The 57,671-nt window shown below is 60.7% G+C and carries 45 protein-coding genes (1 of these 45 only partly in view); 27 read left to right on the forward strand and 18 right to left on the reverse strand.

The annotated features are described in order from the left end of the window. Positions 1-425: TetR/AcrR family transcriptional regulator (locus tag IVB47_RS28790; RefSeq protein ID WP_247466349.1), on the reverse strand; the 425-nt coding region annotated here is incomplete at its 3' end. Positions 426-525: 100 nt separating this feature from the next. On the opposite strand from IVB47_RS28790, the gene IVB47_RS28795 reads away from it, so the two are divergent. The 4 genes from IVB47_RS28795 (at position 526) to IVB47_RS28810 (ending at position 4,271) form a co-directional block, all read left to right on the forward strand. Continuing rightward, on the forward strand, positions 526-891 hold the full coding sequence (locus tag IVB47_RS28795) for a nuclear transport factor 2 family protein (RefSeq protein ID WP_247357086.1): 366 nt from the start codon (positions 526-528) through the stop codon (positions 889-891). A gap of 361 nt (positions 892-1,252) precedes the next feature. Next, positions 1,253-3,214 (forward strand): EAL domain-containing protein, encoded by a 1,962-nt coding sequence (locus tag IVB47_RS28800; RefSeq protein ID WP_247466351.1) that lies wholly within the window; start codon positions 1,253-1,255, stop codon positions 3,212-3,214. Between the two features lie 231 nt (positions 3,215-3,445). Beyond that, the gene (locus IVB47_RS28805) at positions 3,446-3,895 is read left to right on the forward strand and encodes a response regulator (protein ID WP_247466353.1); all 450 of its coding nucleotides are present in this window, start codon (positions 3,446-3,448) and stop codon (positions 3,893-3,895) included. Further along, the gene (locus IVB47_RS28810) at positions 3,846-4,271 is read left to right on the forward strand and encodes a response regulator (RefSeq protein WP_247466355.1); all 426 of its coding nucleotides are present in this window, start codon (positions 3,846-3,848) and stop codon (positions 4,269-4,271) included. Before IVB47_RS28805 ends, IVB47_RS28810 begins: the two co-directional genes overlap by 50 nt. Before the next feature lie 17 nt (positions 4,272-4,288). Here the strand turns inward: IVB47_RS28810 and IVB47_RS28815 are convergent, their stop codons facing one another. From IVB47_RS28815 to pgm, 5 genes are all read right to left on the reverse strand, one after another. After that, positions 4,289-4,681 (reverse strand): response regulator, encoded by a 393-nt coding sequence (locus IVB47_RS28815; RefSeq protein ID WP_035961702.1) that lies wholly within the window; start codon positions 4,679-4,681, stop codon positions 4,289-4,291. Positions 4,682-4,767: 86 nt separating this feature from the next. Next, positions 4,768-5,748: a PDR/VanB family oxidoreductase gene (locus IVB47_RS28820; protein ID WP_247466357.1), complete on the reverse strand. Its 981-nt coding sequence runs from the start codon at positions 5,746-5,748 to the stop codon at positions 4,768-4,770. 12 nt (positions 5,749-5,760) lie between these two features. Next, positions 5,761-6,513 (reverse strand): GntR family transcriptional regulator, encoded by a 753-nt coding sequence (locus tag IVB47_RS28825; RefSeq protein WP_247399984.1) that lies wholly within the window; start codon positions 6,511-6,513, stop codon positions 5,761-5,763. A 6-nt stretch (positions 6,514-6,519) separates the two neighbouring features. Further along, on the reverse strand, positions 6,520-7,569 hold the full coding sequence (locus IVB47_RS28830) for an aromatic ring-hydroxylating dioxygenase subunit alpha (RefSeq protein WP_247466360.1): 1,050 nt from the start codon (positions 7,567-7,569) through the stop codon (positions 6,520-6,522). A 293-nt stretch (positions 7,570-7,862) separates the two neighbouring features. Beyond that, positions 7,863-9,509: a phosphoglucomutase (alpha-D-glucose-1,6-bisphosphate-dependent) gene (pgm, locus tag IVB47_RS28835; protein ID WP_247466363.1), complete on the reverse strand. Its 1,647-nt coding sequence runs from the start codon at positions 9,507-9,509 to the stop codon at positions 7,863-7,865. Positions 9,510-9,650: 141 nt separating this feature from the next. On the opposite strand from pgm, the gene IVB47_RS28840 reads away from it, so the two are divergent. Both IVB47_RS28840 and IVB47_RS28845 read left to right on the forward strand, forming a co-directional pair. Continuing rightward, positions 9,651-10,793, forward strand: a complete 1,143-nt coding sequence (locus tag IVB47_RS28840) for an alpha/beta hydrolase (protein ID WP_247466366.1) — start codon at positions 9,651-9,653, stop codon at positions 10,791-10,793. A gap of 90 nt (positions 10,794-10,883) precedes the next feature. Next, positions 10,884-11,702, forward strand: a complete 819-nt coding sequence (locus IVB47_RS28845; protein ID WP_247466369.1) for a transglycosylase SLT domain-containing protein — start codon at positions 10,884-10,886, stop codon at positions 11,700-11,702. Positions 11,703-11,933: 231 nt separating this feature from the next. On the opposite strand, the gene IVB47_RS28850 is transcribed toward IVB47_RS28845, so the two are convergent. Then, positions 11,934-12,746, reverse strand: a complete 813-nt coding sequence (locus IVB47_RS28850; RefSeq protein ID WP_247291416.1) for a response regulator transcription factor — start codon at positions 12,744-12,746, stop codon at positions 11,934-11,936. 246 nt (positions 12,747-12,992) lie between these two features. On the opposite strand from IVB47_RS28850, the gene IVB47_RS28855 reads away from it, so the two are divergent. Further along, positions 12,993-13,841 (forward strand): MBL fold metallo-hydrolase, encoded by an 849-nt coding sequence (locus tag IVB47_RS28855; RefSeq protein WP_247291418.1) that lies wholly within the window; start codon positions 12,993-12,995, stop codon positions 13,839-13,841. A gap of 30 nt (positions 13,842-13,871) precedes the next feature. Here the strand turns inward: IVB47_RS28855 and IVB47_RS28860 are convergent, their stop codons facing one another. From IVB47_RS28860 to IVB47_RS28870, 3 genes are all read right to left on the reverse strand, one after another. Continuing rightward, positions 13,872-14,762 carry an aldose 1-epimerase family protein gene (locus IVB47_RS28860; RefSeq protein ID WP_247466372.1) on the reverse strand — a complete coding sequence of 297 codons (891 nt, stop codon included), beginning with the start codon at positions 14,760-14,762 and terminating at the stop codon, positions 13,872-13,874. A gap of 74 nt (positions 14,763-14,836) precedes the next feature. Continuing rightward, complete coding sequence (locus IVB47_RS28865) at positions 14,837-16,249, reverse strand: mannose-1-phosphate guanylyltransferase/mannose-6-phosphate isomerase (RefSeq protein ID WP_247466374.1); 1,413 nt, start codon at positions 16,247-16,249, stop codon at positions 14,837-14,839. Positions 16,250-16,273: 24 nt separating this feature from the next. Further along, positions 16,274-17,281: an NAD-dependent epimerase/dehydratase family protein gene (locus tag IVB47_RS28870; protein WP_247466377.1), complete on the reverse strand. Its 1,008-nt coding sequence runs from the start codon at positions 17,279-17,281 to the stop codon at positions 16,274-16,276. A gap of 379 nt (positions 17,282-17,660) precedes the next feature. Here IVB47_RS28870 and IVB47_RS28875 point away from each other — a divergent pair, with 379 nt between their 5' ends. The 9 genes from IVB47_RS28875 to IVB47_RS28915 all read left to right on the forward strand — a co-directional run bounded on the left by IVB47_RS28875 (position 17,661) and on the right by IVB47_RS28915 (position 32,840). Then, positions 17,661-18,746, forward strand: coding sequence for a glycosyltransferase family 1 protein (locus IVB47_RS28875; protein WP_247466633.1), 1,086 nt, complete (start codon positions 17,661-17,663; stop codon positions 18,744-18,746). 222 nt (positions 18,747-18,968) lie between these two features. Further along, positions 18,969-20,150, forward strand: a complete 1,182-nt coding sequence (locus IVB47_RS28880) for a glycosyltransferase (protein ID WP_247466380.1) — start codon at positions 18,969-18,971, stop codon at positions 20,148-20,150. 22 nt (positions 20,151-20,172) lie between these two features. Next, positions 20,173-21,528: a glycoside hydrolase family 5 protein gene (locus IVB47_RS28885; RefSeq protein WP_247466383.1), complete on the forward strand. Its 1,356-nt coding sequence runs from the start codon at positions 20,173-20,175 to the stop codon at positions 21,526-21,528. A 28-nt stretch (positions 21,529-21,556) separates the two neighbouring features. Further along, positions 21,557-22,831, forward strand: a complete 1,275-nt coding sequence (locus IVB47_RS28890; protein WP_247466387.1) for a glycosyltransferase family 4 protein — start codon at positions 21,557-21,559, stop codon at positions 22,829-22,831. Continuing rightward, positions 22,828-24,216: a hypothetical protein gene (locus tag IVB47_RS28895; protein WP_247466390.1), complete on the forward strand. Its 1,389-nt coding sequence runs from the start codon at positions 22,828-22,830 to the stop codon at positions 24,214-24,216. Before IVB47_RS28890 ends, IVB47_RS28895 begins: the two co-directional genes overlap by 4 nt. A 514-nt stretch (positions 24,217-24,730) precedes the next feature. Beyond that, positions 24,731-28,642, forward strand: a complete 3,912-nt coding sequence (locus IVB47_RS28900; protein ID WP_247466393.1) for an RHS repeat protein — start codon at positions 24,731-24,733, stop codon at positions 28,640-28,642. A gap of 290 nt (positions 28,643-28,932) precedes the next feature. After that, a complete protein-coding gene (locus IVB47_RS28905; protein WP_247466396.1) occupies positions 28,933-30,075 on the forward strand; it encodes an acyltransferase in 1,143 nt (380 codons plus the stop codon). A gap of 32 nt (positions 30,076-30,107) precedes the next feature. After that, a complete protein-coding gene (locus IVB47_RS28910; protein WP_247466399.1) occupies positions 30,108-31,613 on the forward strand; it encodes a lipopolysaccharide biosynthesis protein in 1,506 nt (501 codons plus the stop codon). 90 nt (positions 31,614-31,703) lie between these two features. Continuing rightward, complete coding sequence (locus tag IVB47_RS28915; RefSeq protein ID WP_247466403.1) at positions 31,704-32,840, forward strand: glycosyltransferase family 4 protein; 1,137 nt, start codon at positions 31,704-31,706, stop codon at positions 32,838-32,840. A 15-nt stretch (positions 32,841-32,855) separates the two neighbouring features. On the opposite strand, the gene IVB47_RS28920 is transcribed toward IVB47_RS28915, so the two are convergent. From IVB47_RS28920 to IVB47_RS28935, 4 genes are read right to left on the reverse strand one after another with little or no spacing between them, the layout of a single operon-like run. After that, positions 32,856-33,950, reverse strand: coding sequence for an acyltransferase (locus IVB47_RS28920; RefSeq protein ID WP_247466406.1), 1,095 nt, complete (start codon positions 33,948-33,950; stop codon positions 32,856-32,858). Further along, positions 33,947-35,053: an acyltransferase gene (locus IVB47_RS28925; RefSeq protein WP_247466409.1), complete on the reverse strand. Its 1,107-nt coding sequence runs from the start codon at positions 35,051-35,053 to the stop codon at positions 33,947-33,949. The genes IVB47_RS28920 and IVB47_RS28925 overlap by 4 nt, the downstream gene beginning before the upstream one ends. Positions 35,054-35,072: 19 nt before the next feature. Next, the gene (locus tag IVB47_RS28930) at positions 35,073-36,404 is read right to left on the reverse strand and encodes a hypothetical protein (RefSeq protein WP_247466412.1); all 1,332 of its coding nucleotides are present in this window, start codon (positions 36,402-36,404) and stop codon (positions 35,073-35,075) included. A 7-nt stretch (positions 36,405-36,411) separates the two neighbouring features. Further along, the gene (locus tag IVB47_RS28935; protein WP_247466415.1) at positions 36,412-37,623 is read right to left on the reverse strand and encodes an acyltransferase; all 1,212 of its coding nucleotides are present in this window, start codon (positions 37,621-37,623) and stop codon (positions 36,412-36,414) included. 627 nt (positions 37,624-38,250) lie between these two features. Here IVB47_RS28935 and IVB47_RS28940 point away from each other — a divergent pair. The 3 genes from IVB47_RS28940 to IVB47_RS28950 all read left to right on the forward strand — a co-directional run bounded on the left by IVB47_RS28940 (position 38,251) and on the right by IVB47_RS28950 (position 41,675). Then, on the forward strand, positions 38,251-38,664 hold the full coding sequence (locus tag IVB47_RS28940) for a hypothetical protein (protein ID WP_247466418.1): 414 nt from the start codon (positions 38,251-38,253) through the stop codon (positions 38,662-38,664). A gap of 28 nt (positions 38,665-38,692) precedes the next feature. Further along, the gene (locus IVB47_RS28945) at positions 38,693-40,927 is read left to right on the forward strand and encodes an AAA family ATPase (RefSeq protein WP_247466421.1); all 2,235 of its coding nucleotides are present in this window, start codon (positions 38,693-38,695) and stop codon (positions 40,925-40,927) included. A 460-nt stretch (positions 40,928-41,387) separates the two neighbouring features. After that, positions 41,388-41,675: a hypothetical protein gene (locus tag IVB47_RS28950; protein ID WP_247466423.1), complete on the forward strand. Its 288-nt coding sequence runs from the start codon at positions 41,388-41,390 to the stop codon at positions 41,673-41,675. 155 nt (positions 41,676-41,830) lie between these two features. Here IVB47_RS28950 and IVB47_RS28955 read toward each other — a convergent pair whose 3' ends face one another. Beyond that, positions 41,831-43,258, reverse strand: a complete 1,428-nt coding sequence (locus IVB47_RS28955; RefSeq protein ID WP_247466426.1) for an undecaprenyl-phosphate glucose phosphotransferase — start codon at positions 43,256-43,258, stop codon at positions 41,831-41,833. A gap of 545 nt (positions 43,259-43,803) precedes the next feature. Here IVB47_RS28955 and IVB47_RS28960 point away from each other — a divergent pair. From IVB47_RS28960 to IVB47_RS28980, 5 genes are all read left to right on the forward strand, one after another. Further along, positions 43,804-44,541, forward strand: coding sequence for a metallophosphoesterase (locus IVB47_RS28960; RefSeq protein WP_247466429.1), 738 nt, complete (start codon positions 43,804-43,806; stop codon positions 44,539-44,541). Positions 44,542-45,001: 460 nt separating this feature from the next. Further along, on the forward strand, positions 45,002-45,340 hold the full coding sequence (locus IVB47_RS28965; RefSeq protein ID WP_247466432.1) for a hypothetical protein: 339 nt from the start codon (positions 45,002-45,004) through the stop codon (positions 45,338-45,340). Positions 45,341-46,630: 1,290 nt separating this feature from the next. Further along, entirely contained in the window at positions 46,631-46,819 is a 189-nt protein-coding gene (locus tag IVB47_RS28970; protein WP_247466434.1) for a hypothetical protein, read from the forward strand. Positions 46,820-47,327: 508 nt separating this feature from the next. Next, positions 47,328-47,507, forward strand: coding sequence for a hypothetical protein (locus tag IVB47_RS28975; RefSeq protein WP_247466437.1), 180 nt, complete (start codon positions 47,328-47,330; stop codon positions 47,505-47,507). Positions 47,508-47,522: 15 nt separating this feature from the next. Then, on the forward strand, positions 47,523-47,720 hold the full coding sequence (locus tag IVB47_RS28980; protein WP_247466440.1) for a hypothetical protein: 198 nt from the start codon (positions 47,523-47,525) through the stop codon (positions 47,718-47,720). Positions 47,721-48,700: 980 nt separating this feature from the next. Here IVB47_RS28980 and IVB47_RS28985 read toward each other — a convergent pair. Next, the gene (locus IVB47_RS28985; protein WP_247466443.1) at positions 48,701-49,555 is read right to left on the reverse strand and encodes an efflux RND transporter periplasmic adaptor subunit; all 855 of its coding nucleotides are present in this window, start codon (positions 49,553-49,555) and stop codon (positions 48,701-48,703) included. Between the two features lie 112 nt (positions 49,556-49,667). Here IVB47_RS28985 and IVB47_RS35590 point away from each other — a divergent pair, with 112 nt between their 5' ends. From IVB47_RS35590 to IVB47_RS29000, 3 genes are read left to right on the forward strand one after another with little or no spacing between them, the layout of a single operon-like run. Beyond that, positions 49,668-51,521: an HlyD family efflux transporter periplasmic adaptor subunit gene (locus IVB47_RS35590; RefSeq protein WP_247466446.1), complete on the forward strand. Its 1,854-nt coding sequence runs from the start codon at positions 49,668-49,670 to the stop codon at positions 51,519-51,521. A 49-nt stretch (positions 51,522-51,570) separates the two neighbouring features. Continuing rightward, positions 51,571-53,670, forward strand: coding sequence for a peptidase M50 (locus IVB47_RS28995; RefSeq protein ID WP_247466451.1), 2,100 nt, complete (start codon positions 51,571-51,573; stop codon positions 53,668-53,670). Beyond that, positions 53,670-55,658 (forward strand): prepilin peptidase, encoded by a 1,989-nt coding sequence (locus IVB47_RS29000; protein WP_247466453.1) that lies wholly within the window; start codon positions 53,670-53,672, stop codon positions 55,656-55,658. The genes IVB47_RS28995 and IVB47_RS29000 overlap by 1 nt, the downstream gene beginning before the upstream one ends. A gap of 20 nt (positions 55,659-55,678) precedes the next feature. Here IVB47_RS29000 and IVB47_RS29005 read toward each other — a convergent pair whose 3' ends face one another. Together IVB47_RS29005 and IVB47_RS29010 are read right to left on the reverse strand one after the other, a co-directional pair. Further along, positions 55,679-55,999: a DUF3467 domain-containing protein gene (locus tag IVB47_RS29005; protein WP_247466455.1), complete on the reverse strand. Its 321-nt coding sequence runs from the start codon at positions 55,997-55,999 to the stop codon at positions 55,679-55,681. A 37-nt stretch (positions 56,000-56,036) separates the two neighbouring features. Next, a protein-coding gene (locus IVB47_RS29010) for a tandem-95 repeat protein (protein WP_247466635.1) crosses the window boundary here: on the reverse strand, positions 56,037-57,671 show its 3' portion. Its footprint extends 1,284 nt past the window's final position; 1,635 of the gene's 2,919 nt are visible here — the last part of the coding sequence; its start codon lies beyond the right edge, outside the window — the gene reads right to left on this strand; the stop codon is at positions 56,037-56,039.

Below are 57,671 nucleotides of genomic sequence, written 5' to 3' on the forward strand. Positions count from 1 at the left end.
GCCTCCATCGCCGCCGCGATCGCGCGCGGCAGCTTGCCCCCGAAATGTTTGGCGTCGATCTCGCGCCAGCGCTCCCAGCCGAGCACGGCCGGGCCATCGCGCAGGATGATCTGACCGGTCGGGCCTTTGGCGGTCGCGGCGAAATAATGCTGGGTGCCTGCGACCATCGCGGCGAGCACGTCCTTCTCGGCACGGGCCGTGCTGTCGATCTCCACGACGAGGTCGCGCGAGACCTGTTCGAACACCGCTTCGAACACCGCCTCCTTGGTCTTGAAGTGATGATAGACCGCGCCCTTGGCGACGTGGGCGGCTTCGGCGATCTCGTCCATCGTCGTCGCGGCAAAGCCTTGCGTCCCGAACAGGCGGCGCGCCGCCGTCAGGATCGCCTCCGATGTCGCAGCCCGCCGCTCCGCCTGTTTTGCCATGGGTGTGCTGTAGTCGAAATGGACCAGGACAGCCAGTTGACTTTTCGACCGCCGGTCGGTATTTACCGACTAGTAGTCGGTTTTACTCGTGAGGTGTGCCATGCCGAGCCGTGATGTCGTCGAAGCTTTCGCCAACCGATTGGAGGACGGGGATTTCGTCGGCGCGATCCTCGACTACTACGCGCCGGACGGCGCCACCTATGAAAACCAGGCCGAACCCCTGGTCGGACGCGACAAGCTCGCGGCCAAGGAGCGCGGCGTGCTGGCAGCCTTCAAGGAGGTCAGGGCCGTGCGCATCGGGCCAAGCCTGATCGAAGGCGACCATGTCGCGACGCGCTGGAGATTCAGCTTCACCAATGCCGAAGGCATCATCCGAACGTTGGACGAGATCGCATGGCAGACGTGGCGGGGCGATGAGCTCGTCGAGGAACGCTTTTATTACGACCCCAAGCAGATGGGGCGGTGATGCCTAGAGGAAAGCTGTCATCGCCCGGCTTGACTGGGCGATCCAGTATTCCGAGACAGGTGTGATTGATCGGATAGGCCGCAGCGTACTGGGTGCCCCGCCGGAGCCTGTCATCGGGCTCGCCGAAGGCGAGACCCCGGTGGCGGGGCATGACAGTGAATTGGTGGCGAACACCGAGCCGCCGTCACAACCGTAATGCGGGGCGCCGCATTTGTATCGATTTGTTATCGAACGACGCCACGAACACGCAGAAGTGGTCAGAGCAATCATCGCAAGCTCGGATAATTCATAGTTCGTCAAAGGTTTGCAGCGAAGTCTCCGGACCGGGCTGGACAAGCGGCCCAAGCTGCCAGGCTCTGGAATGCGGACTCAAACGACCAGCTATTTCGCGCGGCTGTTCGCCGGCGATCTGTCGGCCTTTGGCGGTCCCGTAACCGACGAAGCCGTCGCCGGCCATATCCGCGCCGAACAGATGTCGCTGGTGCTCGGCTATTCGGTCGGCATCATGCTGGCCAATGCCTGCAACGCCGGGGTGCTCGTCGTCGCGCTGTGGCATTCGCCGGACTTGAAGCTGGCCTTGATCTGGGCCGCCATCGTGGCGGGCGCCGCGATCGCGTTCGGCCTGCAATCCCATGCCGCGCGCCGCATCACCAAACCGCAATTCGTCTCGCGCCGGGCCATGCATCGGCTGGTGCGCAATGCTTTCATCCTCGGCGCCGCCTGGGGCACCGTTCCGGTCGCATTCTTCGCCAATGCCTCGACCGGCGGGCAGCTCGTCATCACCTGCCTTTGCTCGGGGATGCTGGCGGGGGGCGCGCTGGCCTTCGCCACAATCCCGATCGCCGCGATCGCATTCACGGCCCCGATCTTCGCTGGCATCGCGATCTGCCTCGGCAGGAATGGCGATCCGGCGTTTCTGCTGATCGCCTTCCTGGTGGTGGTCTACGGGTCAGTGCTGCTGCGCAGCGTGTTCGTCAATTCGATCGCGTTCGCACGGCGCGTGATGCGGCAGATCGAGGCCGAACGTACGGTGCGGCAGGACCCGCTGACCCATCTGCCCAATCGCGTCGCGTTCAACGAAACGCTCGATGCAGCCTTGAAGCGGCTCGTTCTGTCCGGCGAGGAATTCGCGGTCCTTCTGCTCGATCTCGATCGTTTCAAGGAGGTCAACGACAAGTTCGGCCATCCCGCCGGCGACGAGTTTCTGGTCCAGATCGCAACCCGCCTGCAACGCTGCACCCGCGCGGCCGAGCATGTCGCACGGATCGGCGGTGACGAATTCGCGCTGGTGATGGCCAATCTGGCGCGGCCGGAGGATGCGCTCGAGATCGCCGAGCGCTTCGTCGCGGCCTTCGACGAACCGTTCCAGATCGAGGGCCGCCAGATCGTCGGCGCGACCAGCGTCGGCATCGTGCTGGCGCCGCGTGACGGCCGCACGCAACTCGACATCATGAAGAACGCCGACACCGCGCTGTACCGCGCCAAAGAGGCCGGACCCGGGACGGTGTGTTTCTTCGAGGAAGCCGACGACCGCTCGTCACGCGACCGCAAGGCGCTGCAATCGGATCTGGAAGGCGCCATCGCCAGGGACGAGCTGTTCCTGGTGTTCCAGCCCTTTCTCGACCTCAACGGCAACCGCATCACCGGGTTCGAGGCGCTGCTGCGTTGGCAGCATCCCCAGCGCGGACTGGTGCCGCCGAGCGAGTTCATTCCGATCGCCGAGGAAACCGGGCTGATCCACGAGATCGGCGAATGGGTCGTCCGCCGCGCCTGCGCGACGGTTGCCGAGTGGCCCGAAGAGATCAGGGTCGCCGTGAATTTCTCGGCCGCACAGTTTCACAACAACGGCCTCCTCCAGATCATCGTGCAGGCACTTGCGGACGCGAAGATCGCCCCGCACCGGCTCGAGATCGAGATCACGGAATCGATGCTGCTGTCGAAATACGCCTCTGCCGCGTCGGTCCTCAACGCGCTGCTGGAGCTCGGCGTCACCGTGGCGCTCGACGATTTCGGCACCGGCTTCTCCTCGCTGACCTATCTGCGCAAGCTCCCGTTCAGCCGCATCAAGATCGACCAGTCCTTCATCCGCGACATGCTGGTGCAGCCGGACTGCGCCGCGATCGTGAAATCGGTGATCGGGCTCGCGCGCGACCTGCGCATCGGCGTGGTCGCGGAAGGCGTCGAGACCGCCGACCAGCTCGAATATCTGCGCCAGATCGGTTGCGACGAAGTTCAGGGTTATCTCATCAGCCGGCCGGTGTCGGCGGATCAGGTTCTGCCGCTGCTGGATCCGAAGAAGCTTCGGGCGACTTACGCGGCGTAGCCTAGACCATCATGTGTGCTTGATGCCTCAGGTGCTCTCGCAGCGCGTGAGCTGCACCGTGCGGCACACTGAATGCGCGCGATCTGCCCTTAACCTATGTGAAAGAGCGCCGCACGAAGCACTCGACATAATCCGCGCAATGCGGAATCAGGAACGATGCGGCATCCTTGAAGTTGATGGGACACCCCTAACCCATTGAGGTCCAAAGTGAACAGAGCGCCGGACGGGAGAGTGGCCCCGAACGACACCCCCCGTCACGTCGTGATGGTTGTCGAAGACGACATCTGGATACGCCTGATGATCTCCGACGAGCTGCGCGGTGCAGGTTTCGAGGTGATCGAATGCGGCAGTGCCGACGAAGCCATTGACCTGTTGCGCGGTGGAACACGGGTTTCGACTGTTTTCAGCGATATCAGGCTTCCCGGCTCAATCAACGGCCTTGGTTTGGCAAAAACGGTGAGGCAAGAACTTCCCGACCTGCCGATCCTGTTGGCATCCAGCGATCTGCCGCGGGACGACAGCACGCTGCATGATGGCTTCTTTGCGAAGCCCTACGATCCTCGCACCATAGTCGAGGCGATCCGATCTGTCGTCGCCAGGAACGGGTCGGGTGCCAGCCCGTTACCGCTCCATGACCGATTTAAGCAGCGCTCCGGCGACCCGTACGATCCTGCTGGCTGAGGATGAAGTTTTCATCCGAATGCCGATCGCGAAGCATTTGCGCGAATGTGGGTATCGGGTGATTGAAGCCGTGACGGCCCATGAGGCGATCGACGTTCTCGATCACGCGGATTTCGCGATCAATGCCGTGATCACCAATTTAGCATTGGCGGGCGACGGCTTCGGTATCGCGAAGTGGGTCCGAGAGCACAGGCCGGAGCTGACGGTGTTACTTACTGGCACACCCGAGCGATCCGTCGATGTAGCCGCCGGACTTTGCAGAGAGAGCTCAGGACGTGGAGCCGTTGACCCGCAGCTGCTGCTGAGAAGAATTCGCTGGCTGCTCGCCAACCGAAATCGACCCGTGCCGGGCCGAGGCGCACAGCGAGCGGTGTGAATGAGCGCGCATCGACTCTATTCGGCAGCAGCGTTTGGCGATTGTTCGGCGCAGAGCTCGCGGACGTGATCCGAAAGTTTTGCGACGTCGTAGGGTTTCTCCCATCGGGGCACGTGCTCGAAGCGGTGCGGAATGGCGGCGGCCCCATAGCCCGTCGCGAAGACAAAAGGCTTGCCGGCGCGCGTGAGCTTGTCAGCCATCGGATAAGCCGAATCTCCTCGCAGATTGATGTCAATCACCGCGACGTCGAAAGCAGGATGCTGAATAGCCATCGCGTCCGGCAGCTCGGAAACGGGACCGATCACCTGGAACCCGAGCGACCGTAGCGACCGCGCCAGATCATCCCCGAGGAAGTACTCATCCTCCACGATGAGAACGCGGCAAACAGTTGGCTGCCCGTGGCTGGTCATTGGCTTCACTCGCGGCACAGAGCCGCGGCGGATCAACACTCATGAGGCAGACGGGTTCCTGCAGTCCCTGTCGGATCGTGAACCGGTCAGATCGCATCCGCCCGGAGCAGCGTGTCTACGGTGATGGTGCCGCGGGCGCGCGAAACGCAAGCGCAGATCTTCTGGTTGCTTTGCTTCTGATGGTCGCTGAAGAAGACATCGCGATGGTCGATCTCGCCGTCGACGGCGACCACGTCGATGGCGCACAGGCCGCATTCGCCGCGTTTGCAATCGTACATGACATCGTGGCCGCTGGCGTTGAGCACATCCAGCATCGAGCGCTCGCGCGGGATCTCCAGCTCGACATCTGAGCCCTTCAGACGCACGCGAAAAGTCTCGGTCGGCAACGTGCCGCTCGAACCGAACGTCTCGTAGCGGAGATCGGGGAGTGGATGGCCGGCGCCGATCCAGGCATGGCGCGCAGCATCCAGCATCCGCATCGGGCCGCAGAACAGCGCCAGCGCATCCTTGGGCACCGATGGGAACAGGGCGTCGAGATCGAGCCGCTTGCCCTCATCGCTGGCGTGAACGACCAGGCGATCACCGAGCGTTGCGGCGAGATCGTCGAGATAGGCGGCCTCGGTGCGCGAGCGCACCGCGTAATGCAGCGTGACATCGGCGCCGCGCCGCGACAGCGCCTGTGCGGCACCGAGGATCGGGGTGATGCCGATGCCGCCGGCGATCAGGCAGTAGTTCTGGCGTGCCCAGTCAACCGCGAGCAGCGACGCCGGCGTCGTGATGTCGAGCCGCGCGCCCGGCTGCAACGACCACATATAACGCGAGCCGCCACGCGAATCCTCGGCACGGCGCACCGCGATCCTTAAACCCCGCGGCGAAGCTTCCCCGACCAGCGAATAGGACCGCGTCTCCGGCTGCCCGTCGATGGTGACGCTGATATTGATGTGGCTGCCGACCGGATAGGCGGCGCCGTCGAACTGGTCCGGCCGGATCAGGAATTCGCGGATGCCCGGCGCGAGATCGCGCGTCGACACAAGCGTCGCCGGACTCCAGGTTTCGATGAAGCGCATGGCACTCCCCTCTCAATCGGTTGCGGACTTGATCAGCGCGAGCGCCGGCAGCAGGTCGAGATGGGTCCGGTTGCGCAGTGCAAGCCGCAGATTGCGCACCGCGAGCCGCGCATGCTCGCGCATGACCGCTTCGGCGCGAGCGCCTTCGCGGTTCTCGATCGCGTCGATCACGACGCGGTGGTGCTCCTGCCCGATGATCAGGATCTGCTGCGCCTCGGGCAGCGCCGATTGCGCCATCACGAAACCGCTCGGGGATGCAAACGGCAGCGCCGAGGCGCGGTCGATCTGCCGGATCAGCGGCGGGCTGCGCGACAATTCGGTGAGCAGCGCGTGGAAGCGCGCGTTCAAAGTGACATAGGACGAGAACGCATCGACCGAGATCGGAACCTGGCGCAGCAGCTCGTCGATCGCGGCGAGGCACTCCTTCAGCGGCTCGAGCTCGCGCGCGGACACGCCGCGCTCGGCGGCAAAGCGCGCGGCGAGCCCTTCCAGCGTGCCGCGCAGCTCGATGGAGTCGGAGATGTCGCGCTCGGAGAACGCCTTCACCATGAAGCCGCCGGAGGGAATCGCCTCGAGCAGGCCCTCCTCCTCCAGCCGCACCAGCGCCATGCGCACCGGGGTGCGCGAGGCGCCGGTGGTCTCGACCGCCTGGAGCTCGGAGATGCGCTCGCCGGGGCGCAACGAGCCCGAGAGGAGCTGGTCGCGCAGCGCGAGCTGCGCCTTCACGGTCTGCGAGACGGAGCGGTCGACCTCACGCTCGGCCATGTCGGCTTACTCCGCGGCCTGAAGATGCTGCGGCGGGTTTTCCTTCGCCATCATCTTGTCGATCAGCTTGCGCGTCCACATCGCGCCGGCGTCGATGTTGAGATTGTAGAAGATGCGATCGGGGTTCTCGTCCATCGCGCGCTGCTGCGCCTCGAGGATCAGCTCGTCCTCGTGGAAAATGCCGGAGACGCCCTCGCGGATCTCGGAGGTGATGCGCTGCTCGCCGAGCTGATAATTGCGCACGAAGGCCCAGAAATAGTGGCAGGTCTTCTCGGTCTCCGGCGTGATGGTGTTGAGCACGAAGCCGTTGACGCCCTGCGAGCGGTCGCCTTCGGGCGCGCCGGTGCCGGTCGGCGCCACGCCGACGTCGATGGCAATGGTGCACGGCGCCTCGAAGCGGATGATCTGCCAGCGGTCGATGAGACCGGATTTGCCGAGCTGCTTGGCCCAGAACGGCGGCGCCTCGATGGCGCGCATCCAGCGCGTCACCGTGACAGTCTTCTCGCCATGGGTGACGTCGAACGGCGCCTCTGCGACCGCCTCGTTGCCGATGGACGAGCCGTGCACGAACGTCTCGTGGGTGAGGTCCATGAGATTGTCGAGCACGAGGCGATAGTCGCAATTGACGTGGATGGTCTTGCCGTCGCCGGCCCAGGCCGGGTCGTGATTCCAGTGCAGGTCGGGCACCAGCGCGGGATCGGCCAGCGCGGGATCGCCCATCCAGAGCCAGATGTAGCGGTGACGCTCGACCACGGGATAGGCGCGCACGCAGGCCGACGGGTTGATGGTCTCCTGCGAGGGCATGAAGGTGCAGCGCCCCTGCGCGTTGTATTTCAGGCCGTGATAGCCGCAGACGACAGTGTCGCCTTCGAGCCGGCCCTTGGACAGCGGCACCAGGCGGTGCCAGCAGGCGTCCTCCAGCGCAGCCACCGAGCCATCGGCCTTGCGGTACATCACCACGTGCTTGCCGCAGATCGTCCGCGGCAGCAGTGCCGGCTTCACATCGGCGTCCCAGGCGGCGGCATACCAGGCGTTCATCGGGAAGGGTTTTGTCACCGGTGTCACTCCCAAGGCTCGTGGATACGTTATGTATACAATATCGGAGGGGCGGATTCGTTCAAGGGCAGATTTTGCGTATTATAATACCTTTATCGCGAATTTTGTATACAAACCCGTCCCGCTGTCATTCCCCGCGAAAAGCGGGGAATCCAGTACTCCGCGGCGGTCGTTGGTTCACTCAACTGGCGCCACGGCGTACTGGATCACCCGCTTTCGCGGGTGATGACACCAGTTGATGCGGCGAGTCTCCCTCCAGGAGGAGCAGTGGCAGCGGCGCTTTGGCTCGACGACTACGCCCCGAACACCTTCGCCAACCCTGCCTGAGCCTCCTGCTGAATCGCCTTCAGGTGCTCGGGGCTGCGGAAGCTTTCCGCATAGATCTTGTAGACGTCCTCGGTGCCTGACGGCCTGGCGGCGAACCAGCCGAAATCGGTTTCGACCTTGATGCCGCCGAACGGCTGGCCGTTGCCGGGCGCCTTGCTCAGGGTGGCGCGGACGGGATCGCCGGCGAGATCCTTCAGGCCGAGCTGCTCCGGCGTGACGGACTTCAGGATGTTCTTCTGCGGCGTGGTGGCGGCGACGTCGATGCGTGCGTAATGGGGCATGCCGAACTCGGCAGTGAGGTCGTTGAAGAGCTGGCTCGGATCGCGGCCGGTCTTCGCCATGATCTCGGCCGCGAGCAGGCCGAGGATGATGCCGTCCTTGTCGGTCGTCCACACCGTGCCGTCGCGGCGCAGGAACGAGGCGCCTGCACTCTCCTCGCCGCCGAAGCCGAAGCCGCCCGTGAGGAGACCGTCGACAAACCATTTGAAGCCGACCGGGGTCTCGACCAGCTTGCGGCCGAGTTTTTTCGCGACGCGGTCGATGATCGAGCTCGACACCACGGTCTTGCCGATCGCGGCGTCCTTGCCCCAGTTCGGGCGGTGCGCGAACAGATAGAAGATCGCGGTCGCGAGATAATGGTTCGGATTCATGAGGCCGCCGGTGCGCGTCACGATGCCGTGGCGGTCCGCGTCGGTGTCGTTGGCAAAAGCGACGTCGAAGCGGTCGCGAATCGCGATCAGGCTCGCCATCGCATAAGGCGAGGAACAGTCCATGCGGATCTTGCCGTCCCAGTCCACCGTCATGAAGCGGAAGGTCGGGTCGATCGCCTCGTTCACCACGGTCGCCTTCAGGCCGTAGCGCTCGATGATCGGATGCCAGTAATGCACGGCGGCGCCGCCGAGCGGATCGATGCCGATATTGACGCCGACGGATTTGACCAGGTCGAGATCGACGACGTTGCCGAGATCGGCGACATAGGGTGTGACGTAGTCATAGGCGTGGACGTTCGCGGCTTTGCGTGCCCTGGCGTAGTCGATGCGCTTCACACCCTTGAGGCCGTCGGCGAGATAGGCATTGGCGCGCCTCTCGATCACGGAGGTAGCATCGGTGTCGGCCGGTCCGCCATGCGGCGGATTGTATTTGTAGCCGCCGTCCTCGGGCGGATTGTGCGAGGGCGTGACGACGACGCCGTCGGCAAGGCCCGAGGTGCGGCCCTTGTTGTAGGTCAGGATCGCATGCGAGATCACCGGCGTCGGCGTGTAGCCGCCGTCCTTGTCGATCATGATGTCGACGCCGTTGGCCGCGAACACCTCGACGGCGCTGACCAGCGCGGGCTCGGCCAGCGCATGGGTGTCGATGCCGATAAAGAGCGGACCGGTCAGCCCCTTTTCACGTCGGTAATCACAGATTGCCTGCGTCGTCGCGAGGATGTGGCCCTCGTTGAAGCTGGTCTTGAACGAGGTGCCGCGATGGCCGGAGGTGCCGAACGCCACCCGCTGCGCGGGATCGGCGACATCGGGCTTGCCGGCGAAATAGGCCGTCACCAGCCGCGGAACGTTGGTGAGCGCGTCCGGCGAGGCCTGCTTGCCCGCCGCGGGATGAACATCAGCCACTGAATATACCTCGTCCTGTCGTAGAATTGCGCGATACCATAGCATCGGCCAAGCCCCCGCCAAGAGCACAACACCCGCAATGGGGCGGCCGTTCCTGAGATCATGCTATGGTCTTTCGATCGGGGCTTTTCGAGTCGGGGCATGACGCTGTTTCAGAGGCTTCTGGTTGTTCTGATGGCCTGGCTTGCGATGGCCGGCATCGTTCCCGATGCGACGGCCGCGGAGTTCTACACCGAGGATTTGCGTATCCCGATGGCCGAGGCCGGACCGCAGGGGCTGGAGGCGTTCCTGGTCCGGCCGGCCCGGGCCAGGCGCTATCCGCTGGCGCTGCTCAGCCACGGCTCACCGCGCAGTTTCGACGATCGCGCGACGATGTCCGCGCACAAATATTACGGCATCGCTCTCGAATATGCCCGGCGCGGCTTCGCCGCGCTGATCGTAATGCGGCGCGGCTACGGCACCTCCCCCGGCGGGCGCGTCGACAGCGTCGGGGGCTGCGCGAATGCCGCTTATCTGCCGGCCGCGGCGGTCGCGGTGGCGGATTTGCGCGCGGCGATCGAGGCGATGGTGCGCAGGGCCGACGTCACCACCTCGGGCATGATCGCGGCCGGCCATTCCGCCGGCGGGTTCGCCACCGTCGCCTTGACCGCGCAGGCGCCAGCGGGTCTCGCCGCCGCGATCAGCTTTGCCGGCGGGCGCGGCTCGCGCGACGATGACGACGTCTGCAATCCGAACGGGCTGGTGCAGGCCTTCGCCACGTTCGGCAAAACCTCCCGCGCGCCGATGCTGTGGGTCTACGCCAGCAACGATTCCTACTTCGGTCCCGACCTCGCGCGGCGCCTCCACGACGGATTTCGCGCCAGCGGCGGCAACGCGAAATTCGTCGCAGCGCCGCCTTACGGCGACGATGGCCACTATCTCTATTCGGTGGTGAGCCGTCCGCAATGGACGCCATATCTCGACGCCTTCCTGCGCGAGCGAGGTCTCGGCCACGACGTCCTGAGCCCGCCCGATCCGCTCCCGCCGCCGGGCCAGCTCAGCGAGGCCGCGCAGGCCGAGTTCGCGCGCTATCTCGCCAGCACGATGCCGCACAAGGCTTTTGCGGTGTCGCCGAACGGCGGTTACGGCTGGCGTTCGGGGCGCGCGACCGCCGACGACGCCCAGCGCGATTCACTTGGCGCCTGCACAAAATGGTCGCCCACCTGCACGCTCTATGCGGTCGACGACAAATTGGCCGGGGCTGCGCCAAGCACATCAACCGACCAGAGCTCGCGGTCGCGATAACTTCAATGCGCCGCTGGCCGCCCGAGCCGGACCGCGCCCCGGGGCCGCCAGAAAATCGGTTGTTAACTCGAAAGATATAATACGTGGTCGATGCTGCGGGATCGAACACACATCAATGCCCGCGCGACGTGGACACACGTTGCGATAGCCGTGCTTTGGTTGGCATCCACCTCCGTGCGCGCTCAGGACGGCGCTCTAAACGACGTGGGACCGGCGTTGGCGGCCGGCGGTCACAATGCAGATCTCGGCGCCGGAGAGACGCCGGCATCGCGGGCAGCGATTCGAAAAATTATCGAAAGAGAAACGGCCAAGACCAATCTGCCCGCGGACATTGCGGAGGCCGTCGTCTTCGTTGAAAGCGGTTACAATCCGGGCACCATTGGCACCGTCGGCGAGATCGGCCTCATGCAGGTTCGGCCCGAAACGGCAGCGATGCTCGGATTTCGGGGAAATAACGCAGAGCTCGCAGAGCCTGATATCAACATCCACTACGGCGTTCTCTACCTCAGTCGCGCATGGCGCCTGGCAGGCGGGGACCTTTGCCGCGCCCTGATGAAATATCGAGCAGGTCATGGCGAGGAGTCCATGACTCCGCGCTCCCAGGTCTATTGTCATCGCGCCCGCAATCGTCTTGTCTCCATGAACTCGACGAATGTGGGAAGCCAGGCCGCGGCCGTCCCAGATGTAGCACCGGCGCCAACTCCTGCACCCACCGTCTCGAAGTCAGCGCACAATCAGAAATCGGCACACAGTCAAAAGACACCGGCACAGCCGAAGGACGTTTACGCGCGGTACCGTCAAGGCACGGCGGTCGCGAGTAGGGCATATTGGGCAGCACAGGAAGCCCGGGTCCGCCTCATCAAGGCTCGCGTCGAAGCCAAGTGGAAACGGGTGGCATCACGCCAATAGAATTAGAGTTGCTGCCTTGAGACGAGCAGCGGTTGGACGAACGACATTTTTGAAACCGAACTTTGAAACCGAACCTGAATAGAGATCATGCACAATAGTTTGAGAGTTTTGTTTGCAATCGTCGCGACCGGCGCCGTGGCCTTGTCGGCCTTTCTCGCGATTCGGTTCCTTGTCGGTTTCAGTGGCTGAACCCGATGGCGCCGCCGGCACCATGTCGTGCTGCGCCCGGGTCTAGAGCCGCTCGCTCAACGCGAGCTTGTAGCCGACTCCGGTGACCGTGGTGATGACGGGCGTGCCGCTGCCGACGAGCTTGCGGCGCAGCCTCGCCACTAGGGCATCGACAGTGCGGATGTCGACCTCGGCCTGGCGGTTGCTGACGACCTCGATCAGATAGTCGCGGCTGAGCGGCCTGCCGTCGGCTCCGACGAGCGCCGCAAGCAGGTCGAACTCGGCGCGCGTCAGCGCCACCGGCTTGCCGTCGCTGCCGAGCAGCTCGCGCCGCGTCAGGTCGATGATCCAGTCGCCAAAGGCGATCGAATTGTGGGTGCGCGCCGCCTTGCGGTCGATCGAGCGCCGCCGCAGCACGCTTCGCGCGCGCGCGAGCAGATCGCGCAAATTGATCGGCTTGGTGACGTAGTGGTCGCCCGCGATCTCGAGGCCGAGGATGCGATCGACGTCGGTGTCGCGGCGGGTCACGAAGATGATACCCGCATTGCTGGTCGCCTGGATCTCCTTGGCGAGATCGAAGCCATCGCCGTCGGGCAGCTGCAGGTCGAGGAAGACGAGATCGGTCCGCGTCCGCAGCGCCTGGCGGCATTCCGCGCAGGAGCCGGCACCGACCACGTCGAAATTGTTCTCGCTGAAATAACCGACCAGCATCGTCCGCGTCACCGGATCGTCCTCGACGACGATCAGTCGCTCCCGGCCAGCGACACGCAATTCCTGACCTGAGGAATCAGCCACGATGTTGGATGTCCTGTGTGCTTGTGGGCCGACCTGGAAGCTCAGGTCGCCGAGCGCGCCGCCCTGTGAACGTACATTCACGACTTGTTCGAGCCCCCTCGAATTGCCTGCTGCAATACTAGGCGCGTTAGCGCGCCCAAACAACATTGGTCACGATCCAGCTGGATTAAGTATGAATTGGCCCACACTTCTCATCTCGCGCAGCATGTTCGGGAGCCCGTACGAGCGGCTGTTGTGCGGGCTGAAGCCCATCCCGCGGCCGCTTGCCACGCCAAGAGCTTCAAATCTACTGTGCGCCCCGAAAAGTCTGCCCCAGGAGGTGGCGCCATGGAAGTCATCCTGCTCGGCACCGGCGGCCCGCGCCCGGACCCGCGCCGCATGGCGACGACCACGCTGATCAGGCTCGGCGAGGAAAACATCCTGATCGACGCAGGCCGCGGCGTCATGGTGCAGCTCAGCAAGGCTGGCGTGCCGCTCGGCTCCATCAACACGGTCTTTCTCACCCATCACCATTTCGACCACATCGGCGACCTCTACGACGTGATGCTCAATTCATGGTTGCATGGGCGCAAGGACGATCTGCGCATCTATGGACCGCCGGATACCGAACGGCTCGTCAATACGCTGGTCACGCAGGTCTACGACAAGGACATCGCCTGGCGCGATCAGGGTGAGCCGAGCTTCGGCGGCTGGAAACCAGTCGTCGCGACCGACATTATACCCGGCCCCGTTCTCGACACCGGCCGCTGGAAGATCAGCGCCGAACTCGTCTCGCATGGCGACGGCCTCGACATGTCGCCGGCCTTCCTCGCACGCTGGATGTGTCTCGGGTACCGCTTCGAGGCCGAAGGCAAGGTCATCGCAATTTCGGGCGACACGGTGCCCTGCCCCGGTCTCGAGCGACTGGCTGAGGGGGCCGACCTGCTGGTCCAGTGCTGCTTCCTCGCCACGCCGGAGATCGACAACGAACACCTGCGCCGGCTTGCGAAATTCACGATCGCCTGCGGCGATACAGTCGGCAAGGTCGCGGCCAACGCCGGCGTCAAGAAGCTCGCGCTGACCCATCACCGGCCTCGCACCGACGATTCCATGCTCAATGCGCTGCTTGCGGATGTCAGGCGGGACTATTCGGGTCCTGTCGTGCTCGGCGAGGACCTCACGCGGATCGAGGTCTGAGAACTTCAGATGCGCGCAGACCGTCCCACCTCAGGACGATCCAACCTCAACCCGAAATGACAATTGCTCTTCCGTCCCGGGCGCGATGTGCATCAGGCCCGGCTTGTCAGTGAATTCGCCGTCGAAGCCGGCCGGACTGGCATAGCCGCGCCAGGGCTCGATGCAGAGGAACGGCGCGCCCGATAGTTTCGACCAGACGCCAAGCTCGCGAAAGCCGCGCCATGACATTTTCAACCACGGCCCGCTGGAGGCGCCCTGCTCCACGGCATAGCGGACCGAATTGCTCGCGATCCGATCGAAGATGATTGCGTCGTCGACGAACAGGGATTCGGACAGAGGCAACACGGAGCCTTCGACCGGGCTCGGCTCGGTTGCCGGGCGCAGCAAGCCGCCATCGAGACGGCGGACGGGCGATGGCTCTGCGTTTGCGAAGCTCAGCGCGTAGCTCTCCTTCGCCAGCCCCGGTTGGAGCGGCCAGTTGAAAGCGGGATGGCCGCCGAGCGAGGCCGGCAATATCTCCTTGCCGGTGTTCGCGATCACGAGTGAAAGATCGAGACCGGATTCGTCGAGCGCATAGGTTGCCGTCAGGCGGAACGCGAAGGGGTAGAGCGCGCGCGTCGTCTCGCTGTCTTCGAGCACCAGGACACAGCGTCTTTCGCCTCGTTCCACCCACGCAAAGCGGCTGTCACGCGCGAAGCCGTGCTGGGTCATCCGGTAGGCCCTGCCCCGGTGCCTTAATTCGTCATTGGCGAGGCGCCCGACGATCGGAAACAGCAGCGGCGCATGGCGCGGCCAGGCCGGCTCCGCCTGCCAGACGAACTCGATGCCGGCATCGGTCGCCAGCGAACACATCTCCGCGCCTTGCGCCTTGATAGTCGCGGTGAGTCCGCCGCTGCGGATCGTGTGCGTGTCGTCGGTCATGACAGCCTGTTCCGGTCATCGCAGTTCACAGGACAGTTTCCAAATGTTCACGGAATGTTGGAGCGACACTCTGCTCAAGAGCGCTGATAGTCGTCTTCAATCCGGATGATGTCGTCTTCCCCGAGATAGCTTCCAGTCTGGACCTCGATCAGCTCCAGCATGATTTTACCGGGGTTCTCCATCCGGTGCACCGCGCCCATCGGAATGTAGATCGACTCGTTCTCGTGCACGCTTTTGACGGTCTCGTTGACGGTGACGCGGGCGGTGCCGCGGACCACGATCCAGTGCTCGGCGCGATGATGGTGCTTCTGCAGCGACAGACGCCCGCCGGGCTTGACCACGATGCGCTTGACCTGGTGGCGCTCGCCATTGTCGACCGATTGGTAGCTGCCCCAGGGCCGATGCACCTTGAGATGCTCCTCGGTGACCTTCGGTGCGACCGCCTTGAGTTTTGTGACCAGCCGCTTGAGCCCGTTGGCATCCTTCTGGCGCGAGACCAGCACCGCGTCCGCGGTCGCAACCACGATGAGATCGTCGACGCCTTCGAGGGCGACCAGCGCAGAGTCCGTGGTGACGTTGCAGTTGCGGGAATCCTCGAACACGGCGGCGCCATGCGAAGCATTGCCTTGCGCGTCCTTGTCCGATAATCCCCACACCGCGTGCCAGGAGCCGACGTCGGACCATCCGCACGACACCGGCACGACCGCGGCGCGCGCGGTCTTCTCCATCACCGCATAGTCGATCGAGATCGCCTTGGCCGCGCCGAACGCCTCGGGCTCCAGCGTCACGAAGCCGAGATCGCGACCGGCATTGGTCACGGCACTGGAAAGCGCCTCCACGCTCGCCGCATCGACCTTGCGGTATTCGTCGAGCAACACAGTGGCGGGGAACATGAAATTGCCGCTGTTCCAGAGATAGCCGGAATTGACGTAATCGGCGGCCTTCACCGCATCCGGCTTCTCGACGAAGCGCGCGACCGCGTGCACCTCGCCGGAGATGACCTCGCCTGGGCTGATATAGCCGTATTCGGTCGCCGGCCGCTCCGGCTTGACGCCGAACGTGACGATGCGCCCGGCGCTCGCGGCGGTGAGGCCCTGGCGGCACGCGGCGACGAACGCCGCATTGTCCTGCACCACGTGGTCGGCGGCGAGCGCGAGCACGATCGCCTCACTGGCGCGGCTCTGCGCGAACACCGCGCCGGCGGCGATCGCGGGGCCGGAATCGCGCCGCATCGGCTCGAGGATCACGTCGGCCTCGATGCCGATTTCGGCGAGCTGCTCAAGCACCATGAAGCGGTAGGAAGTATTGGTGATGACGATCGGGCGATCGAACAGCGAGACCTCCGAGACGCGCAACAGCGTGTCCTGGAAGGTCGAGCGGGTGCCGAACAGCGGCAGGAACTGCTTGGGGCGCACCTCGCGCGAAGCCGGCCACAGCCGCGTTCCGGCACCGCCGCACATGATCAGGGGGATGATTTTTTGGGACACGTGTGAGCTACTCAAGAGAGGGGGTTATACGCGGTGATAAGTTCGATACCAGTCGACAAAGCGACCCAAGCCATCCGCCAGCGGCGTCGAGGGCGTGAAGCCGACGTCGCGTTGCAGGGCCGAAATGTCGGCACGCGTCTCGAGGACGTCGCCGGCCTGCATCGGCAAAAGCGTGCGGATCGCAGGCTTGCCGATGATCTTCTCCAGTGTCTCGACGAACTCGATCAAGTTGACCGAGCAGTTGTTGCCGATGTTGTAGACACGATACGGCGCATAGCTCGACGAGTTTTCCGGCTGCTCAGCGTTCCACGCGGGATTCGGCGTCGCGGGGCGATCGAGAGTACGGATCACGCCCTCGACGATGTCGTCGACATAGGTGAAATCGCGCCACATATTTCCATGATTGAAAAGCTTGATCGGCTCACCCGCAAAGATCGCGCGCGTGAAGAGCCAGGCGGCCATATCGGGCCGGCCCCATGGACCATAGACAGTGAAGAAGCGAAGACCGGTCACCGGCAGCTTGTGAACATGTGCGAACGTGTGCGCCATCAGCTCGTTGGCCTTCTTGCTCGCGGCGTAGAGGCTGACCGGATGATTGACCGAATGCTCGGTCGAGTACGGCAAGGTGCGATTGGCGCCGTACACTGAGCTCGAGGAGGCGTAGACGAGATGCGCCAGACCGTGGCGCCGGCCGGCTTCGAGCACGGTGACGAAGCCATCACAATTGGCGCGGATGCTGGTGATGGGATCGTCGATCGACGCGCGCACGCCGGGCTGCGCCGCGAGGTGCACCACGCGATCGGGCGAGACCTCGTCGAACACACGCGTCACCGCAGCGAAGTCGGCAAGATCGATCTCGTGGAATGTGAAGGCATCATGCTTGAGCGTCTCGAGGCGAGCGCGCTTGAGCGCCGGATCATAGTAAGGGGTCACTGCGTCGATGCCGACAACTCGTTCCCCGCGCGCGAGCAAGCGCTCACAGACATGCATGCCGATGAAGCCGGCAGCGCCGGTAACCACCACGGGGGCCAAAATAAACTCCGTTGTTCGTCCTCAGATACCGCATTGCCAGACTGAACCGGTAGAGGCAAGGGTTCAGCATTGGAGAACATCCCCCTCGCATCGGCAAGCTTAATGCCAGGCGCTTCGGATGTCAGCCATCCCAAGTTAACCAGACGGGGACGTCCCTTGCCGGTCGACGCAACATCAGACGCGCGTCCACAAAGGCTCCCGCCTGCCCGCCAAGTCTTTCAACAAGTGTTCCTGGGAGCATCAAACGAACAGCGCGATCATGCGATCGATATCGTCATAATTCCGTGCCTTCAGGCTGCTTCTTTCCGTGCTCACATTTGGTCCGAAAGCACACATCGCGATCACGCTTTGTGGCATCGGCAACCCGAACGGCACACAATTGAAACTTTTCATCAACGGCCGCTTTCTCTCGCAAAAACTGACCGGCGTTCAGCGTTATGCCGCCGAACTGGTCAAAGCGATCGATGTCTTGCTTGCGTCCGACCAATTGCCCGCTGCCCTCAGAGGAGCAGAGTGGCAATTGCTCGTGCCGAGCGAGACGAGCGAAACGATCAATCTCACTTGCATCAAGATTCGCAAGATAGGACGGTTGAGCGGACATGCCTGGGATCAGATTGAACTTGCGCGCGCCGCCGCTGGAGGTCGCCTGATCAGTCTGGCCAATGCCGGACCTGTGTTTCATCGCGATCATATCGTCGTCATCCACGACGCACAGGTCTTCCGCCGGCCCGATTTCTTCAATTGGCGCTATCTGGCCGTCCACCGAACGATGGGTCGGCTGCTTGCACGCCGGGCCACGATCGCGACCGTATCGGCCTTTTCTCGCAATGAACTGGCTGCAATGCTTGGCCTGTCGAAAACGGACATTCCGATATTCCCCAACAGCGCGGAGCATTTCGCGTCCACAACGCCTGATCCCGGTATTCTCGACCGACTAGGGCTTCAGCCGGGAAAATATTTTCTCTTTGTCGGCTCCAGAACCAAGAACAAGAATCTTGCCGTTGCAATTGAGGCCGCGCGGCTACTCGAACGAAAAGACGTTCCGCTCGTCATTGTCGGCGGAGATAACAGCAAGGTATTTCAAGACAATCTGGGCGAGAGCGAATCGGGCCTGCTTCTGGCAGGACGCCTGGCGGACGGGGAGATTGCAGCTCTGTATGCACACGCCCTGGCGTTTGTCTTTCCCTCTCTATACGAGGGCTTTGGTGTCCCGCCACTGGAAGCCATGATCTTCGGCTGTCCGGTCATCGCCTCCACGGCTGACGCGGTGATGGAAACGTGCGGCGAAGCAGCTGCTTATTTTTCCGCCAACGATGCTCGAGCGCTGCAACAGCTTATGCTCGAAAGGTTGGCAGTTGGCGCAATCTCTGATCAGGAGCGCAGAAAGCAACAGGATCGTCTTGCATTATACTCGTGGCAAGACTCGGCGCGAGCATTGCTGGGTTTTCTCGCATCGCGAGCATAGCGAGGCGCCGCCGGTTTGGCGGAAGCGCTCAAATTTTGCGCGCAGTTGCTCGAGCACGACGCCGACGGCGGTTCGGCATCCAGCGAGTTCCATACGCACGTTCGACTTCGAAGGAAGCGAGCTTCAACATCGCGGCGCAACAACACCACACCGCTGCCTAAATCTCGCTATGGATTGGATGGAATGTGATCGCATCCGTTGATGCTCAATTAAGGATGCGCCATGTCGATCTTCCCAACTCAATCCTCCGCAAGGCAGGCGGTGAAGGTGCTGCATGTCGCAGAAACCATCCGGGGTGGGATAGCGAGCTACCTGAACGAATTGCATCCGCAGCAGCAAGCGAGCTTCGGCGCGGAGAACGTGCACTATGTTGTGCCATCGGATCATCGCCACGACCTCGTCGGAATCGATGATAGCCAGATCACAACCTTCGACAGATCGGGCCGCAGCATCGCCGGACTGTTTCAGATGCTGCGGGCGAGCATGCAGGCGCTCGACGCCTTCAAGCCTGACGTGATGCATCTCCATTCGTCGTTTGCCGGACTCGTTCTCAGGCCCGCGTTGGCCGCTCGTTCTGAAGGTCCTCGCGTCGTCTATTGCCCGCATGGCTGGGCATTCTCGCGAGAAACCGGCCGCCTGAGCCATCTGGCGGCAAAAGCTGCAGAGACTCTTCTGGCCCGCACGTCGGATCGTATCATCTGCATTTCCGGCGATGAATTCAATGAAGCGGTCCGGGCGGGAATTCCGACTGACCGTCTGACCCTGGTGCACAATGGCATCTCCAAGAGCCGCCCGCTGCCGCACGGCGTTGCGACGAATTGGACTTCAAAGAAGGCCAAGGTCCTTTTCATCGGTCGGCTTGATCGACAGAAGGGCTTCGATCTCCTGATCGAGGCCGCACGATCCCTCGAAGACGTCCTGGATGTTCGCATTGTCGGCGCCTCCGTCGTCAACAAGTTCGACGGAGCTGCGGTTCCCGCCAACGTCTCGCTGCTAGGCTGGCTGGATCGTCAGCAAATCGAGACTCAGCTGGAGGCGGCCGATCTCGTCGTCATCCCGTCACGATGGGAGGCCTTCGGCCTCGTCGCTCTGGAAGCGATGCGCGCGGCCAAGCCCATCCTGGCCTTCCACAGCGGAGCGCTCCCTGAAATCGTCGTTGACGGCGTCACCGGCGTGCTTTGCGAACCTGTCGCCGTTCAACCTCTCATCGACGGCTTCCGACGGATGCTCGATCTGGATCTCAAGGTCCTGGGTCAACGCGGCTACGATCGCTTCAAGCAGTTTTATGACGTCCAGAAGACACACCGCCAGTTGCATCAGGTCTATGTCGAACTCCTCGACGACAACAAAAGCGGAGTCGAGCAGAACGTGGCGCTGCAATCGGACCTCTCGAAGCCTTTTTGAGGTGAGTTGCGGCAGGCGAGACATGATGACGAGTATGATCCAGGCGATGGCAGGCCACCGCACCTTGGGTCGCAACCGGCTGCTCTGGATCGCGAGCGTCATCGCGTCTGTTTGTCTGTCGGTCCCGGTATGCGCTCAACAGGCTCAAACGCTTGAGAGCAGATTCCTGTTGGGTATCGGCACCCATCAGGGACTGGGAGGGCCGGTCAGTTCGCGAGGCTACGTGCCCTCCGTGAACGTCGGTCAGATCAAGCAATTGGGCTTTAACGCCTTCCGCGATGATTTTCCCTGGTCTGATTTCGAATTGCCTGGCCGTCGGATGGGCTTCACGCCGCGATTGGGCAGGCTCGACGCGCAGGTTCAGTCCGGCATCGCCCGGCCGCTCCTCATCCTTGCATTCGGTCATCACCTCGTTCCGAACTCGTCACCCCCGACGACGGACGAAGCCCGGCAGCGGTTCGCGGACTATGCGGCAGCGGCCGCGCGATCAGTAGCGCCGCAGCGCCCGATCTTCGAACTCTGGAACGAGTGGAATCTGGCAGCCAAGAAGGACCCTTCATTCTCAGCCGAGAACTACCTGGCCTTGGCGAAGGCAGCGCGCCCGGCAGTCAAGCAGGCGGTGCCGGATGCGCCTTTCCTGGTAGGGGCGCTCGGCGACGACCCGGGCTGGACATGGACGCAGAAGATGCTGCAGACCGGCATTCTGCAGTACGCTGACGGCGCTTCGATCCATCTCTACAATTTCTGCATGGGGCCGGCCAAGCGCACGTCCGCCGAAATCATCGACCGGCTCACGGCGTTTCACCGGCTCGTCGGTCAGGCCAGCGGAAACCCGGACTTTCCGATCTATGTGACCGAGTCCGGCTGGACCACGGCCAGCAACAAGTGCGGCGTCAGCGAACAGGCTCAGGCCGACAACACGGCGCAGCTCATTCTGTGGGCCTCGACTGCGACACGCTGGCTCAAGGGACTCTGGCTATATGAGCTCAAGGACAGTGGAAAGAATCCGTCCGAGCTGGAGGACAATCTTGGGCTCTATCGTTTCGACAATTCGGCAAAGCCGGCCGCCTGTGCGGCCCAGGGTGCTTGGGCCTTCATTCGCTCCAGCTTGAGTGCCGAACGGCGTGAGCTCGCCAGCGGCGTCGTGTCGATCGGTGCATCGACAACGTCTGGCGGCAGAATAGCCGTCTGGTCCGAGGCGCCAGACCGAAACTACGAGGTCCGGCTCAAGGGCGATCAGCAAGCAAGTTTTGCAACGCCATGCGACCCGACCGCGAGGCCAGCCTCCGGGATATGGATACCCGTTTCGAGCACACCGGTCCTGATTGCGGCCAACAACAGTGCCATTCCCGCTCTGGAGATTCGGAAAGGGCGGTAGATTTGATTGCAGACATGAGGTTGACGCGATGAAAGTTCTTTTGACATCCACGCTCTATCCGACCCCTCAGGCGCCAAAGATCGTCGGCGGCGCAGAAATCTTCGCGCGACGTTTCGCCGAAGGGCTGGTGCAACGCGGCGACGAGGTGGAAGTGATCCGCGCCGCATCCGCACCGGAGCAGGCTCGCGAAAGCTGTAACGGCATCAACGTCTATTCCGCTCCGGTGCAGAACGTCTATCTGCCGTTCGCCGAACAGAAGAACGTCGCCTTGCGCAGCATCTGGCATGCGGTCGACGACTGGCAGCTCCAGGCGCCACTAATCGCCGAGCGCATCGGCGCTTTCAAGCCCGACGTGCTGCACTCCAACAACTTGTCGGGCCTCACCACCGCGGTCTGGCGGGTTGCCGCACGGCTCGGCGTTCCGGTGCTTCATACGCTTCACGATTATTATCTGACTTGTCCGCGATGCTCTCGCTTCGACAACGGACGGTCGTGCGAGCGTACTTGTACGAGCTGCGGAATTTTGACCTATCATCGCAAACGCGCCACGCATTGGCTCAGCGCCGTGGTCGGCGTGAGCGAGCGCGTCCTGTCCATTCATACCGACCTGGGCATGTTCGCCGAGACGCCAATTCGCACCGTGATCCGCAACGCCTCGACCGAGCCGCCGCATGCGCCCTCACCCCGTCCTATCTGTACGACGGAGGTGACGTTCGGGTTCATCGGGCGCCTCACGGAGGAAAAGGGCATCGATAACCTGATGCGCGCGCTTGCCCTGCTCCCCCGCGACCGCATTCGCATGATGATCGCCGGCCGTGTCAGTGACGAGGAACAACGACGTCTCAGGACTCTCGCGCCGGATGCGCGAATCGAGTTCATGGGCTTTGTGTCGCCGGACGACTTCTACAGGCAGGTCGACGTGGTGGTTGCCCCATCGATCTGGCACGATCCCGGTCCACTGGTTGTCGCTGACGCCAAGGCCGCCGGCCGTCCGCTGCTCGGAACGCGCTTCGGTGGCATGCCCGAGGTGATCGAAGAGGGAGTGACGGGCTGGCTGACCGAAGCCGATCCAAAATCCCTGACCAAGAGCATGCTCGCCGTCGCGGCCGACCCGCACAAGATCGACGAAATCAGCAGGCGCCTCATCGCCGATACCAACAAGTGGATCTTTTCCGACGTGCTGTCGTCGTACAAGAACCTGTATGAGCAACTGCGCGAGCAACGGATGTCGCGTGTGCACACGCCGGGAGCCGAGGCGTCGCAAGCACCGGCGGTCGGCAAGGAGCGCCTCATTCCGAGATGACACGCCTGTTCGCGTTCGCGGGCTATTTCTATCAGAGCGCCGCGGCGATCGTCCTGATCTTCGCGATCAGCCATCTGTTGCCCGCTGCCGATTACACCAATTTTTCGTTCGCACTGGCCTCGAGCCAACTGCTCTGCGTCCTGATGTTCGAGTGGCTGCAGCTCGCCGGACTGCGCTTTCTGGCGGCAGCCGGGGCGAACGATGTGGCTCGACTGAGGTGGTCGCTCTTTGCAGCGGGCCTGTCGAGTGCGGGCGCCCTCGTCGTGATCGGAAGCTGCGCATCTCTGACGAGCGGGCTGCCGACCGGGATCATCGCGCTGGGCTTGGCCATATCCGTGCTTCAGGGGTTGACGGATCTTTATTTCCTGTCGGTCCGCCTCTCCGACCGACTCGGGACCGCCTCGATTCTTCTTGCTCTGCGCGCCACCGCGCTTCTGACCGGAGCCGCCTCGGGAGCAGCGATCGCGGGAACGGCGGAAGCGGCGCTGCTTGGTATTGCGTCGGGGCATACGCTCGGCCTTCTCGCCGGCCTCGTCGCCTATCGCACGCCTCTGGAGCGCGTTCCGTTGCGGACGATGCTTGCCGACTGGCGAGATTTCTCCCGCTACGGCATGCTCGCGGCTGGCGCGTCCGTGATCCATTTGTCGGTGCCGGTGCTGCTCAGGGTCATCATCGTCGGCCGGCTGGGCGCGACCGGGGCCGGCGCCGGATTTTCGATTGCGCTCGATCTGCTGCAACGTCCGTTCTGGGTTCTCAACGCCGCGATCCACACCGTAAGCTACCCCGAGGTGGTCAATGACTTCGAACATGGAGGCGTCGCAAAATCCGTTCAGTCGGCGCGACGGATGTTCGAATTCATGATCTGCACGACTCTCGTGCTGCTCGGCGGGCTTGTCGGCTTTATTCCGGACGCAGCCCGTATTCTGGTGCCGCAGGCGAGCCTGGAGGGCTTCCGGGAGACGGCTCCCGCGGTCGCTGCATTCTATTTCCTGCATACTCATCTGCAGGCGACCATCGCGGTCGTGCCCCACCTGGAAAAGCTCGCCACCAGGCTTGTCATCGTTGCGGCCGGCCAGCTCGCGAGCGTTGCGGCCTGCTCGCTGGCCGCGGTGTCGGCCGGCCTGTCGCCGCGAGGGGCGGTGAACTGTGCCTCGGTTGCCACGCTCGCAACCATTCTGGTGGCGCTCGGCCCTACCTTGCGGTTTGAGGCGTTCCCGCGCTGGTCATTGGTGATGCAGGCGCTGGTGGCCGCAATCGTGATCGGATCACTCGGCGCGATCCCGACCGAGCCGGCGTGGCTCGCCGGCAAGATCGCGATTGCCGCGGTCACGACGGTAATCATCGGGTGGCGCGGCGATTTTCTCATGCTGGCCCGGCGCAGCTAATTCACGCAGAGGCCGGTTCCACACGCGGAACCGCAGAGGTCTTTCAGCACTCACAACCACTGCGATAATACCTTGTTTTACTCGCATCCGCACCTAGCACCCAGCATCTGCAACGCCACTGTGCACTCGAACAAACCGCGGGCCCGTAGAAAGACGGGGATGAAGATGCGATAGGACGAGGCGCGCCGTTTCTTCATCGAATTTTCCGATTCTCGAACGGGCGCAAGCCGCACGGCATCTCACTTTTCTATTCTCCGCGTCATCGATTCGCTCAGCCGCCGGGTACGTTCGCCGCCGGCCAATTGAGAAATCTTGAAAGCGCCTTCCTGAGGCCATCGTGCCCCGGCACATCGCGTTGATATTCTGCTGCACCAAGGCGATTCGTTCCTTCACAAGGAACCTCACTTCGCTCGCGAATTGTAGCTTCGATTTTTATCTGAAGTTCACACTCGACAGAGAAGGTTGAACGCAATCCCTGCGAGCAATTTCGTTCGCGCTGAAAATCGAGTGTGCAATGTCGTCAGATCAGACCGTCCTGTCCGCCAGCGGCTTCATCAACTCCATCGGCGTCAACACTCATGCCGGCTTTGGATGGACCGACTACAACAACCTCGCGATGATGACCGATGACCTGAAATATCTCGGTGTCACCCATCTTCGCGACGGGATGGGGACCAGCCCGGCCGCGCAACCGGTCGTCGAAGGTCTGGCGGCTGCCGGCTACAAATTCGACTTTCTGGTTTCGTCCGCCTTGCCTCAGCTCGGCACATCAGGACTTCAGAGCTATATCGTCTCACTGGAAAAGTTCGAGGCCAGCCATCCCGGCAGCATCAGCGCCATCGAGGGGCTCAACGAGGCCAATCACCAGCCCTTCAGCTACAACGGCGGCTCGAGCCTCACCGCTGCCGCTCAATTCCAGAGCGCGCTCTATAACGCGGTCAAGGGAGACGTTGGGCTTTCCAGCATCCCCGTCTTAAATCTATCCCTCGCCTATAACGATCCCCAGGGCTACAACCAGCTCGGCAACATGTCAGGCTCGGTCGACTTCGCCAACGCGCACGCCTATGTCAGCACCAGCGATGCGGCCAGCAGCTCTCTTGCGGCAACATTGAGCGCGGTCTCAACCGCAGCACCGGGAAAGCCGGTCGTTATTACGGAGACCGGCTATACCACGCAGGCCAATACCCAATATCTCGGCGTCGACGAGACGGTGCAGGCAAAATCCATCCTAAATACGCTTGTCGACGCCTACAAGGCCGGCGTGAGCGCGACCTATTTGTACGAATTGTTCGACCGGGACTCGTCTGCAAGCAACACCGATCCCGAAGCCAATTTCGGGCTGTTCAACTCGGACGGAACGCCAAAGCTCGCCGCGACGGCTATCCACAACTTGACCACCATTCTGGCTGATGACGGCAAGGGCGGCCAGCAGCCGACTGATCCACTGAACTACACGCTGAGCAACATGCCGGCTTCGGGCAGCAGCATGGTGCTCGGCAAGAGCAATGGGGCTTACGAGCTCGTCCTCTGGGCGGAGCCGAAGCTCTGGAATGACGGCACCGATTCGGAGGTGTCCAATCCGGCCCAAACTGTCACTTTGAACCTCGGCGCCGTGCATCATTCGGTGAAAGTCTATGACACGTTGACGGGACCTTCGGCCATTGCGAGCTACTCCGACGTCTCCGCCATCACGATCCCGGTCAGCGATCACCCGCTAATCATCGAGATCGATGCGCCTGCAACGACCACGCCCCCGCCGAGCACTGCAACCAATGTCACCGGCACCGGCGCCGAGATCGTGCCGCAGCTGTCCGACCTCAGCATATCGGCGACGCTGAAGACCATTACGTTGAGCGACACGCACGTCCTGCCGGTCGCCTCTCAAGCCACGATGGACTACATGATCTCCCACTATGGGAGTGCGCTGTCCAAGATCCAAGGCGGATATTCGTTCTCAGTGACGACCTCGGCGCCTGGCTGGACCAACACCACGAGTTATGATGCGGGCGGCACGCTTGTGTCGACTTCCGACACCGGACTGACCAGCGGTGGCGCACCCATTTCCACCACCGTCCTCTATACGGACGGATCCCAGGATCTGATTGGCTATGCTGCGGGTTTGCGCAGCACTTTCGTGCATATTGCTGCCAATGGCACCCGAACCACCGATGGCTATGACGCGGCCGGCCATCGGACCAGTGAAGTCGTCCAGAAGACCGACGGGTACTATTCGACGACGGTTTACAGCAATGGGGTGCAATCGGCCGCTTATGTTCTGAATGCCGATCGCACACAGGACAACTCCAGCTTCAATATCACCGGTCAGACCTTCACCACGCAGATTCAGCATCTGAACGCATCTGGCAAAGTCACTTCGGTGACCCGCACCCATGCTGACGGATCGCTTGATTCGACCCAGCTGATCAACGCGGACGGCAGCAGCACGATTACGCTTTACAGCGCCTCAGGAGTTAAGCTCGTCGAAACGGACTATCATGCCGACCAGAGCAAGGACGTCTACACGTATAACATTACTGGTCAAAACTACACGACGGAACACGATGCATATGACGCCAGCGGCTTCCTGGCGACGCTCGTGCGCAGCCATGCGGACGGCAGCCTCGCTTTTCAGCTGGTCCAATCGTCCACTGGGGCCAAAATAACCGACTGGTACGACGCTGCCGGTACACTCAGCACGGAGGTGATGCAAAAGGCGGATGGATACTACTCGACCACTGTTTACACTAACGGCGTCAAGACCGCGGCCTACGTTGTGAATGCGGATCACACGCAAGACAATTACAGCTACAACGTGACGGGACAGAGCTTTACGACCCAGCTCCAGCATCTGGATACTGCCGGGAAGGTTGTTTCGGTGGTCCGAACCCACGCCGACGGCTCGCTCGATTCCACTCAGCAGACCAATAGCGACGGGAGCGTCGTCATCACCAACTACAGCTCAAAGGGCGACAAGCTGGTCGAGACCGACTTTCATGCCGACCAAAGCAAGGACGTCTTTACGTACAACATCGCAGGGCAAAATTATGAGACCGAGCATGCTTCCTATGATGCAACCGGTTTCCTCACAGCGCTCGTCCGCAACCATGCCGATGGCAGCTTGGCCTTCAAATTGTTACAAGGAAGCGGTGGCAACAAAACCACAGACTGGTACGACGCCGCGGGCGTCTTGACCAACGAAGTCGTGCAAAAGGCGAACGGTTATAGCTCCACCACGGTTTACAGCCAGGGTTCCAAGCTCGCCGCCTACATCACCAACACCGACCAGAGTCACGACAACTACAGCTACAATATTGCAGGTCAAAGCTATACGACGCAGCACCAGCACCTCGACGCATCCGGGAAAGTCACGGAAGTGGATCGAACCCACGCCGACGGGACACTGGACTTTGTCCAGATCGTCAATCCCGACGGGAGCAGTGTCATCACCAACTACAATGCCGCAGGCGTCAAGACCACCGAGACCGATACCCACGCGGACAGTTCAAAGGACGTCTTTCTCTACAGCGTGGTCGGCCAGATCTACACAAGTGAGCATGACACCTACGACAGCACGGGCTTTCTCACGAACATCGTTCGAACTCATGCCGACGGAACCCTGGCATTCACGCTCACCCAGTCACCGAACGGCACCAGCACTTCGGATTGGTATAGTGGCTCGGGGACTCTCACTACCGAAGGAGTGCAGAAGGCGGACGGTTACAGCTCCACCACCGTCTTTACAAACGGCGTGAAGTCGGACTCGTACATCACCAACGCCGATCACACGAGCGACAACTGGAGCTACAACATCTCCGGTCAGAGTTACACGACGCAGCATCAACACCTTGATGCATCCGGAAATATCGTATCGATCGCCAGGACTCACGCGGACGGCAGCTTGGATTACACCCAAGTAGTCAATGGCGACGGCAGCAAGCTGACCGACACCTATGACGGCTCCGGCACGAAGACGCAGGAGGTCGCCAACAATGTTGACGGATCGAGGGATGTCCTCCTGTTCAACTTCAACGGACAGCAGGGAGTGACCCAGCACGAGCACTACAATGCCGTCAACGCACTGCAATTCTTCGACGATATCAAGCCGGACGGCACCCACAATGCAACAGCGGTTTCCGCCGGAGTGACAATCCAAGGCGGCAACGGGAGCGACTTCTTTTCGGCCGCGCCGGCTTCTACCTCCATTGTCTACGATCATGGCCACGATCAGATCATCAACTTCAATGCCGGCGATGCTGCCAATCACGACATCATCCAACTCTCCAAGCTGCTGGCGCCTGATTACGCCCACCTCCAAATGACGCAAGCGGGCACGGACGTGACAATCACACTATCGGTGGCCGACTCAATTGTGATCAAGAACACCAGCGTCGCGAGCCTAACCAGCCACGATTTTCTGTTCGTCTGAGGCTGGCCAAAGACGGCAGATTTCTGTCAGCAATTTGGCCGTCTTGAGCGGGCCGGGAACTATGTTCCCGGCCCGCATCAGCACGTTGGTAAATCGGTGTCCAATTGTTGGGCGCTTGCTGCCCAGCGCGGCAGCCCCAGCGCGATGAACGATCTTTCGTTTTGCTCAGTGCGTCACTAGCGTCCTCTGCGCAGTGCGGACGAATACTTCTTGCTGGGAGCTTCTCAACGCCGTCGTACGAACTTGCGTCACATTCGCGCTTTAGAAGACAGGTTGGTCCCACGAGCTCGATGGCCGACATGGAAAGTAATGAACCGCGACGATTTGTAGTGCTGGATTTCTACAGGTTCGTTGCCGCACTAGGCGTCTTTATCTTTCACCTCAAGACCATCGACACCGGCATCTCCCCTGCCTGGAACGGTTCTTTCGGCCTGTTCGTCGACATGTTCTTCATCCTCTCTGGCTTCGTCATTGCCTATTCGTACCCATCGACCTCAACGGACGCCGGATCATATTTTCGCTTCATGGTCCGCCGGATAGCGCGCATCTATCCCTTGCACCTTCTGGTGCTGCTCGTCTTTGGCTTGCTTTTTCTGATGGGAATCAAGGGTGCCACGCCGCGGTCGAACGGGCCGGACTTCATCTACAATCTGTTTTTGGTTCAGGCCTGGGGTATCACCGATCATTTGAGCTTCAACTCGCCGGCTTGGTCCATCAGCGCGGAACTGTTCTGCTACCTCGTTTTCCCGGTTCTGATCTACCTCGCAGCGTCAGTTCGGCCGGTGGTGCTGGCTCTGATCGTTGCTCTGTCTTATGGAATTCTTGCGCATGGTCATCTGCCCATATGGCATGACCGGTCGCAGATGTATGGAGCCAACTTCGATTACGGAATGCTCCGGGCTTTACCTAGCTTCCTGAACGGAGTTCTTCTCGCCGTTCTGTTTCGTCTGTCCGGCAATTATCGCAGGAAGCCCGTGATCGTCGGTGGCATCGTGCTGTTCCTGGTCGCGGTTCTTGTTCTTAACGTCTACGCGAAGCCCGATCTCGCGATCATTCTATTCTCTTTGGCCCTCCTATTTACGGCTGTCGGCGAGAGCGCATTCGTGCGGTTCCCCGGCTCTGAATGGCTCGGTCCCCTGGGCAACACGTCTTATGCGATCTACATGCTCCATGAGCTGCTGATCATCGTTCTGTTTGAACCGGCTTGGCGCCACTTTGGCCTCCAACCGGCCGCATTCCCGCTCTTCGTGGCGATTTGCTGCGTCGTTCTCACGATTGCGGCAGGTCTCACCTACGCGTACGTTGAAAATCCGACGCGCAGGTTGATCAATCGGCTTGCGCCACCGCTGCCCCGAACGTTGATCGCACCAGAAATTTCTGAAGGGAACGTCGTGGAAGTTGGCGAAAGCTTGCGGGCTGCCACCGGGCGATAGGTGCCCGTTCCCACGAAACCAAGGACATCGGATTGACGGACCTCAACCCCAGCTTTTCTGAAGAAGCACATGCCCAGAAGGTGCGGAACGGCGCATTGGCTGCGATCGCCACCCAAGCGGTGCGAGTGGGCACACAGGCCGGGTCCGTGGTCGTGCTTTCACGGCTGCTCACCCCTGTCGATTTCGGCATCTATGCGATGGCTTCGCCAATACTCGCATTTGCGGTGCTGTTCCAAGACCTCGGGCTCGGACACGCGACCGTGCAGAAGGATTCCCTTAGCCAGACCGATCTGAGTTCGCTGTTCTGGGTGAATCTCTCGGTCGGCACGATGCTCGCTCTTGCGCTCATTGCAATCTCTCCCCTTGTGGGGCTCTTCTACAATGAGCCGAAGCTCGCTGCGTTGACGGCAGGGATGAGCCTTACTCTGCTGCTCAGCGGTGCCGACGTTCAGCATCTGTCGCTTCTGACCCGACAGATGAGATTTTGGACGCTTGCAGCGCTAGAATCTGCAGCCGCCGTGGCTGGATTCGTCGCCGCGATTGTAATCGCCTCAGTCTACCACAATTACTGGGCGATCCTGGCAGGGAGTCTGGTGTCCGGCATAATTTTGGCAAGTGGCGCTTGGCTGACGTCGGGATGGCGGCCCTCGCGACCCGGATCGATCCGACAGGCCCGTGGAATGCTCACCTTCGGATTGGGAGTCACCGGCTTCAACTTTGCTGAGTTTATCTCACGGAACGCCGATAGCGTACTGATTGGAAAACTCTGTGGGGCGGCCTCGCTCGGTGCCTATAATCGCGCCTACCGGCTGCTGCTGTTTCCACTTCAGCAAGTCACGAATCCAATGATAAGGGTTATGCTGCCGACGCTATCCAGCCTCACCCAGGATCCCGACCGCTACCGTCAGTCATTTCGGCGGGCGGTTTTCCCCGCCCTCCTCGCAGTGGCACCCGGCGTCGCCTTTATGATCTCGAGCGCGGACATCCTGGTCACCACCCTTTTGGGAGGCCAATGGGCTGAAGTGACACCTATCTTTGTCGGTTTGAGCATCGCCGGTCTCCTGCAAACGATGAACAGTCCGGCGAGCTGGCTGTTTCTCAGCCAAGGACGTACGCGGGAGTATATGTGGTGGGGGTTTTTCAGCGCAGGGACATCTCTCGTTTCCTTCTTGTGCGGCTTGCCGTTTGGACCGGTCGGAGTTGCAACGGCATACTCGGTTAGCGAGTGTCTCCGGACGCCGATACTCTGGTGGGTGATAGGCCGAAACGGTCCGGTCGGTCATGCTGATGTTGCAAGAGTTATCCTGCCGCATCTTGCTGCGGCGATCGCATCGATCGTCGGGGCCTCTTTCCTGCATCACTGGTTGACAGGTCACTCTTCCGGGACGCTGGTCACTTTGGCGGCATGCTGCAGCCTGTCCTACGCTCTCGCAGTCCTTGTCCTCTCGCTATTTCCTGCCGGTCGTCGGGAAATCAAACGCTATTCATCGCTCGGTTTGGCTAGGACAAGGGCGGGTGTCAGCTTAGCGAGCAACTGACGCTCTGCATCTGATTGTATATTTTGCGCCATCATCAGGCCTTGACGATATGATCCTCTCGGAAAGGCCAGGTATTACTTGGAGACTAATGTGCACGGGAAGGCTGCCACGAAAAGACGCCGCCTGCGCGTCGCCATTTACGCTCCGCACTTTGCCGAATATTCCTACCGCTTGGCGTCGGGATTAGCCCGACATTGTGACGTTCGGCTCGTCCTCAATCGCAAGGACGCGAACCAACAGTGGGAACTGGCAAACATTGCCGTGACGGATCCCTTTGAAACGCGAATCCGGGACCTAAGCCTGCGCCGTGCAGGCGTGATTGGAATTCCGGCATCATTCATTGACGTCATTTCGTTTCGTCCTGACGTCATTCATTGTCACGAGGTGCCGGAAATTTACACGTCCAAGCTGATTCAGTTCCTGCGTCCGCTTGGAATCCCCCTGATGCTGACCGTTCATGATGCAATTCCTCATTCGGAAGGCGGCTCCGGCACATCTCCGCGCGAGGATGGCTGGCGCGGACGCATGCGCGCGGCCGCCTCCGTGGTAACGACGCATGGCGAAAGCTGCGTCGCCGACTTCCGCCGCGCCTCACCAGATTTCGGAGGAGATGTTGTATCCGGCATGCATGGCGTGCTCATGGTCCCACCTGTGCGGGGGACTGTCATCGACCCCGAGCCTGCGCGCATTCTGTTCTTTGGACGAATGTGGGCGTATAAGGGCCTCGACGTCTTCGTCGATGCCATCGATATGCTGGCCCAGCGCGGCGTGCCGCATGAGGCGATCGTGGCAGGTCGCGGTCCTGAAATGACACGGCTCGGAGCCCGCATGACGGCGATGCCGACCATCAAGATGATCAACGCCTACATCACCCCCCAGGAGACTGGAAGGTTATTTCAGTCCGCGACCGCGGTCGCCCTGCCCTATAAGGATGCGTCCCAAAGCGGCGTGCTTGCGTCCGCCTACGGGAACTCCCGTCCCGTTGTCGCCAGCGCAACCGGCGGCATTCCAGATGTAGTCAAGGACGGCGTCAACGGACTCCTGGTCTCTCCCGGAGACGCTGTTGCGTTGGCAGACGCCCTCGAACGCCTGCTGACGTCGAAGTCACTTACTGCTGCGCTTACTGAAGGCGCACGGCAGACGGCGGTCGGTCCGTTGAACTGGGACCATATCGCCGAGAGGCTATTGTCGTCCTACTACAAAGTCGCCGGTAGCCCAGTGCACTGATGGTGGCGGTCTCGTTTAGGCGGATTGCTCGACCTTGTGGAGCGGGCGAAACATAAGCCAGCGTACTACACCTTCCAGAAGCCGCCTCAGCCTGACTTCGATCAGCTCAAAGCTAATCGCGCTCACCAGCAAGGACATGGCCAAGCCGAGCACGATAAATGCGCTCCAAAGCAGCCAGCGGTTGACGCCCAAGGCAACGAGCTTCAGACCGGCCATTTGCAGCGGAAACAGCACAAAGGGATGAACGAGATAGAGGCTGTAACTGATTTTCCCGACATACTGCAGGGCTGGAGTGCTCAAAGCTTTGCTGAGGCCCGATCCGGGGGCCAGCACCATCCCGAATAGCAGAAGCCCCGGAACAAGCCCTACGAAGGGGTGAAACAGCACCAGGCTTGCATAAAGCGCGGCGCCACAGATCAGGCCCGCGATCAGCCCGATAGGCCCAGGAGAGCGGATGCGCAAATCCGTGGCGCCGAACAGCATACCGATGCAGAAGAACGCAGTGATCGGCCAGTGCAGCAGGCAAGCGAGGCCCAACAGGATGAACGGCGCGGCCATGATCCTGCCTCCGAACCGCAATACTGCGAATGTCGAGGCAAACCAAATGTAAAATGCCCACTCGTAAGTCAATGTCCAGGCATTCTGTTGCGCAATGGGCAAGCCGAGCGCATCCTGCACGAAGAAAATATTTGCTGTGAAGATTGCGACATAGCTAGTCAGGTCGATGCCGCGGAAAAACTTGTAGCCGACAATTGGCCCGATTGTGAACAGGGCGAGATGCAGCACAACAAATACAGGCATGATGCGCAGGACACGGTCGTAGAAGAACCGCGGCAGCGACCGATGCCGCACAAGGGTCGCGGGAATCAGAAAGCCGCTGATCATGAAAAACAGCTCGACTCCGTGGCCGCCGACATTGATCACCGACTGCAGCCAGGGCCAGATTGGTGGCAGGAAGCCGGGATTCGGGATGTCGTACATGCCTCCCTTCGGCATGTCATAGAAGTGATCCATCAGCACACTTAACGCCGCAACGGCACGCAGCCCTTGGACGGACGGAACGAACGACGTGCCGCCGCCGGCGTCAGGGGAGCAAGCCAACTCAGTCACTCTGCGGCTCCTTGCGTACTAAGCGCGGGTTCGAGAACAGCGGGTCGCCGGCGTCCCGAACGGAACTTATGACCAAAGGAAATGCTGGGCTTCTCGATCATAGAGAACGTCACCCAACTCACCGGAATCGACAACGCCAGGATCACACCGAGAAACGCCATCCACCCCAATGGACCGTCACCAGCCCAGAAGAAGCGATGGAGCAACACGATGACGAACGGCGACATCAGGTAGACGGAATAGCTGATCACACCCACAAACGCCATCGGCCGCCAGGCCATCCTCTCGCCGAAGGCGGCAAAGGCGATGAAGACAAGGGCTGCACAGATGTAGGCAGACGCGATCCCATAGCTGTAGAAAAAATTTTCCTGGTAGACGCCGCCGAATCGCCTCTCAGAAAGCGCCATAGCAAAAACAGCGTAGACCGCGGTACTCGCCGCCACATGGATCCAACGCAGCTTTCCACCGACGACTGTGTCGCGAATGATCTTGCCCAGAAACATTGCTGATAGGTTCAGCCCAACCTCCATCAGTGATGAGACTGTCCTGTTCTCGATCAGAATGGCGGCCGCAGTGCCGACCAGCGCAGCAGAGACCACGATCGCGACGGCCGTAAGGCGCCGGTCCAACAACCCCATGGCGAACAAAATGGTGCACCCAGCATAGAAGAGCAGCTCGATAGCAAGCGTCCAATAGAAGATCCAGAGGTTTGGAACGTTCACAAACGTCTGCATCATTGTGATGTTCGTGATGAGCTGGGACGTCGGATACACTTTCGACTCCACCAGCAACATCGTCAAAAGCCCGATCAGGATTGATGTCCAGTAGGCCGGGTAGAGCCGAAAGAAGCGACTAACCACGAAATCCCGCACTGGATGCTCGGTCTGCGGAAAACTGAATGGAATTACAAAGCCGCTGACAAAGAAAAAAAGCACTACGCCGAACCGGCCGAAGTTCATGTAGTACCCGATGGCGTCGTGGAATAGCCAATAGTAGGCCCCGGTCGGATGGTTTTGCACGATTGCTTCGAGTGCGTGCTGCAGCAGCACTGCCAGTACGGCAATGCCGCGCAGAGTATCGATAAATGCAAGCCGCTTGTGCATCAAGATTTCACCCGTCCGACTATGCTGGCCTCGGCACATCCGCACCGAAATAGCGCACTGTTTTATTCCGTCCAACAAGATCCCGATCCGGCGCCGAGCCGCTATGATGTGCCGTGCCGGCCAGCCTTCGAGAGAACACTTCGCTGAAGCTCAGGGCGATGATGAGCAGTCCGGATGCCGGACCGTAGTTCAAGACCGTGATCGTGAACATGTTGACCACGAAGAGCAGGGTCAGCTTGTAGACATCTGTCGCGGCGAACGTGGCGCGGAACACAAGCACCATGAACGCGACAAATGGCAGCCCAAACATCAGGTACGTGCCGATGTAGAAATTATCGACCGGCACCCAATAGGACGCCAAGGGCGAAAAAAGCTGCTGCGGGTAGTTAAAGCACCCGGCTCCACAGCCCGTTATCAGTCCGAGTGGCATAAGCTGGCTCAGATACACGAACGGCAATTGCCAGCTATTGTTGATGCGGTCCAGGATGCTGAACATCGTCGTATGCGGGACTGCAACTGTGCCGGATGCGATCAAAATCATAAGAAACGGGACCAGGATTGCGGCGAACGACCACAAAGCAATGCCACGAACTGCTGCAAAGCGTGAGGCCTCAGGTAGTATCCGGACGACGAGCAGAAGCAGCAGATAAAAGGCGAGAACAATCAGGGTGGTTTTACTGGTCGTCAGGACAACCGCGTAGATGGCAATAGATCCAAATGCCAAATTCCAGATCGTGCTCTTGCGAATGGATGTGATTGCGAACGATACCAGGATAAAGAACGCAGCCATTGTATTGTCGGCCGCAAAACCCATGAGGCGCTGGTCGTCTGCGCCATAGGCCCACCACAAGCGGCCCGCTTCTCGAACTGCCCCAAAGGACTCGTATTTGAATCCAACCCAAGGCATGACGTAGAACTTCGTCAGAAGCACTCCGATTACCGAAAGATAAAATGTCGCAGCGATGAGGGATAGCAACCTGCGGTACGAGCCGAGGCTCGCATCGCAGAAGCAGAAGCCCACAAAAACTGGCAGCATCATCTTGAATGACGACATTGCAGCGTTGCTGGTTCCCAGCATAAAATAGCCGAGCACGATTGACAGCATTATCTGGAGCAGCACCACGAACGCCAGGACGCTGCGCTTTCGCACGATGAACTGCACGATGAACTGAACCAGACAAACGAGAGCGACCACGTCAGGAATGTACCACAGCGCATCCAGATGCATGATGCTCGTGTAGTATCGCATCACGCCACCAAAAGCGTCGCGTATGAGGTAGACCCCCAGCGCGATGGCTTCGATGCTGACGCTAATGAGCGTGATCTGTTGACGGTGAATGCTGGGATGCATGGCGTTTTCAGTTCAATGGCCGCGCCGACGGCGCCGCCGAGCTGCCCACCCTCGAACGTCTCTCAGTCATGTTCCGGACCAGTTTGCCGCCCGGAATTTCGACATGCAGATACGTGAAGTGCGATACAACCAGCACTGCAGCCAGTGAGATGCAGAGATTAAGCGTTGCCGGCAGCCCGGGACTGATCGCATCAAATGCCGCAATCCGGGCCGGCCCGAGCGCTCGTACGAAGTACTCGGCAAACAGCACAACTATCGAATGGACCATATAGATAGAGTACGATCTACGTCCTAGCCAAACCAGCGGTGTGGCCATGAGCATGCGCGGCACAAGCACAGCGTTCGGGAATGCAAGCAAGCTTCCGAGAAACGCAGCAAAGGTGAATGGTGACAGGAAACTCGCCAGCGGATAGGCCTCCACCACGGAAACCAGGACCACGCTCGCGATCATAGTGACGAGCTGAATTCCCGCTTGGACCTTGGAATGCACGCCGGCTGGCAAGCGCTCCACGACCATGACCGTGAAAACGCCGACGAAGAAGCTGACAAAACAGCGCAAAATCCCGAAGTCAGCCTGAAGCCCGAGGCTCGGCTTATCGAGCACGAATATGATGACTAACAGGCTTCCGAGGCCCAGAAGCCCTGCACAAGCATATAAATAACTCAGCGAAGTCATTCGTTGCGCGAACAACACGACCAAGCCAAACACAAGGTAGGTGTAGAACTCGACACTAATGCTCCAGCTTGGGGCATTCCAGCTCAGGTAATCTATGAACCCCATTGATTGCAGAAGGAAAATGTTCAGGACGAACGAGTAGAAATTGTTGACTTCAAAGGTAGCCGGCGCCGCGATGACGAGTCCCGTCGCGACCAGCCCAATGCGTAAAAAGCGGAACAGAAGGCCAGCCAGCAGCGTAACAAGATGTAAAGGGTAGACCCGGGCAAATCGCCTCAGCATGAACTCGCGAAGGGAGAATCGCCCGAAGTCGCCCCGGATGTAGCTCAGCGACATCACGATACCACTGAGGACAAAAAACAAGTCGACGAGAAGCCAAGCGCTCCGGAAGAATGACCAGTTGATCCATGCGTTGTGCGGGAAAAGCGCAAGAAAGGTCGGCATCAACAGCAGATGATGAATAACAACGGATACCGCTGCGATGCCCCTGATGCTGTCGAGCGCTAGAACATGCGCCTTCTCACGATGAACGAACTCAGCCACGTCGTTGTCCCGCTGCTTGCGCCGCACCGTCCATCGGGTCGCGGGCGCTTTCAATTCTCTCTGCGACGTGACTTGGAGCACGTGACTACCGGCAAGAAGGTTCGTCGCTCACGTCGTCCCTACGGGCCACTTACGCGCTAAGCCACACTATGATCGCGCGCGTTTGCGGGCAAAGTGTGCGCAAAATTCGGCGATGTTGCGGTGCGAGGCAAAACGCCTTTTCTGACGCGGTGTGCGAGCGCTTGGTGGCACGCACCGCATTTGATCTCGGCGATTCGTTCCAATCTAAATTGCAAGATTCATGAGCAAACGCTGCCAGGTACATAGGCGGAGTGGTGTGGTTCCGTACATTGCGATGAACGATGACGCTCTCGCGAGTCGGCATTGAACGCAACTTTTGCGTCGCACAAAAATTGACACAGTTCCTTGCGAAATTGACTGGGCGGGTCGCAGGACAAACGACAAAGGTAACGGATGAACTGGAGAACAACGCGTCATCGCGCCAAGTCAACAACACTACGCGCCGTCTGCCTCGCATCTGTTGTGATGACGTTGAGCCTTGATTCCTGCCTCGCTCAGTGCATCGCGTTCTCCGATCGCGCTCCCCAAATAGAATTGGACGCATTCGTGAAGTCCCCCGCCTCGCTGCTGCAGAAGCTTCGCAATGAGAAAAACAAGCTGAGTGATCGCCTCGCCGCCTATATCGTGACCGATCCTTCGGTGTTGCCCTCTGTGCAGACACTTATCTCCGAGGCGCCTTCGACCGATCGTACGGCGATCGGAGGAGCACTACGAGCTGCCGAAGCGCGATGCACGCTCACAAAGCCAGACGTCGCGCGCAAAATCAGGAATTTCACTCAAAGGCTGGGCGATCTCGCGGTGCAGGGCGGATATTCGGCAGCGAGCTCAGACGATACCGTCACGCGGCTTCCGTCGCGAGACGACCAGCCCGGGCGACCCGCTCGCGGTGGCGAGCTGTTGGAAGGCGAAGGGAAGACCAAGCTGGTGGACCCGTTCGAGCCCGTCCTGCTTCCGCGTTGATCCGCCCTCTTGAGCAAGTAGATTATTGATGTATCAGCCCCGAGAACACTTTCAGTCAGGTAAAAGGTTCGGCCTGGAGTTTGGCGGGACAGTCCTCAGCTTCGACCGTGTGGGCGACGTTCTTCGCCGCCAATGGCCTGTCATAGCAGCTGCGGTTGGCGCCTCGCTCGCCCTCGTTATTGTCTACTTGGTGTCGGCGAAACCGATGTATACGGCGAACGCTCGCATCATGATGGATACACGACAAACTCAGGTGCTCGACAAAGAAAACGGCACGAACAGCGCCCTTATCGATCCGGGCTTTGTCGATAGCCAGGTCGAAATCATAAACTCTGACGATCTCATTCTGTCGATCGTTCGCCGCTTACGTTTGACCGCCGATCCGGAGTTCGACGGATCCAACCCAGGACTGCTTTCCGCCGTCACCGGCAGAGTCATGGGCCTTTTCGGCCGCGGTGAGCCGCCTTCACAGGAGCGCCTTGAACGCGCCGTGGTGGAATCCATCCAGGGCAACCTTAGAGTTGAACGGCTTCTAACCACCTACGTGCTGTCGCTCAGTTATCGCGCCCATAGCCCGGACAAAGCGGCCAAAATCGCGAATGCCATCGCTGACGCTTACCTCGTGGGCGCATTGGAGGCCAAGTATCAATCTACCAAGCGAGCGACCGAATGGCTCCAGCAACGCAGCGTTGAGCTGAGCGAGCAGGCAACGGCCAGCGACCGCGCAGTGCAAGCCTTCAAAGCGGAGCACAACATCGTTGGGACCAGCCGTGGGTTGATGTCGGAGCAACAGCTATCGGACCTCAATACTCAATTGGTGCAAGCGCGGGGGGCAACCGCCGAAGCGAAGGCCCGCCTCGACCGGATCGGCGCAATTTCCGACCAGGACGTCGCCCAATCGACGGTTACGGACGCCCTCAATAACCCGGTCATTACGCGCCTGCGCGCCCAGTATCTCGACTTGGCGGCCCAATATGCCGATTGGTCAAGGCGTTATGGCAGGACCCATCTTGCGGCGGTCAACCTCGCGAACAAGATGGACGAACTACGCAAGAATATTGCCGATGAAGTTCATCGCATCGGCGACGCCTATCGCAGCGACTACGAGATCGCGAAAAGTCGAGAGGCGTCTCTCGAGACAAGTATGAAAGAGCTCGTCGCCCAAGCGGGCAACAAGGGCCAGGCGGAAGTCAAGCTCCGTGACCTTGAAAGCGCAGCGGATACCTATCGCAATCTTTACAACAATTTCCTGGAAAAGCTGCAAAGCGCTACTCAGAATCAGAGCTTCCCGCTCAGCGATGCCCGCCTGATCAGTACGGCAACGAAGCCTGATCGTAAAAGTTCGCCGCGGTCGGTTCTGGCCTTAGTAGGTGGCTTGGTCGGCGGGCTGTGTCTCGGTTTAGGGACCGCTTTTGCCCGCGAGTTTCTCAACGATGTGCTGCGAACGCCCGCGGAGGCGGAGGACGAACTCGGAGTGAAGTGCCTCGGCGTGCTTCCGGATATTCGCCCAGCGGAGACGAAGAGACGCGGATTGCTCGGAGCTTCGGCCAAGGGCAGCGTGCCTGGAGTGTCCCGATATGTGGTCGATCATCCGTTCTCGCGGTTCGCGGAAACGCTGCGCAACGTCAAGGTCTCAATCGACGTCGCGCGCATGACTCGCGAGACCAAGGTGATCGGCATCGTGTCGTCGCTGCCAAAGGAGGGGAAAACGACGGTTGCTGCCAATTTCGCCCAGCTGATCGCCATGACGGGGCACCGCACCATCCTGATCGACGGCGATTTGCATACGCGCTCACTTACGCGTGAGCTTTCACCTGAGACCAACAGCGGGCTGGTCGAAGCTCTCAACGATCCAACCGCTTTCGGCCATCACGTGCAACGGAGCAAGGAGACGGGCCTCGATTTCCTGCCCTCCGTCGTTGCTTCACGCATGGTCAACTCGGCAGACCTCATCGCGTCGAAGGCGATGGCCGATCTGCTCGCAGTCCTCCGAGAACAGTACGAATATATCATCATCGACCTCGCGCCGGTGATGCCGGTGGCGGATTCCAAGGCATTCAGCGTGCTCATCGACGCCATGGTTTATGTCATCGAATGGGGATCAACCACGCGCGCTGCCGTCCAGGAGTCCGTCTCGGGATCGGAAGTGCTGCAGAAGAAGCTGATCGGTTCCGTTCTCAATCGCGCAGACCCCAAGATGCTCGGGCGCATCGAGGCGTATAAGGGTAAGCACCGCAACAGTTACTACGTCGAACAAGCTTGACCGAAGCCGCCGCTGGGGGATCCGCCTGACGTTGGCACGCGGACGTCGTCATACCGGAATGGCCTTGCCACAATGAGAGCGCGGCGGCTTCGTCGCCCCTGTAGCTCAGTCGCCTAAAGTGACATCATTCAATGTGGACGGCCCGCAGCCGCGCAGTTTTGTGCAAAGCATCAGAACACTTGACCCTATTCCACCCCTGCACAGCTTCCCCTAAGAGACAGCGACTGAAGGATCGCCTGCGCCACGCAGCGGACGCCCGTATTCGTCCGGAATCCACAAACCGGGCTCGTTGCCCTAAGCCCCAACCGCCGCGGCCGACAAGTAGGGCGCTCGCCGGTTCCAATCAAAACGCCCGCTGATCCCCTTTGGTCTCCACTACCGGGACCCAGCGGCACCTTTCCTTTCGAGTTCCCTCAGGCTATCGTGGGCTCATTTTCTTGGTGTTTTTCGGCAGGTTCGAATGCTGGTCGTCCTCATCGTTTTGAGCGTTTGGGTTCTTCTCAACATCCTTTTCGTGTTGATCGTGGTTCCCCCTCGCAAGCCGCGGCGCCAGTCCAGCCCGGTTGCAACGACACTATCTCCTGCTCCCATTGACAGAACTGGGGGACAATTCGAGCAGGATGAGGTTTTTTCGCTTCGCCAACTCATGGCTTCAGTCGCGATGGGAGCTTTTTTCGTCCTGGTGCCGCCGCTGCTTGCGCTGCGTGACGCGCTCGTACGCTTCTTCAGGAACGCGCCAAAGGCCTAAAAGTGGCGGCCTCTCGGGCTGCCGGAGCGCGCCTAATCAGATCAGCCCTTCATGCCAATGAGAATAGGCGACAGTTCCGCCTCAAGCCGAGCCGTTGTGATCGCGCCGTATCATGCCAAAGTCGGCCCGCTACCAACCTGCGGGCCCCCTGTTGCTCAATAGGCTTCTTGGAACATGACGGCCGAGGCTGTCCGCGCCATGATCTTAAGATCGAGCCAGATGCTCCAATTACTGACGTACCACACGTCGTATTCAACTCTTTTTTCCATCAAGTCGATCGTTGGCGTCTCTCCCCGAAAGCCGTTGACCTGCGCCCAACCTGTTAGGCCCGGCTTCATGTGATGGCGGTAGACGTACTTGCTAATCAGGTCATCATAGTAGTTGTCATGAGCCAGTGCATGTGGGCGCGGGCCGACCAGAGACATATCGCCGCGCAGGACGTTCCAGAGCTGAGGCAGCTCATCAATGCTGGTCGAGCGAAGGAACCGCCCAACCTTGGTGACCCGCGCATCCCCCTTAGTTGCCTGGAGGACGGTCTGGCCATTCTCGCTGACCGTCATAGTCCTAAACTTCCAAATTTCGAAAACCTTCCCGTTAAAACCGCGTCTGGATTGGCGGAAAATTGCGGTACCAGGGGAACCAAGCTTGATCAACGCGGCGACGGTCAACAGCAACGGCGTGAGTATAACCAGCGCGAAGGATGCCACCCCTACGTCCAGACAGCGCTTCTGCAGACGCTCAAACACACTCAGCGGAGGCCGCTGGATCTCGACGGCCACGGTACCGCTGACGGGCAGGAATGGGCGCGAAACAAGGTCCGCGATCGAATCGTCTGGCAGAAGGCGGACCGGTTGGGGCACCGCCCGCAGATAGGGTCCTATCTTTCGGACCATGGGCAATTCGTTCCAATCGATTGCAAGCAGATATTCATCGACATCGGCAGCACGCGAATGCCGGATGACATCGCGGATCTGACGCTCCCACTGGCCATCACCGTTCTCATCCCCGAGTACGAAGTGACGTATGACATCGAATCCATTCCTGCGGAGATCCTTGAAGCGCCGTGAGGTGAAGTCGAGCGGCTTCAAGCTCAACAGAATGACCTTGCGATCGACCAAACGGCTTCTGGCGTAATTTGTCCCAAGCACAACTGGCCAGAGAAAACGCAGACTGATCAGTCCGGCGCCGCCGACGGCGGCGAAAACAATCACTGTCCCGCGAGACAAATTGTCGGTCGACTTCAGCAGAAATGCGGCGACCGCGAGAATCGTCAGCGACGTCAACCAGATGAAAACGGCCTTACGGAGCTGCCAGACGACATTCAGCAGACGGTGCGTAGCATAGACGTCCTGGAAATAGGCAAGCGCCACGAACACCGTGCCCACGATCAACCCTGCACCCATTGATGCGCCATCGCCCGTGGAGGCAATCGCCAAGCTATAGAGAGCGGCCCCGGCGCCATAACTGAGCAAGATCAACAAGAAATCAGCAGCAATGATGACAATCTGGAATGGCCTCTGAAGAGCCGTGACGCGCGTCGACAGCGGACCAGCGTTTTCAGAACCGTAAGTTGCAACAGCCATTCGAACCTCTGCTATCAAGAGTGCTGACGCTGATCCGTGATGCTGAAGATCCGCCAATTCCCAGGCAGGCAACCTGTTAACTGATCACAGCGATATTGTGGCGTTGCACGCAAAACTTTTGCGACGCGCAGACGATCGCGGTTTGTTGAGCAGATCGCCGCGCGCTGAAGATTGCATCGCGCGCATCATGCTGGCGCTTCTGCCCTATTTTGAATCAAGTTCCACGTCGAGCACTGATCCTCTGCTCTTGCAGAGCTTTGGTTTTGATTTGAAGCCCAAGTTCGTGACTCTAAGGTTGGCAGCAAGGAGGAGCGAGAACCCTTCGGACTTGCCACTTACAGCTGTATGGGCTGACGTTGCACGAGTAGCTTCGCGGCGTGTGCTTCAATTCAATATGCAGATGCCTGATTGCTCGTCGCGCCGCTATAAGATAAGCGAGGGGACTGTTTCTTTCAGGCAATCGGCCGCTGAGAACGAAGTTACTCCTTTGATGGCGTCCGGGCTGCGCCTTCGATGTTATCCGCGACAGATCGAGTGCGCCTGCCATGACCTTTCTTGCCCGATCACACCCGCCAATTCACAAGCCGAAACTACCGGACGGCGTCCGCATTTACGCCATCTCGGATGTTCATGGCTGCTCACATTTGCTGCAACAAATGCTACGGGTGATTGATGCCGACCTTGCTCAAAGTCGGCCGCACCATGCAATTGAGGTGTTTATGGGGGACTATATCGACCGCGGCCCCGATCCGCGATCGACGCTCGACATCCTGATCGAACGAGGCCGGCGGGGAAATACTGTCTTCCTAAAGGGCAATCACGAAGCGTTTCTGATGAGGCTTTTAGAAGATCCCTCGGCGCTCGCAGGTTGGCTTGACGTCGGAGGCGCGCAAACCTTGATGTCCTACGGACTTGCGCCTCCGGATCTGAAGCGGGACGAGCCAGCATCGATATTGCGTGACCTGATTCAGGCAATGCCCATCGAACATTTGAAGTTTCTGGAAAATTTACGGCTGAGCTTTACGTGCGGAGATTTCTTCTTCGTTCATGCCGGGGTGCGTCCCGGCATTCCCTTGGCAGCGCAGACCGAACGAGATTTGCTGTGGATTCGCGAAGAATTCCTGCGCAGTGAAAAACAATTCGGGAAGTACATTGTGCATGGGCATACGCCCGTTCGTCGGGCGGAACTCCTGACAAATCGTGCCAACATCGATACGGGCGCCTATGCGACGGGCAATTTGACGTTAATGAGCATTCAGGGCAGCCGGATGCTCGCGGTGTAGTCGCGGCAGGCCGCCATGCATCGGCGGCTGACGGAGCCTTGGCCTTTTAAAAAGCTGTCTGGTTCGTGAGTGATCGTGCCAGCGTTGCTCGGCCAGCGGCAAATAATTATCCCGGAACGATGGACCTGTCGCCCAAGCTCGAGTTGACTGGCCGTTTCCATGCGTACCCGTTCGAAAATGCAGACATGTACGCGGGCTTTCGAGCGAAAGACGCGGAGCGAAGTTGGCAGACGTCATGCAAAGGCTTGCCGCCTCTTCGAACGCGCTCGGAACGGTTCCCGCCCTTTGTCGGGTCAAATCAGGATCATGAAGATGTCATCGTCTATTAGTTTTATGCGCCGTTATTCCGAGAAATCCAGGCTTCGAACAACCTGGCAGGACAGCCTGAGAATTTTTTAAAAATTTGGCGTCGGACTTAAGCCCTTTTTAGGCCACGGATATTAAGAGTGGTGGCGTTTCGATGGAGAAAGATCTCTTGACGATGCTGGCCCTCGGTACATTTCTGATTGGAATGATCATCGGAATTAGATTTCGATTCGTCATACTCTTGCCCCTTATACTCGCTGCCTCCGTTGTCTTGGCTGCGGCCGCGATGCTGAAGGGCGAAACTGCCGGACATACGGCACTTGAGATCGTCCTGACGGCCTGCCTGCTCCAGCTCGGGTACGTCTTAACGGCTCTGATTGTCCCTTCCGTTTTCGATGGCGAAGTGATCTCGTGCGGCGACCGCAATACGCTGCCCTGTCCAGGTGACGACGCGATTGATAACGGATTGAGCCGTTTAGGTGATGCACCGTAGCTCGTTGGAACGCCTTGGCGTGTCAGGTCACATCTATCGGACCGACTGTCAGTCTCGCCCGAAGAAATCTTGATCAGTGCACGTAAAAGCGTCGGCTATGCGGCCTATAAAAAGGCAATCTCAATCGTTCGTACCTGACGAAGTTGCTGCGGCAATCTCGGTCCGCTTTCAGGATCACAAAAGCAGCCAACGAATAGAGGCCGCAGGAGCGAGGTTCATGCGATCAATTTATCTCGTCCATTAGGAAAACAATAGGCGATATTCGGCGACGCCGGTGGGGCGGAGAGAAGACGATTTCATCGCCTGTTCTCCGAGGTTCCACGGTTTCTCGAAAGAGCGGCTTGGCCGGCCCTTATGAAGTAGCCCCGATCCAGCCACTCTCCCGCTGCTCCGCAAAATTGCGGGTGACGTCAGGTTCGTCCGTCGGGACCGTTGTCAGAGCGCCCACGGTCAGCTTGCAACCGAATGGCAATGTCCGGGCTTGCCCGGCGCTTTATCAATGCCGATTAGTCGGTGTCGGCCACTCTTGCGCGCCTCTCGGCCGAATTGATCCATTGGAGCGGCAGTCGAACACGGCCACGCGCATGAGCTGCCGCTTGCGAGTGGTTAAACGATAGAGGCCGAGGAGGAGAACAAGCTGCTCCGAGAGTAATCCAACCGATTCGGATCATCGTAACGTTCGTGGTGCACCTCAAGACCTTCGGGTAAGGCGACACCAATCACTCGCAATCCTTGGCAGCGTCAGATCATAAAAGTCCGCCAGCTTTATGAGCCGGCAGGAGTCTGACTGAGATTGTTGGCGGTCGGCGGGCACCGATCGCGAGATCGCACTTTAGTACTTCCGCTTTGTCACGAAAAGCGCCGCTGCAGACCTCGGCTCCCAAGGCGGAGATGTCCTGTCTTGAGCCCCGCGGTTAATGCTGCCGCGGTGGTCTCCTTCGTAATGTCAAAGCGCATCTCGCTGGCAGCGACGTGAAGGCGGCGCAAAGCGATCCGCGTCAGCGTCACGGCGCCGGCCGATCCAGTGTCGCGACCAGGTGAGGCCCTGCCATCCGCGGCACCGGCAGCCCGTCGGCGTCAAAATGCCGGCCTCCACATGCGGGGCAGCCGGCGAGGCAGATTACCAGGGCTAACGACGTCTCGACGCACTTTTAGACATGCTCGGCATGGCTGGCTTCGGTTGCGACTATCATTGCCGGCAAGGCTAGGCCGGGCGCCGCAGCGTTAGCCGGCGGTTTGCTGCACCGGGGGAGTGGACGGACCACGCCCACCTAGTCCAAAATGCGGGGCATGGAAGACGACTACTACTTTGTTTGGGTCCTCGACCATTCGGGCAATGCCTGCCCTCAAATCTGGGCGGGGAATCAATTTGACCGGTCGGATTGGCAACTCAACCGAGTTATCAGCAAGCGCCTGCTAAATGCCGCGGAGCGCACCTTGTCGCTCGGCCACCTCGCCACGCTGTACCCGGCACCTTGAAGGGAGCCAAACTGATAGCCCTGAGGAGTGGACGCCCGACAAACCGCGGCTTATTCTTGTGGTGCCGATCGAGGAACATCGACATGAAGCGACTCGCCACGGCTGCCCTGTTCGTTGCGCTCTTGCCAACCAGCGCCCCCGCGATCGCGGTCGAGCTTGCACGAAAATGCGATGCTGCCCTTGCGAATGCCTTTCCGGCCCGCATTCCGGGCAATCCCGCAACAGGTAGCGCAAGAGGCTCAGGGCGTGAGGAGATAGCATTCTATAAACAGTGCGTCGCAAATGCCGGCAATCCATCTTCGAAACCTAGCGTGTCCAAATAAGCCCAGGGGCTGATACGCGAAAGGCGATGGTCCACTCCGTTGAGAGCAGAACGCGTTCCCTTGTAAGAAGCGGGTGGCCCCGTGAATTGGTTATCGCTGTTAAGCTTTACCGGTCAGGTTAACCCCCGCTAACGTTTGGCCGCGGGCGGTCAATTCGGTATGACTTCGAAGAGAGGAATATCCGAATGACCGATAGAACCGCGGATCGATCCGCATATCCTCAAGAGCGCCGCAAGTCGTTCGATCTCGCTTTCCCACTTTCCTTCGCCACCGTAGCCCTCCTGGGCACAGCTGCTTGGTTGGGGACGATTGGGTGGATCGCTTGGGAGCCGGTTATCTTCGTGCTCGCCTGCATCTTTGATTGACGCAGTTGAGCGAGCATGAGCGAATTCGAAGGCTTATCCGATCAATTCATTCTGCGGATGCACGAGTTCATCCGCCAAGAGGTGCAAGCCGATGCACTCGCTGGCACGCGTTTCGTCGGCTTACCAGCAAAGCGGCGCGCGGAAGCTCTCTTCCGCGAGATCGAGCGACGTGGCCTGATCTGCACGCCAATTCACTGGGGTCAGCATCTTTAGCCTGGAGCGGACAAATGCGCATCGACATCGGACCCGGGAGGACGATCTAAACTGATCGTTCCTGGGTGCGAGGCGTCCCGACCGACTTGAGTGCTCGCTCTTGACCGCGGATCGCAGACGTCAATTCGCGAGCGCCTGCGAAGCATGCTCACGAACAGGAGAATGCCTGGGCCTCCCTCCGAAACTGACATGCTTGCCCTAAACGGGTGTACCTCCGACCTCTAGGGAATACGTCAGGCCGACCTCTTGCCGGATGCATCACGCCCGCCGATCAGAGAACGGTCAACTTGCCTCAATTTCCTTCGATCGCCAACCACACCGAGTAGCATCCTTCTCGTCCACTCGGCCGAGCCGAAGACGGCGGTCAGCCAGGCCACCGCGAGACGTGCGGCGGCGATCCCGTGGACGCGGTGCGCGCGCGCATTGCGTTCAGAATGCCGAGGGCCTCCTGCAGAAAGAAACGAATTGCTTGTTTCGCCACGCCGGGTGCTCGCCGCCGGCGCGAGCCGGGCGTCCTGCAGCGTATCGCCGGTCTCCGAAGGCGAGGCTTCGACGGGACGTCCCAGCTCGGCCGGGTGCAGCTAGAAGTCTTCGAGGGATACGTCGAGCGCGTGCGCGAAGAGCTCGCCGCCAGGGAGCGCGCGGCGCACGCCGCCAGGCTCTGCGCACGGGCCATGCTGCGGCTGCAACGCCGTAGCCGACGGTGTAGGATTCTTCAAGTAAGTGTAAAAATCTTGAACGGAGAGAGCTGAGGTGTAAAAATCGTCGAGAACAAGAAGTCGCGCAAGTGGCAACGGGCGCGTCAGAGCGGCTTCGTATCCTAACCTTGTCACCTCACGCGATCGTTGTGCAGGTCGCTCCGGCAGAAGGCGATTAGGTTTAAAATGCCGGGAGCGAACGCTGAACTGTAAATCAACTGGCGCGACCTTCGGCGGGCGTCTTCGGCGACGGGTCCAGCAGCGTATTAGACCGCGCGTATCTCACGGCGCCAGCGGAAACTCGACCCTGCAGCGAAGGCCAGCAGGAATTTTGTTGTCCGGATTTGACAGAAGCAGCCGGATTCCAAACGTACCGCTGCGGGCGTCGATGAGCGGGTCGATCACTTCGACCTTTGCAACATATCGGCCACCGACCGGCTCTTCGCCTGTAACTGCCGCTTCCATCCCGATCTTGATGGTCCCGTACAGCGCGATGGGTACAAAGACCTCGACATTGAGCGGATTGATCTGGGCGATCGTCATGATGGGCGCCTGATCGTAGGCAAATTCTCCGCCCAGAAGATTTCGCTCGGCCACGACACCGTCGATGGGGCTTCTGACCGAGCGCAACTTCAAGACCTCTTCCGCCCTAACCACTTCGAGCTGCGATATGCGGAGGTTGGCCTGTGCCTCTCGAAGATCCTGGCTGGCAACACCGAAATCGGATTCGATCTCGTCCAGGGCCGCGGCCGATGCGGCGCCCTTCGCCATCAGGCTCGTGGTTCGTTCGCGTTTCTTCGTCAAGAAGGTCAGCCGGGCCTCCCGCGCCTTCACGGTCGCATCGCTCTCCGCCTTGGCCTTGGCGAGTTCAAGCTGGGCTTGGTCCACGGCCGACTCGAGCCGCGCAACGACCTGGTCCTTGCTGACCACATCGCCACGGTCGGCGAGGACTTCCTTCAAAACCCCGGAGACAGGCGTCGCGAGCTTGATCTTCAGGCGAGGCTCCAAAATGCAATCAAAAGTCCTTGTTTGAGCATCCGCACAATCCAACATTGCAATCAATAAAAGTACGGCCGTGGAAGCCACGTAAGGCGAGACCCAAAACGGGACGGAATTGATCCTGGGCAATTGTTTCACCTCGATCTTACCTCGTAACCGCATGGGAACATTGCGTTCTCCGACACAAGGCCCGATACTGGACACATATAGAAACAAGATTTTCCGACAGCTTATTATCAGCAGGCGCGCGGTGCCAACTCCAGAACAGGTCATCGAATTGCAGGGTGAGTCAACGCCCCATTCGAGGCCGGATGCCGGCCCTTGGACGGTGCTGGCGACCGCCCGCGATGCCTCCGAGTTCTGCCAGGCCTGGCTTCGCCTGCAATGCGAACAGGTGGCAGGCGCCACCGCCGCCCTCCTTCTTCTCGACGATGGCGAGGGCCATTTCTCCAGCGTCGCCGGCTGGCCCGATGCCCACCAGGACCTGTCCTTTCTCGCCGCAACCGCGCAACAGGCGTTGAGCCGGAAGTCCAGCTTCATCGATCAAACGGCACCGCCCGGCGCGATGCAGATCGGCCAGCCCATCGGCAGCCACGGACGGCTGATGGGTGTCGTGGTCGTCGCGCTGAACCGGCCGACGGCGGACATCCCCGTGGTGATCCGGCAATTACGCTGGGGCATCGGATGGCTGGAGCTGTTGTTCGTCCGACAGCAGAGCACACATGATTCGACCAAGCTCGCCCGCACCGGTTTTGCGCTCGGTATCCTTTCGGAGGCGCAGCAGCATTCGGCGTTCCGCGCCTCCGCGCTGTCGATCGCCAACGAGCTCGCGAGCCGGCTCGATTGCACGAATGTCAGCGTTGGCTTCCTGAACGGCAAGAGCATCAAACTCATCGCAATGTCGCATGCCGCAGTGTTCAGCGAACAGAGCCAGATCGTTTCGACGATCGAGAATGCGATGGAAGAGGCCGCAGACCAAAACGCCTCGGTGGCATTTCCCGTCACGCCGAGCACCGAACGCCGCATCGCGCTCGCTCATGAAGATCTCGCCAAGCGGCTCGGAGGCTCGGCTGTCGTCTCCGTGCTGATGACCAATGGCTTACGATCGGCCGGCGTCATTCTTCTGGAACGCGACCGCAGCAAGGCGTTCGACGACGCCACGATCGAAACGCTCGAGGCCGTCGCCGCGCTGGTGGGACCCGGCCTCGAAACCAAGTCAGAGACGAATAAGTTCATCGCCGGCCGGGCCGTGACGGCGATCGAATCGAGCGCGCGAGCGTTGCTCGGCCCGGGACGTCCCGCAATCAAGCTCGGCGCCATCGCGATCCTGGCTTTGCTCGGGACCATGGCATTCGCGAAGGGTGAATTCCGCATCACCGCCAAGGCCGTGGTCGAAGGCGCCATCCAGCGCTCCATCGTGGCGCCTTTCGACGGCTATGTCGCGAGCGCTCCCGTTCGTGCCGGCGATATCGTCGAGCCGGACCAGATGATGGCCACGCTCGACGATCGCGAACTCAAGCTGGAGGCTGCGCGCTGGAAGAGCGAACGCGACCAGCAGACGCTTAAATACAGCGATGCGATGTCGAAGCACGATAGGTCTGTCGCGCTCGTCGTCTCCGCTTCGCTGGAACAAACCGCAGCACAGCTCTCACTTGTCGAGGACAAGCTTGCGCGAGCAGCGATTACCGCGCCTTTCCGTGGCGTCGTCGTCTCGGGCGATTTGCGCCAGTTGATCGGATCTCCGGTCGAGAAGGGCAAGGTGCTCTTCGAGATCGCTCCGCTCGAATCGTTCAGGGTGATCCTCCAGGTTGACGAGCGCGATATCGCCTTCCTCTCGGAAGGCCAGCAGGGAACGCTGGTCCTCACCGGCCTTTCCAGCGACGCAGTCCCCTTCAATGTCAAGGTTATCACCCCCGTCGCGACGGCATCCGAGGGCCACAACCAATTTCGAGTGGAAGCAGCCGTGCAAGGGGTCGCACCATTGCTGAGGCCAGGCATGGAGGGTATCGGCAAGATCTCAATCGACCGCCGCTCCCTGCTCGCGATCTGGACGCGCTCGCTGATCGACTGGATCCACATCACAGCCTGGAAATGGCTGCCGTAACGCCATGAGAGAGAATTTCCTCGACGCATCCTGGCACCGCGTCGGCGCGTTGAAGCCGAAACTGCGGGGCCATGTTCGCGTGCATCGCCATCGCTACGGCAACTCCTCCTGGTACGTCGTCGAAGACAGCGCCTCAGGCCGGACACACCGTTTCACGCCCGAGGTCTACCTTTTCGTCGGTCTGATGAATGGCCAACGCACCCTGGACGACATCTGGCGCCAGGCCGTGAGCCAGTTGCAGGACGACGCGCCGACGCAAGGCGAAGTTATCAGCCTGTTGGCGCAATTGAACGGCGCGGACCTTCTACAGACCGATATCGCGCCAAACGCCAACGAGATGCTGGCGCGATACACGAAGTACGAGAAGACCAAGCGCAAGGGGAGCTTCGGCAATCCGCTGGCGATGCGGCTCCCGGTCTGGATCCCAGATCGCTTCCTGGAAAAGACGCTTCCCGTCGTTCGCTACGTCTTCACCCGCGCGGGTGCACTGATCTGGCTGACGACCGTGCTGTTCGCCCTCGTCCTCATCGGAATCCACTGGAACGAGATGGCGGACGGCGTATCCGATCGCCTCCTCGCATCCGAGAGCTTGTTGCTCACCGCAATGGTCTTCCCCGTGTTGAAATTTTTCCACGAGCTGGGTCATGCCTACGCGACCAAGGTCGGCGGCGGCGAGGTCCACGAACTCGGCCTGATGTTGCTGGTATTCGCACCGGTGCCCTACGTCGATGCATCGGCCTCGATCGCGTTCCGCAGCAAATGGCGACGGGCGCTGGTGGGCGCGGCCGGGATGTTGACGGAAGTCTTTGTTGCCGCACTCGCCATGCTGCTGTGGACGTTGGTCGAGCCGGGCCTGGTCCGGTCTCTGCTGTTTCAGACTGTACTCATTGCCGGCGTGTCGACGTTGCTCTTCAACGTCAACCCGCTGCTGCGCTTCGACGGCTATTACATCCTGTCCGACCTGATCGAAATCCCGAACCTCGGCGCCCGGTCGACGCAGTACTGGTCATGGCTGGTCGACCGGTTTGCATACGGCCTCCATGATCCCCCTCCGTCGGGTGCGGCGCGCGAGCGGTACTGGTTTCTTGCCTATGCTCCCCTCGCCCTCGCCTATCGATTAATGATGCTGTTCAGCATTTCGATCTTCGTGGCTGCACACTATTTCGTCGTCGGCGCGCTCATCGCGATCTGGGGCATCACGCTCGGGCTGGGCCTCCCCATCTACAAAGGCCTCAGATACGTCCTCACCGGTGCGCGACTCGAAAAGCGCCGACTGCGCGCAGCATCGATCAGCCTCGTGGGCGCCACCCTTCTGTTTGGCGCCCTGTTCCTGGCACCGTTCCCGCTCTATAGCGTATCGGAAGGCGTCGTTTGGCTTCCTGAGGAAAGCTACATTCGGGCAGCCGACAGCGGGTTCATCAGCAAGGTGCTGGCGGACTCGGGCACCCGCGTGCATGCCGGCGATGTTCTCGTCGAAGCCGATGAGCCTGAGCTGAACGCAAGAATGCAGGTGCTGCAGTCCGAGATCGATGGATTAAGGCGGCGGTTGGCCTCCGAGCAATTCACGGATCGCAATCAAGCGGAGATTACGCGCCAGGAAATTTCTCTGAAGCAAACCAATCTAGACCGCGCATCGGAACGCAAGGACGCGCTGAAAATCCGCAGCAGCGTAGATGGAGTCTTCCTGTCGCCGGCCTCCGAGGATCTTCCCGGCCGCTACGCCAAGCGCGGCGATGTTCTCGGCTACGTGATATTCTCGCAGTCGCGGACTGCCCGCATCGTGGTGCCACAAGACGACATCGATCTCGTACGGAACAAGGTTGAGAAAATGGACGTGCGTCTGGCGAACGCCCCGTCGGTAAGCTACCAGAGCAAGATCGTCCGCGAAGTCCCCGCGGCATCCGATCGCCTCCCGAGCCGCGCGCTCGCCGAAGCGGGAGGTGGACGCTTCATCGTCGATCCGCGCGACAGCAACCAGCTCAAGACGCTGGCCCGCACCTTCCAGTTCGACCTCGAACTGCCGCCCCAAGCCGCCAAGGCCAATTTCGGCAGTCACGTGCTGGTGCGCTTCGACCATGGATTTGAGCCGCTCGCCACGCAATGGTATCGCCGGTTGAGGCAGCTCTTCCTGTCGCGATTTGAAGCCTGATGGCCAGGCCGCCGGGCAAAAACGAGGCGTGGCGATCCAGAAGTCCGTATCCGGAACGCGGCGACGTCAAGATCGCGCCCGTCGATTTCGCTCTGACCAGGGCTTTCGGTGGCCTGGTATCGCGGTTTGAGAATTACGCGGGCAAGCTCGCGTCGCGGGTCAGGCAGGCGGACGAATGTGCTTCGCTCTTTACCGGCCTCAGCGACGAGGAGCTTGCGGCGGAGGCCAGGCAGTTGCGTGGCCCGCTGCTGCGCCACGGTTTCCGGCCCGATCTGGTCGCGCGCAGCTTTGCGCTGGTGCGCGAGGCGACGTTTCGCGTGCTGGGGATTCGGCACCATGCCGTCCAGCTCCAAGGGGCTTGGGCGATGATCGACGGCCGCTTCGCCGAAATGGCGACCGGAGAAGGCAAGACGCTGACGGCCCTGCCCACCGCGATCACCGCAGCGCTATCGGGACGCCCCGTGCATGTCATCACCGTCAACGACTATCTGGCGGCGCGTGACGCCGAAGAGCTCGAGCCGATCTATCGCGCGCTGGGCCTGACGGTCGGGGTCATTCAGCACGACGACGAGCCGGAAGATCGTCGATCAGCTTATGCCTGCGACGTGACCTACGGCGTCAACAAGGAGATCGCGTTCGATTATCTGCGCGACGGGCTGAAGCTTGGTGACCGTCGCAGTCATGCCAGCAGGATGACTGGTAAGCTGAGCGGCGTCGATATGCCGCCGCTTCTGCTGCGCGGCCTCCATTTCGCGATCGTCGACGAAGCCGACAGCATCCTGATCGACGAAGCGCGTACACCGCTGATCATCGCCGGCGCCGAAGGCAATCCGCTGCCCAACGAGGTGTTCGCGCAGGCGCTGGGCTTTGCCAACCAACTCAAGCCCCAATCGGACTTCCTGCTATCCAGCAATACGCAGAACGTCGAGATGACCACGGCCGGTTCGGAGACGCTGAAGAAGCTCAGTCACGGCTTGAGCGGGGTCTGGGAAGCGCGCAGGGCGCGCGACGAACTGGTCAACTATGCACTCGCTGCCCTGCACCATTACAAGATCGACCAGCACTATGTCGTTGTCGACGGCAAGGTCGAGATCATTGACGAATTCACGGGCCGTATTGCCGAAGGACGCTCCTGGCAGCACGGTTTGCACCAGCTGATTGAGACGAAGGAGAAATGCGAGGTCACCGTGCGCCACCAGACGCAGTCCAGCATTACATATCAGCGGTTCTTCCGGCGCTATCTCCATCTCTGTGGCATGTCCGGAACGATCTCGGAAGTCGCAGGAGAACTCCACGCAGTTTACGGCGTTTCCGTCGTGCGCATACCGACCCATCGGCCGAGCCGTCGCACCTCGCGCGGCACACGGATGTTCCGCACCTCCGAACAGAAATGGTCGGCCGTCGTCGACACCGTTCGTGACCACCGTCGTGAAGGACGCCCGACCCTGATCGGCACACGTGCGATCGAGACATCGATCGTGTTGTCGAAGCTGCTCGATGCGGCCGGCATCGATCATGTCGTTCTCAACGCACATCACGATCGCGAGGAGGCGGACATCGTGGCCGAGGCCGGGCATGCAGGCCGGGTCACCGTCGCAACGAACATGGCCGGCCGCGGTACCGACATCAAGCTCGGTGATGGCGTGGAAACCAAGGGTGGCCTGCACGTCGTTCTGACGGAATTCCACGAGTCGGCGCGGATCGACCGCCAGCTGATCGGTCGCGGCGGCCGCCAAGGCCAGCCCGGCACTTACGAGGTCATCGCGGCGCTGGACGACGAGTTACCGAGCGTCTTCGCGCCAACGCTCGCGAGTATGTTCGATCGCATGTTGACCGATAAGGGAACGACGGTTCCCGCGGCGCTCGCCCGCATCCTGCAACTCTACGCTCAGGACCGGGCACAACGCCTTCAGTACCGGATCCGGCAACAGACCCTGCGACTGCAGGACCAGCGCGACACTATGCTCGCATTTGCAAGGCCGGATTGACGCAGCGGACCACTCGCCGGTTACTTGATCTCCCCGTGCCGTGCCTCGTGATCATGCACGAGCTTCGTCATCAGATCGAGCAGGCGCTTGGCTGCGCCCGGGCTCAAGATAATGCGGTGGTGCAGCTGGATCTCGCGCGGGTGGGGACCCAAATCCCAATCCTGGTTCACACCAAAGGACAACACGACCTCTTCGCGGGTGCTGTTTCCGCTGACGACGTTGCAATAGGAGCTCTTCAGCGAGGAAGTATCGACCTTGATGCCCTGCTGCGCAGCGGCCGTTGCACCACCGTCTTTCGCCAGCTGGCCTGCGGAATTTGCCGTGTCTTTCTCATTGGGCATGATTGCAGTCTTTCTTCTACTCTCCGGATAACCCGCATCACGGGATCGAAATGCGAGACCCCGCCGGGCCGGTATTGTTCAGAGACGCCGTGGGGATACGAACCTTGCTCGCGGCCGTTCCGGCTGCAGGCCAGAATGGCTTTGCTTGCAACAGATGGTCGGCCGCAGAACGCGTGCCTTCCGACGCCTCGTCGATAGCCTCCTGGATCGCAATCCGGATCGGCTTTTGCGCGGCACGACGATTGCTCCCAACAGGAGGCGGAGCGGCAGCTTGTTGGCCGAGCGTGTCCATTGAAATTCTCACGCGACCTTCCTGAGTTGCGGACCGGCCGATAGACGGCGGATGATCAGGCACGTCGGAGCCGCAGTCGGCCGCATCGAGGCTGAGCGGCAGGCTGTCGAGGCGAATCCGCACCGGCTCGCTCTCGGTCGCAGTCTCTCCGTTGACGTCAACCGCCACCAATGTGAGTTCACCATCCATGGTGGCATCGAGATAGCGGACGGAGAGCGATGCAAGGTCGACGGTCCCGCCGGGCAACTCCTCGTCCGAGGTCACCGAGATGCGGACCATCGCGGTGCCATCGTTCGGCATGCACGACAGCATGACCCTTGCCGCTTCCGGCAGATCCGTACCAGGCTCGACACCGATCACACTTAGACGTTCGGCGTCGTAGCTGAGCTTGAATACGACCGATTTGACGCCACCCGCGCTGGTGAACGACACGCCCAGGCTTCTCTCCTTCGGCAGCCCACGGCGCGCACGCGCGCGAAGGGTCGCTCCCTGGGACAGCATCAACGGCGCGGCCACCAGGGCCGCGACATTGTCGATCGTTCGAGCCCGGTCATCGTGGACATGAGTGCCTGCCGGATCGGCGGACGAGGGCTGCGGGGCGGCTTCACCCCGCTTGGAACGCGAGCCGTCGGACGATTTGCCGGGTTGCTGGTCGACGCCTTGTTCGGTCGGCGCATCCGTCAGCGGCGCACCGTCCTTGCGGTTGAGACTATCAGCACCGGCTGACGGTTTCGGAGACAGCGTGCCGTAGCTCTTCGAGTCCAGCAACTGCAACTGATGCTGCATATCATGGAGGCTAAAGGGCGAGGCGCCGTGCATCCAGGGCGTGAACGACGGAGGTATCGGGCAGTAATTAACATCTTCATCCGGCTCGGGAAGCGGATCCAGGCTCTTGGTGTTGACGGCGCCGCCCTGGTGCGGGAGCCAGCCGCTATAGGCCACGAATGTGAGATACTGCAGCCCCTGCATCGGCGGCAGCAAGTCCACATCGATCGTATGCCCCTTGATCTCGGGGAATTTCGGGGAATCGAGCTTGAAGTCATAGGGTGGGAACGGCTGCTGCGGCTCTTGCCGTACCCCGACCCCGACCAAGGTGATCGAAACCGTCTGGGTCGCCTTCCCGCCACGGCCGTCATCGACGGTGACGTCGTAGAGCTGGACCAGCCTTTCGCCGTCGCGGAGGTCCGGGCCCTGATTGCCGGCGCGATAGGTCCATTGGACTGATCCCTGCCCGCCGCCATTGGCGTCAGAGACCATGACCGCTTCCAAGCTCCCGAAATAGCTCTTCGCCCCGCGACCTTGCGGCTGGACACTGACGACATGCTTGTCGCTGAGATCGATGTCAACGAAGGCAAGCGTCCCAGATGCCAGTCCCTCGCC

The sequence above is a fragment of the Bradyrhizobium sp. 62 genome (assembly GCF_023073035.1).
GTDB lineage: Bacteria > Pseudomonadota > Alphaproteobacteria > Rhizobiales > Xanthobacteraceae > Bradyrhizobium.

What these genes read in the sequence shown, in the direction of transcription:
- IVB47_RS28925 (WP_247466409.1), bottom strand. Translation starts at nt 35,053, where the DNA reads ATGCACAAGCGGCTTGCATTTATCGATACTCTGCGCGGCATTGCCGTA.
- IVB47_RS29005 (WP_247466455.1), bottom strand. Translation starts at nt 55,999, where the DNA reads ATGCCCAATGAGAAAGACACGGCAAATTCCGCAGGCCAGCTGGCGAAA.
- IVB47_RS28945 (WP_247466421.1), top strand. Translation starts at nt 38,693, where the DNA reads ATGTATCAGCCCCGAGAACACTTTCAGTCAGGTAAAAGGTTCGGCCTG.
- IVB47_RS28960 (WP_247466429.1), top strand. Translation starts at nt 43,804, where the DNA reads ATGACCTTTCTTGCCCGATCACACCCGCCAATTCACAAGCCGAAACTA.
- IVB47_RS28955 (WP_247466426.1), bottom strand. Translation starts at nt 43,258, where the DNA reads ATGGCTGTTGCAACTTACGGTTCTGAAAACGCTGGTCCGCTGTCGACG.
- IVB47_RS28825 (WP_247399984.1), bottom strand. Translation starts at nt 6,513, where the DNA reads ATGGCCGAGCGTGAGGTCGACCGCTCCGTCTCGCAGACCGTGAAGGCG.
- IVB47_RS28800 (WP_247466351.1), top strand. Translation starts at nt 1,253, where the DNA reads ATGCGGACTCAAACGACCAGCTATTTCGCGCGGCTGTTCGCCGGCGAT.
- IVB47_RS28900 (WP_247466393.1), top strand. Translation starts at nt 24,731, where the DNA reads ATGTCGTCAGATCAGACCGTCCTGTCCGCCAGCGGCTTCATCAACTCC.
- IVB47_RS28860 (WP_247466372.1), bottom strand. Translation starts at nt 14,762, where the DNA reads ATGACCGACGACACGCACACGATCCGCAGCGGCGGACTCACCGCGACT.
- IVB47_RS28820 (WP_247466357.1), bottom strand. Translation starts at nt 5,748, where the DNA reads ATGCGCTTCATCGAAACCTGGAGTCCGGCGACGCTTGTGTCGACGCGC.
- IVB47_RS28975 (WP_247466437.1), top strand. Translation starts at nt 47,328, where the DNA reads ATGACCGATAGAACCGCGGATCGATCCGCATATCCTCAAGAGCGCCGC.
- IVB47_RS28965 (WP_247466432.1), top strand. Translation starts at nt 45,002, where the DNA reads ATGGAGAAAGATCTCTTGACGATGCTGGCCCTCGGTACATTTCTGATT.
- IVB47_RS28885 (WP_247466383.1), top strand. Translation starts at nt 20,173, where the DNA reads ATGATGACGAGTATGATCCAGGCGATGGCAGGCCACCGCACCTTGGGT.
- IVB47_RS28815 (WP_035961702.1), bottom strand. Translation starts at nt 4,681, where the DNA reads ATGACCAGCCACGGGCAGCCAACTGTTTGCCGCGTTCTCATCGTGGAG.
- IVB47_RS28895 (WP_247466390.1), top strand. Translation starts at nt 22,828, where the DNA reads ATGACACGCCTGTTCGCGTTCGCGGGCTATTTCTATCAGAGCGCCGCG.
- IVB47_RS28930 (WP_247466412.1), bottom strand. Translation starts at nt 36,404, where the DNA reads ATGCATCCCAGCATTCACCGTCAACAGATCACGCTCATTAGCGTCAGC.
- IVB47_RS28795 (WP_247357086.1), top strand. Translation starts at nt 526, where the DNA reads ATGCCGAGCCGTGATGTCGTCGAAGCTTTCGCCAACCGATTGGAGGAC.
- IVB47_RS28890 (WP_247466387.1), top strand. Translation starts at nt 21,557, where the DNA reads ATGAAAGTTCTTTTGACATCCACGCTCTATCCGACCCCTCAGGCGCCA.
- IVB47_RS28810 (WP_247466355.1), top strand. Translation starts at nt 3,846, where the DNA reads ATGACCGATTTAAGCAGCGCTCCGGCGACCCGTACGATCCTGCTGGCT.
- IVB47_RS28840 (WP_247466366.1), top strand. Translation starts at nt 9,651, where the DNA reads ATGACGCTGTTTCAGAGGCTTCTGGTTGTTCTGATGGCCTGGCTTGCG.
- IVB47_RS28845 (WP_247466369.1), top strand. Translation starts at nt 10,884, where the DNA reads ATGCTGCGGGATCGAACACACATCAATGCCCGCGCGACGTGGACACAC.
- IVB47_RS28950 (WP_247466423.1), top strand. Translation starts at nt 41,388, where the DNA reads ATGCTGGTCGTCCTCATCGTTTTGAGCGTTTGGGTTCTTCTCAACATC.
- IVB47_RS28855 (WP_247291418.1), top strand. Translation starts at nt 12,993, where the DNA reads ATGGAAGTCATCCTGCTCGGCACCGGCGGCCCGCGCCCGGACCCGCGC.
- IVB47_RS29000 (WP_247466453.1), top strand. Translation starts at nt 53,670, where the DNA reads ATGGCCAGGCCGCCGGGCAAAAACGAGGCGTGGCGATCCAGAAGTCCG.
- IVB47_RS28980 (WP_247466440.1), top strand. Translation starts at nt 47,523, where the DNA reads ATGAGCGAATTCGAAGGCTTATCCGATCAATTCATTCTGCGGATGCAC.
- IVB47_RS28905 (WP_247466396.1), top strand. Translation starts at nt 28,933, where the DNA reads ATGGCCGACATGGAAAGTAATGAACCGCGACGATTTGTAGTGCTGGAT.
- IVB47_RS28880 (WP_247466380.1), top strand. Translation starts at nt 18,969, where the DNA reads ATGTCGATCTTCCCAACTCAATCCTCCGCAAGGCAGGCGGTGAAGGTG.
- IVB47_RS28970 (WP_247466434.1), top strand. Translation starts at nt 46,631, where the DNA reads ATGGAAGACGACTACTACTTTGTTTGGGTCCTCGACCATTCGGGCAAT.